Source organism: Streptomyces djakartensis (genome assembly GCF_014651075.1).
GTDB classification, from domain to species: Bacteria; Actinomycetota; Actinomycetes; order Streptomycetales; family Streptomycetaceae; genus Streptomyces; species Streptomyces djakartensis.
In genome coordinates this window covers 286611-344281 of record NZ_BMWE01000006.1, presented here as the reverse complement: position 1 = coordinate 344281, position 57671 = coordinate 286611, and the positions used below count along the sequence as shown (strand labels likewise).

47 protein-coding genes and 2 pseudogenes (2 of these 49 cut by a window edge) are annotated in these 57671 nt (G+C 72.0%); 32 read left to right on the top strand and 17 right to left on the bottom strand.

The genetic code is table 11. The annotated features are described in order from the left end of the window. Positions 1–79 carry the 3' end of an amino acid permease gene (locus IE212_RS13150; protein ID WP_190197977.1) on the top strand. The gene continues 1397 nt to the left of window position 1, outside the view, so the window shows 79 of its 1476 coding nt (coding positions 1398–1476); its start codon lies off the left edge, out of view; its stop codon occupies positions 77–79. Positions 80–170: 91 nt separating this feature from the next. Here the strand turns inward: IE212_RS13150 and IE212_RS13145 are convergent, their stop codons facing one another. After that, on the bottom strand, positions 171–2156 hold the full coding sequence (locus IE212_RS13145) for a serine/threonine-protein kinase (protein WP_229864257.1): 1986 nt from the start codon (positions 2154–2156) through the stop codon (positions 171–173). A 242-nt stretch (positions 2157–2398) separates the two neighbouring features. On the opposite strand from IE212_RS13145, the gene IE212_RS13140 reads away from it, so the two are divergent. Then, the gene (locus IE212_RS13140) at positions 2399–3124 is read left to right on the top strand and encodes an LPXTG cell wall anchor domain-containing protein (protein WP_190197975.1); all 726 of its coding nucleotides are present in this window, start codon (positions 2399–2401) and stop codon (positions 3122–3124) included. An 86-nt stretch (positions 3125–3210) separates the two neighbouring features. Here the strand turns inward: IE212_RS13140 and IE212_RS13135 are convergent, their stop codons facing one another. After that, entirely contained in the window at positions 3211–3792 is a 582-nt protein-coding gene (locus tag IE212_RS13135; protein ID WP_190197974.1) for a biotin transporter BioY, read from the bottom strand. Between the two features lie 460 nt (positions 3793–4252). Between IE212_RS13135 and IE212_RS13130 the strand changes: the two genes are divergently transcribed. The 8 genes from IE212_RS13130 to IE212_RS13095 all read left to right on the top strand — a co-directional run bounded on the left by IE212_RS13130 (position 4253) and on the right by IE212_RS13095 (position 12868). Further along, positions 4253–5452, top strand: coding sequence for an ROK family transcriptional regulator (locus IE212_RS13130; RefSeq protein ID WP_190197973.1), 1200 nt, complete (start codon positions 4253–4255; stop codon positions 5450–5452). A gap of 231 nt (positions 5453–5683) precedes the next feature. After that, positions 5684–6739, top strand: a complete 1056-nt coding sequence (locus tag IE212_RS13125) for an ABC transporter substrate-binding protein (RefSeq protein WP_190197972.1) — start codon at positions 5684–5686, stop codon at positions 6737–6739. 5 nt (positions 6740–6744) lie between these two features. Next, on the top strand, positions 6745–7611 hold the full coding sequence (locus tag IE212_RS13120) for an ABC transporter permease (RefSeq protein WP_373301382.1): 867 nt from the start codon (positions 6745–6747) through the stop codon (positions 7609–7611). Beyond that, positions 7587–8321 (top strand): ABC transporter ATP-binding protein, encoded by a 735-nt coding sequence (locus tag IE212_RS13115; protein WP_190197970.1) that lies wholly within the window; start codon positions 7587–7589, stop codon positions 8319–8321. Before IE212_RS13120 ends, IE212_RS13115 begins: the two co-directional genes overlap by 25 nt. After that, positions 8318–9661 carry an LLM class flavin-dependent oxidoreductase gene (locus tag IE212_RS13110; protein WP_190197969.1) on the top strand — a complete coding sequence of 448 codons (1344 nt, stop codon included), beginning with the start codon at positions 8318–8320 and terminating at the stop codon, positions 9659–9661. The genes IE212_RS13115 and IE212_RS13110 overlap by 4 nt, the downstream gene beginning before the upstream one ends. A 26-nt stretch (positions 9662–9687) precedes the next feature. Next, on the top strand, positions 9688–10581 hold the full coding sequence (locus tag IE212_RS13105; protein WP_190197968.1) for a TauD/TfdA dioxygenase family protein: 894 nt from the start codon (positions 9688–9690) through the stop codon (positions 10579–10581). Between the two features lie 122 nt (positions 10582–10703). Further along, positions 10704–12086, top strand: a complete 1383-nt coding sequence (locus IE212_RS13100; RefSeq protein ID WP_190197967.1) for an amino acid permease — start codon at positions 10704–10706, stop codon at positions 12084–12086. Between the two features lie 134 nt (positions 12087–12220). Further along, the gene (locus IE212_RS13095) at positions 12221–12868 is read left to right on the top strand and encodes a superoxide dismutase (protein ID WP_190197966.1); all 648 of its coding nucleotides are present in this window, start codon (positions 12221–12223) and stop codon (positions 12866–12868) included. A gap of 109 nt (positions 12869–12977) precedes the next feature. Here the strand turns inward: IE212_RS13095 and IE212_RS13090 are convergent, their stop codons facing one another. Together IE212_RS13090 and IE212_RS13085 are read right to left on the bottom strand one after the other, a co-directional pair. Beyond that, on the bottom strand, positions 12978–13601 hold the full coding sequence (locus IE212_RS13090; protein WP_190197965.1) for a histidine phosphatase family protein: 624 nt from the start codon (positions 13599–13601) through the stop codon (positions 12978–12980). A 58-nt stretch (positions 13602–13659) separates the two neighbouring features. Further along, positions 13660–15141: an FGGY-family carbohydrate kinase gene (locus IE212_RS13085; RefSeq protein ID WP_190197964.1), complete on the bottom strand. Its 1482-nt coding sequence runs from the start codon at positions 15139–15141 to the stop codon at positions 13660–13662. Positions 15142–15297: 156 nt separating this feature from the next. Between IE212_RS13085 and IE212_RS13080 the strand changes: the two genes are divergently transcribed. The 8 genes from IE212_RS13080 to IE212_RS13045 are packed head-to-tail and all read left to right on the top strand — an operon-like array spanning position 15298 to position 23853. Next, positions 15298–16719, top strand: a complete 1422-nt coding sequence (locus IE212_RS13080) for an ABC transporter substrate-binding protein (RefSeq protein ID WP_190197963.1) — start codon at positions 15298–15300, stop codon at positions 16717–16719. Between the two features lie 2 nt (positions 16720–16721). Further along, positions 16722–17600, top strand: coding sequence for a carbohydrate ABC transporter permease (locus IE212_RS13075; protein ID WP_190197962.1), 879 nt, complete (start codon positions 16722–16724; stop codon positions 17598–17600). Next, on the top strand, positions 17597–18421 hold the full coding sequence (locus IE212_RS13070; protein ID WP_190197961.1) for a carbohydrate ABC transporter permease: 825 nt from the start codon (positions 17597–17599) through the stop codon (positions 18419–18421). Before IE212_RS13075 ends, IE212_RS13070 begins: the two co-directional genes overlap by 4 nt. Further along, positions 18418–19506 carry an ABC transporter ATP-binding protein gene (locus tag IE212_RS13065; RefSeq protein WP_190197960.1) on the top strand — a complete coding sequence of 363 codons (1089 nt, stop codon included), beginning with the start codon at positions 18418–18420 and terminating at the stop codon, positions 19504–19506. Before IE212_RS13070 ends, IE212_RS13065 begins: the two co-directional genes overlap by 4 nt. Then, on the top strand, positions 19503–20330 hold the full coding sequence (locus IE212_RS13060; RefSeq protein WP_190197959.1) for a DeoR/GlpR family DNA-binding transcription regulator: 828 nt from the start codon (positions 19503–19505) through the stop codon (positions 20328–20330). The genes IE212_RS13065 and IE212_RS13060 overlap by 4 nt, the downstream gene beginning before the upstream one ends. Beyond that, positions 20308–21387: an ABC transporter ATP-binding protein gene (locus IE212_RS13055; protein WP_190197958.1), complete on the top strand. Its 1080-nt coding sequence runs from the start codon at positions 20308–20310 to the stop codon at positions 21385–21387. The genes IE212_RS13060 and IE212_RS13055 overlap by 23 nt, the downstream gene beginning before the upstream one ends. Then, complete coding sequence (locus tag IE212_RS13050) at positions 21384–22415, top strand: 2-hydroxyacid dehydrogenase (protein ID WP_190197957.1); 1032 nt, start codon at positions 21384–21386, stop codon at positions 22413–22415. Before IE212_RS13055 ends, IE212_RS13050 begins: the two co-directional genes overlap by 4 nt. Before the next feature lie 19 nt (positions 22416–22434). Beyond that, positions 22435–23853, top strand: coding sequence for an FGGY-family carbohydrate kinase (locus tag IE212_RS13045; RefSeq protein WP_190197956.1), 1419 nt, complete (start codon positions 22435–22437; stop codon positions 23851–23853). A gap of 178 nt (positions 23854–24031) precedes the next feature. On the opposite strand, the gene IE212_RS13040 is transcribed toward IE212_RS13045, so the two are convergent. Beyond that, entirely contained in the window at positions 24032–24670 is a 639-nt protein-coding gene (locus IE212_RS13040) for a mycothiol-dependent nitroreductase Rv2466c family protein (protein ID WP_190197955.1), read from the bottom strand. 137 nt (positions 24671–24807) lie between these two features. Here IE212_RS13040 and pepN (IE212_RS13035) point away from each other — a divergent pair, with 137 nt between their 5' ends. Then, positions 24808–27405: an aminopeptidase N gene (gene pepN, locus IE212_RS13035; protein WP_190197954.1), complete on the top strand. Its 2598-nt coding sequence runs from the start codon at positions 24808–24810 to the stop codon at positions 27403–27405. A gap of 184 nt (positions 27406–27589) precedes the next feature. Further along, positions 27590–28630, top strand: a complete 1041-nt coding sequence (locus IE212_RS13030) for a hypothetical protein (RefSeq protein ID WP_190197953.1) — start codon at positions 27590–27592, stop codon at positions 28628–28630. A gap of 80 nt (positions 28631–28710) precedes the next feature. Here IE212_RS13030 and IE212_RS13025 read toward each other — a convergent pair whose 3' ends face one another. From IE212_RS13025 to IE212_RS13005, 5 genes are all read right to left on the bottom strand, one after another. Continuing rightward, positions 28711–29865, bottom strand: coding sequence for a serine hydrolase domain-containing protein (locus IE212_RS13025; RefSeq protein ID WP_190197952.1), 1155 nt, complete (start codon positions 29863–29865; stop codon positions 28711–28713). A gap of 101 nt (positions 29866–29966) precedes the next feature. Next, positions 29967–31733 (bottom strand): TIGR03767 family metallophosphoesterase, encoded by a 1767-nt coding sequence (locus tag IE212_RS13020; RefSeq protein ID WP_190197951.1) that lies wholly within the window; start codon positions 31731–31733, stop codon positions 29967–29969. A 255-nt stretch (positions 31734–31988) separates the two neighbouring features. Then, positions 31989–32435, bottom strand: coding sequence for an NUDIX hydrolase (locus tag IE212_RS13015; RefSeq protein ID WP_190198011.1), 447 nt, complete (start codon positions 32433–32435; stop codon positions 31989–31991). Between the two features lie 27 nt (positions 32436–32462). Then, the gene (locus IE212_RS13010; protein ID WP_190197950.1) at positions 32463–33362 is read right to left on the bottom strand and encodes a pyridoxamine 5'-phosphate oxidase family protein; all 900 of its coding nucleotides are present in this window, start codon (positions 33360–33362) and stop codon (positions 32463–32465) included. A 2-nt stretch (positions 33363–33364) separates the two neighbouring features. Continuing rightward, positions 33365–33808, bottom strand: coding sequence for a VOC family protein (locus IE212_RS13005; RefSeq protein WP_190197949.1), 444 nt, complete (start codon positions 33806–33808; stop codon positions 33365–33367). 125 nt (positions 33809–33933) lie between these two features. Between IE212_RS13005 and IE212_RS13000 the strand changes: the two genes are divergently transcribed. Both IE212_RS13000 and IE212_RS12995 read left to right on the top strand, forming a co-directional pair. Next, entirely contained in the window at positions 33934–34482 is a 549-nt protein-coding gene (locus tag IE212_RS13000) for a CGNR zinc finger domain-containing protein (RefSeq protein ID WP_190197948.1), read from the top strand. 240 nt (positions 34483–34722) lie between these two features. Beyond that, a pseudogene (locus IE212_RS12995) lies at positions 34723–38018 on the top strand (S8 family serine peptidase). 54 nt (positions 38019–38072) lie between these two features. Here IE212_RS12995 and IE212_RS12990 read toward each other — a convergent pair. Together IE212_RS12990 and IE212_RS12985 are read right to left on the bottom strand one after the other, a co-directional pair. Beyond that, the gene (locus IE212_RS12990) at positions 38073–38861 is read right to left on the bottom strand and encodes a hypothetical protein (protein ID WP_190197947.1); all 789 of its coding nucleotides are present in this window, start codon (positions 38859–38861) and stop codon (positions 38073–38075) included. A gap of 1 nt (position 38862) precedes the next feature. Beyond that, complete coding sequence (locus tag IE212_RS12985; protein WP_190198010.1) at positions 38863–39339, bottom strand: RNA polymerase sigma factor; 477 nt, start codon at positions 39337–39339, stop codon at positions 38863–38865. Positions 39340–39960: 621 nt separating this feature from the next. Between IE212_RS12985 and IE212_RS12980 the strand changes: the two genes are divergently transcribed. After that, positions 39961–40977 carry an aspartate-semialdehyde dehydrogenase gene (locus IE212_RS12980; RefSeq protein WP_190197946.1) on the top strand — a complete coding sequence of 339 codons (1017 nt, stop codon included), beginning with the start codon at positions 39961–39963 and terminating at the stop codon, positions 40975–40977. A 10-nt stretch (positions 40978–40987) separates the two neighbouring features. On the opposite strand, the pseudogene IE212_RS12975 reads toward IE212_RS12980, so the two are convergent. Beyond that, positions 40988–41092, bottom strand: a pseudogene (locus tag IE212_RS12975) (DUF1203 domain-containing protein); the annotation flags it as partial. A 212-nt stretch (positions 41093–41304) separates the two neighbouring features. Here IE212_RS12975 and pepN (IE212_RS12970) point away from each other — a divergent pair. Beyond that, entirely contained in the window at positions 41305–43890 is a 2586-nt protein-coding gene (pepN, locus tag IE212_RS12970; protein WP_190197945.1) for an aminopeptidase N, read from the top strand. A gap of 151 nt (positions 43891–44041) precedes the next feature. On the opposite strand, the gene IE212_RS12965 is transcribed toward pepN (IE212_RS12970), so the two are convergent. The 3 genes from IE212_RS12965 to IE212_RS12955 all read right to left on the bottom strand — a co-directional run bounded on the left by IE212_RS12965 (position 44042) and on the right by IE212_RS12955 (position 46889). Then, positions 44042–44317, bottom strand: a complete 276-nt coding sequence (locus IE212_RS12965) for a hypothetical protein (protein WP_190197944.1) — start codon at positions 44315–44317, stop codon at positions 44042–44044. A 70-nt stretch (positions 44318–44387) separates the two neighbouring features. Further along, complete coding sequence (gene malQ, locus IE212_RS12960) at positions 44388–46505, bottom strand: 4-alpha-glucanotransferase (RefSeq protein WP_190197943.1); 2118 nt, start codon at positions 46503–46505, stop codon at positions 44388–44390. A 114-nt stretch (positions 46506–46619) separates the two neighbouring features. Continuing rightward, positions 46620–46889: a hypothetical protein gene (locus IE212_RS12955; RefSeq protein WP_190197942.1), complete on the bottom strand. Its 270-nt coding sequence runs from the start codon at positions 46887–46889 to the stop codon at positions 46620–46622. Between the two features lie 222 nt (positions 46890–47111). Here IE212_RS12955 and IE212_RS12950 point away from each other — a divergent pair, with 222 nt between their 5' ends. The 4 genes from IE212_RS12950 (at position 47112) to IE212_RS12935 (ending at position 52666) form a co-directional block, all read left to right on the top strand. Beyond that, positions 47112–49997, top strand: a complete 2886-nt coding sequence (locus tag IE212_RS12950) for a beta-N-acetylglucosaminidase domain-containing protein (RefSeq protein WP_190197941.1) — start codon at positions 47112–47114, stop codon at positions 49995–49997. 100 nt (positions 49998–50097) lie between these two features. Continuing rightward, complete coding sequence (locus IE212_RS12945; protein WP_190197940.1) at positions 50098–50631, top strand: PadR family transcriptional regulator; 534 nt, start codon at positions 50098–50100, stop codon at positions 50629–50631. Continuing rightward, the gene (locus IE212_RS12940; RefSeq protein ID WP_190197939.1) at positions 50628–51314 is read left to right on the top strand and encodes an ABC transporter ATP-binding protein; all 687 of its coding nucleotides are present in this window, start codon (positions 50628–50630) and stop codon (positions 51312–51314) included. Before IE212_RS12945 ends, IE212_RS12940 begins: the two co-directional genes overlap by 4 nt. After that, a complete protein-coding gene (locus tag IE212_RS12935; protein WP_190197938.1) occupies positions 51311–52666 on the top strand; it encodes an FtsX-like permease family protein in 1356 nt (451 codons plus the stop codon). The genes IE212_RS12940 and IE212_RS12935 overlap by 4 nt, the downstream gene beginning before the upstream one ends. Positions 52667–52759: 93 nt before the next feature. On the opposite strand, the gene IE212_RS12930 is transcribed toward IE212_RS12935, so the two are convergent. Beyond that, positions 52760–53296: an HNH endonuclease gene (locus IE212_RS12930; RefSeq protein ID WP_190197937.1), complete on the bottom strand. Its 537-nt coding sequence runs from the start codon at positions 53294–53296 to the stop codon at positions 52760–52762. 314 nt (positions 53297–53610) lie between these two features. On the opposite strand from IE212_RS12930, the gene IE212_RS12925 reads away from it, so the two are divergent. The 4 genes from IE212_RS12925 to IE212_RS12910 form a co-directional block, all read left to right on the top strand. Continuing rightward, the gene (locus tag IE212_RS12925; RefSeq protein WP_190197936.1) at positions 53611–54711 is read left to right on the top strand and encodes a mechanosensitive ion channel family protein; all 1101 of its coding nucleotides are present in this window, start codon (positions 53611–53613) and stop codon (positions 54709–54711) included. 229 nt (positions 54712–54940) lie between these two features. Beyond that, a complete protein-coding gene (locus tag IE212_RS12920) occupies positions 54941–56152 on the top strand; it encodes an ROK family transcriptional regulator (protein ID WP_190197935.1) in 1212 nt (403 codons plus the stop codon). Between the two features lie 54 nt (positions 56153–56206). Then, positions 56207–57544 carry an ABC transporter substrate-binding protein gene (locus IE212_RS12915; RefSeq protein WP_190197934.1) on the top strand — a complete coding sequence of 446 codons (1338 nt, stop codon included), beginning with the start codon at positions 56207–56209 and terminating at the stop codon, positions 57542–57544. 3 nt (positions 57545–57547) lie between these two features. Further along, positions 57548–57671 carry the 5' portion of a carbohydrate ABC transporter permease gene (locus tag IE212_RS12910; RefSeq protein WP_190197933.1) on the top strand. Its footprint extends 821 nt past the window's final position, so only the first 124 of its 945 coding nucleotides appear in the window; it begins with the start codon at positions 57548–57550; its stop codon lies off the right edge, out of view.

The window sequence follows — 57671 nt, the reverse complement described above, 5'->3', positions numbered from 1 at the left end:
CTTCGTCAAGGAGAAGACACAGGCCGGGCGGCGGGCCGCCGACTCCGACCAGGCCCGGGACAAGGTCTCGGCGGGCTGACCTCCGGGCACTCAGCCCCTGGCGCGGGGCCTGCGGCGCGTGTCGTGACACACGCACCGCAGGCCCCTTTTTCCTGTCCGCCGGACAGGCCTCAGAGCACGGTGAAGCTGTCCTTGACCTCCTCGTACACGCGCAGCGCCGCCGTTTCGGTCCCCGCCTCGTACCAGGTGCTGACCTGGTACGACGTGCCGCCCACGTCGAAGCCGAGCAGGCGGGCGTGCCAGTGGACGCCCTTCAGCGTGAAGGTGTACTCCCAGACCACCGCGGGGTGGCCGCGGAACGTCGTCTCCTCCAGGCGGAGCTTGCGGTAGTCCTGGCCCTGGCCGGCGTCGCGTTCCGAGGTCTGCCAGGTCCGCAGCAGGTTGCCGCGGGCCAGGGACGACTTGCCGACCAGTTCCTGTGTGCCGTCCGGGGAGGTGTAGTGCACCTCCGCGCCCGTCTTGACGTCCCGGCGCCAGCCGCTCGGTGTCGCCCAGGCGAACCCGCCGGCTTCCCGGTGCGCGCCCGGCGGCAGGGTCCGCGGCCTTGAGGTGCCGTGGACCGTGGGTGTGGGAGTGGGGCCGGTGGCCGGCGGTGGGGAGGCCGAGGATCCCGCGCGGGGCCGCGTGTCCCCCGGTGAGCCGGGCTGCGTCGCCAGCAGGACTCCCACGACGGCACCGGCTGTCGCGACCGTGGCCGCCACGGCGGCGAGGACCGTACGGCGACGGCCCGCGCCGGGGCCGGCGGTGGCCGGGGCGGCGGGGCCCGGGAGTTCGCCCGGGGGCATGGCGGTGGGTGCCGAGGCGGGGCGGGGGCGGTGCTCGGTTGCGGCCTGAGCGCGGGCGAGGGCGACGGGGCCGGGGTGATGGCCGGCCTTGGCCGCGGGTCCGGCGGGGCCTGTCGAAGGGGGCGCGCCCGGCTGTGTTCTCGCGGCGGCTTCCGGGGGTGCGGCGGCCGGCGGACGGCCCGGGTTCCGGTGCGGTGCCGTCTCCCGGCCGGTGACCGGCCGGCGGGGGTCCCGCGGAAGTGGTGGCCGCGGGGCCCGCGGCACCACGACGGGCTCCGACGGCGGTCCGGAGCCCGGCTCACCCTCCCCGACCGGCTCCGGCGCGGGCTCTGCTCCGGGCCCCGCAGCCCGTTCCCCGACCGGCTCCGGCGCGGGCTCTGCTCCGGGCCCCGCAGCCCGTTCCCCGTCCGGCTCCCTCTCCCCACCGCGCACTGGGCGGGACTCCGCCTCAGGGCGCGCCGCCTCGCCCCACCCCACCGGGACCGTGGCCGTCGGCGTCGGAAACGCGACCGGCCCCAGGGCCGCTTCCAGGTGCTCCAGGCCCGGGCGGGCCGCCGGGTCCTTCGCCAGGAGGGACGTCAGGATGCCGCGCAGCGGTCCTGACGCGGCGGGGAGTTCGGGCTCCTCGTACAGCACCGCGTGCAGGGTCGCCAGCGTGGTGGCGCGGGCGAAGGGGGAACGGCCGCCCAGGGCCGCGCAGAGCGTGGCGCCGAGGGACCAGACGTCGGAGGGCGGGCCCTGCGGGTGGCCGGAGATGCGCTCCGGGGCCATGTAGTCGGGGGAGCCGACCAGCATGCCGACCATGGTGAGCGCCTTGGCGTCCTGGATCGCGGCGATGCCGAAGTCCGTGAGGACGACTCGCCGTTCGGTCCGGTGCGGCCCCTGGCCGGGAACCAGGCCTCCCCCACATCCGGATCGGTCCGCCCCGCCCGCGTTCTCCACCAGCACGTTCCCGGGCTTGATGTCCCGGTGCAGCACGCCCCCCGCGTGCACCTGCCGGAGCGCAGCGACCAGGCCCAGTCCGATCCGGGCCGTCTCGTGGGCGCTCAGCGGGCCCTCCTGCGCGAGGATCCGCTCCAGGGAGCGGCCGGTGACCAACTCCATGACGATCCAGATGCGTTCGCCTTCGTCGACCACGTCGTAGACCCGGACGACGTTGGGATGGTCGATCCGCGCCGTGGCCCTGGCCTCGCGCAGGGTGCGCTCGCGACGTGTTCCGCTGTCCTCCGCGTCCCGGCCGTCGATTCGCATTTCCTTCACGGCGACCTGCCGGTCGAGTATTTCGTCGGCGGCTCGCCACACCCGTCCCATTCCCCCCTGGCCGATACTTTCGACCAGCCGATAGCGCCCCGTCACCAATTTCCCTGGAACACCGCCGCTGTTCGCATTCCCCGGCAATCCGCTGCACCCCCTCCACGACGCCGCGACCGACCCTCAGTGAAACACAACGGTCACACTTCGCGCCGTACCAGGATAGTGCGGGGAAATTTTGTGGTACCTCTTTCAGTGCTGCGAATTCAGGCGCAGTCCCGGGGGACACAAGGGGGACGAACATGAGTTCTCGTCGTACGGCCATGGTCGCGGGACCACTGGTCGCGGCATCATTCTCAGCGGTGCTGATCCTTTCCGGCACCGCCGGCGCGGAGGACGAAGGGCCCGCAAGCAGCAAGGGGGGAAAGGCCGTCGACGAGCCACCGGCCGGGGTGAGGCTCACCACCCGGCTGCCCGAGCGGATCTCGGTCGACAACGGTTCGAAGAAGACGGCGATTACCGCCACGGTGAAGAACGAGGGAAGTAAGGACAGCGGAAAGATCAGGCTGCTGGTCGTCGGATTCGACGGACTTGTCGTCAAGAACGTCGAGGGATGTTCCGCGATACCCGAGAAGGGTCTCCCGGAGGGCTCGAACAGCGGTTTCGCCTGCCCGATCGACAATCTCGCCGCCGGCAAGTCGAAGTCGTACGCCGTGGACGCGACATACGACCTGGGAAAGACCGGAAAGATCTGTCTGCCCGTCCAGACCGGCGACGGGAAGAAGACGTTCTGGCAGCAGGGCCCGGTGCCGTTCGGCACGACCAACCCGTCGCCGGACGCCCCGGCCACACCCCTGCTGCTCGGTACGGACAACAAGCCGGCGGGACCGGGCCGCAAGGAGCTGCCGAAGACCGGTCCGGCACGTGATCTGCTGCCGCTGGGCGCGGCCGGAGCGTCGCTGCTCGCGGCGGGCGCGGCCGGGATGTGGTGGTCGCAGCGGCGGCGGACGGGGCGGCAGGCGGGCTGAAAAGGGTCGCCGGCATCCTGCGTACACGCGAGCGGCCCGCCAGGGGGAACCACACCCCGGCGGGCCGCTCAACAACGTCCGTGAGCTCAGCTCTTGTCGGCGAACTTCCAGGCCGTCGGCAGCGCCCCCATCGCCAGCGCCGCCTTCAGCGCGTCGCCGACGAGGAACGGCGTGAGGCCGGCCGCGATCGCGGCGGTGGCGGACATGCCGGTGGCGAAGGCCAGGTAGGGCACGCCGACGGCGTAGATGATCGCCTCGCCCACCAGCATGGTGCCCGCCATGCGCAGCATCGAGCGGTCGGCGCCGCGGCGGGCCAGGGCACCCACGGCGGCCGAGGCGAGGACCATGCCGACGATGTAGCCGAAGGAGGGGGCGACACCGGAGGTGCCACTCGCGAACCACGGCATACCGGCGACGCCCGCCACGGCGTACAGCGCGAGTGCGAGCAGCCCGCGGCCGGCGCCGAGGGAGGTACCGACGAGCAGCGCGGCGAAGGTCTGGCCGGTCACCGGCACCGGGGAGCCCGGGACGGGTACCGAGATCTGGGCGGCGAGGCCGGTGAGCGTGGCGCCGCCGAGCACGAGGGCCGCGTCCCTGACACGGGAGGCGGGGAGCAGGTCGGCGAGGACCTGTCCGGCGCGTACGGGTGTGGCGGCAGCGGTGCTCATGGGGACTCCGCGAGGGTGAGGGTGGTCGGGACATCGTGACGCTATCCCAGCGTGCTCGCCCCGATCACCGTCAGTGGTCGACAAAGGCACGAACCGACGCTTGGTCGGCTCCGAACAAAGGGAGCGGGTTACACCGAGTACGGGGTGACGCCTGTCACGTCGATGGAGTGCTGCGCGACACCTGAACCGGGGCGAAGGGCGTCTGTAGGTTTCCCCCAAAGGCACGGGGGCCATCACGGGGCACCGTCTCGCCCGTCGGTCGCCGTCTGTCCGGGCGCGGACCGTTTTGCTAGCGTCGACGGCATGGTTGCCCAGGCCCGGTACTTCTCGCGGCGTCGCTATGTCGACCTGCGACGCCAGGGCACGGCCACCTGTCGCCGCCCGGCGTGAGGCGGGGCGGAGCGGATCCGGCTCGCCGATCGAGACGGCGCAGTGTCGGACCGGCCCCAGAAAGATTCCCATGCCCCGTACCGCGGCTCCCCTTCTGACGTCCCCCATCCCCCGTGTCGCCGACAGCGACCGGCGCCGTACCAGCGCGAGTGTCGTCCTGCGGTCGGTGCTGGAGCACGGGCCGGTCGCGCGCAGCACCATCGCCCGGCTGACGGGTCTGTCCCCCGCGTCGGTGACCGGCTACTGCGCCCGGTTCGCCGAGTTGGGGCTCATCCGTGAGTCCGCCGAACTCCGGCGTTCCAGGGGCGTGGGCCGACCGCATCTGCCGGTCGACCTGGACGACTCCCGGTTCGTGGTCGGCGGCGTGCACGTGGCGGTGCCGTACACCACGGTCGCGTTGCTGGATCTGCGCGGGCGGGTGGTGGCCCGGCGCGAGGTGAAGCACGAACGCACCGAGCCCGCACAGGTGCTGGCCCGGGCCGCCGACGCGCTGGCGGCGCTGCTCGCCGGAACTCCCGGCAGCAGGCCGCTGAGCGTCGGTTTCGCGGCGGGCGGCTGGGTGGACCGGGACTCGGGCACCGTCGTCGAGCATCCGCTGCTGGGCTGGCGCGAGGTGCCGGTGCGGGAGGTGCTCGGCGCGCACACCGGGCTGCCGGTCCATGTGGACGGACACGCGCGGGCGCTGGTCAACGCGGAGCGTCTGTTCGGCGGGGCCCGGGGCAGCCGCAGCGTGCTGCACCTGTTCGCGGGCAATGTGGTCGACGCGGCGTTCGCCACCAACGACGAGGTGCACCACGGGCCGCGCTCCCAGGCCGGGGCCATCGCCCATCTGCCGGTGCCGGGTGGCACGGAGCCCTGCGACTGCGGCCGGGTCGGCTGCCTCCAGGAAGAGTTGAGCGAGCGGACACTGTGCCGGCGGGCCCGCGAGGCGGGGATCGTCGACGGGGTGAACCCGATGCACGTGGTCGGCGCCGCCGCGGCCGGTGACCCGGTGGCCGCACGGCTGCTGCTGGAGCGGTCGCGCAGGGTCGGGCGGGCGGTGGGGCTGCTGCTCGATGTGCTCAACCCCGAGCGGGTGGTCGTGACGGAGATCGGGATCATGCACCGGGAGGACTGTCTGGCCGCGTTGCGCGAAGAGGTCGAAGCCGGCCGCGCCGCTACCGTGTCACCGACCAGTTTCCCGGATTCCATCCTGGCCGTGGCGGGTGGTTCGGTGGCGCTCGACGTGCTCTATCGCGATCCGCTGGGCGCGTCACCTGAGGTCATTTAATTCAGAAACTCGGAATGTTGACAGGGGTGGTGCATGGCCGGGAACATCCTGTTCATGACCCCGCTCACGAGCTGTCGCACTCTCTGTTGCTGACCCGTTGACGCGCCTAGGCGCCCGTTCACGGAGCGCCTTCTCCTTCCCGTGTGAAATTCACGTGAATTCCCCTGCCCGGCTTTTTCCTGCCCGGAATTCCGCGTGCTGTGCCCTCTTCCATCCTCTTGGAGTCCTCCCATGCCCTCGCCCTCCGTGCCCGGTGTCGACCGGCGCCTGTTCCTGACCTCACTGCTCGGCGTGACGGCCGCTGCGGCCGGACTGAGCGGCTGCGCGGACAACAGCGCCGCGGCCGAAGCGGCGTCCGACGCTCCTCTGGCCTCCAAGGTTCCCGCCGGTACGAGCCTGAAGATCGCCTCGTTCCAGAACGCGCAGCAACTCCAGTTCAAGCTGGCCGGGTTCCGCGACCTGCCGTTCAAGGTGTCCAACTGGCTGAACATCGGCGCGGGCCCCGATGTCATCAACGCCTTCCGCGCGAAGTCGCTGGAGGTCGCCAACAACGCGGGTGTCCCTCCGATCCAGGCGCACTACCAGGGCTTCGACGCGAAGATCGTCGCGATCAACATCACCCGCAAGCCCAACTACCTTTTCGCCACCAAGCCCGGCAGCGACATCCGTGAGGTCGCCGACTTCAAGGGCAGGCGGCTGGCCTTCTCGCAGGGCCAGGCCCAGGGCGTCGTGCTGCTGCGGGCGCTGAAGAAGGCCGGTCTCGCGTACGACGACGTGGAGCTGGTGCCGCTGACCAGCAACCAGTTCCTCACGGCCCTGCAGTCCGGGCAGGTGGACATCGCCCCGCTCGGCAACACGCAGGCGCCCGCGTACCTGGCGCAGAACAAGTCCGCCCGGACCGTCAAGACGGACGTGGTGGATTTGCTCAACCTGCTGTGGGCGCCGGTCTCGGTGCTCAACGACCGGGCGAAGGCCGCCGCGGTCGCCGCGTACATCCCGTACTGGGCGAAGGGCGCGGTGTGGACGTACGAGCACCCCGACGAGTGGAACGAGCAGTTCTACGTCGGGACGCAGAACCTGACCCCGGCCCAGGCGAAGGGGATCAGCGAGCTGGCCAACAAGCCGCTGTTCCCGCCGCGCTGGGACGAGGCGATCGAGTGGGAGCAGGAGACCGCCGATCTGCTCGCAGAGGGCGGCTTCGTGAAGAAGTTCGACGTCTCCGAGCTCTTCGACCACCGATTCGAGTCCCTCGCGGCGAAGGCCGTACCCGCGGAGTACCGGAGGTGACCATCGTGACCACGCACACGACCACGACCACGACCACGCACACGACCGCCGCCGCACCGCTCGCCCCCGTCGAGGAGCCCCGCCAGGTGCGCAGGCGCCGGCGACTGGCCCCGGGCAGGCGGCTGCCCGCCACCCGGCTCATCGGGCCCGCCGTCGTCCTCGCCCTGTGGGTCGTCGCCTCCGCGGCCGGACTGCTCGACCCGGGCGCGATCCCGGCGCCGTGGACGGTGCTGGAGACGGGCAGCCGTCTGTGGGACGCGGGCACGCTGCCGGACGACATCCTGACCTCCCTGCAGCGCGCGGCCACCGGCTTCGCCATCGGTCTGACCGGGGGGATCCTGCTCGCGCTGGCGTCCGGGCTCACCCGGACCGGCGAGGCGCTGATCGACGGCACGGTCAACCTCAACCGGGCGATCCCCACCCTGGGTCTGATCCCGCTGTTCATCCTCTGGCTGGGCATCGGCGAGACCTTCAAGATCGCCATCATCGCGATCGTCGTCTACATCCCGATCTACCTCAACACGCATGCCGCGCTGTCCGGCATCGACAGCCGGTTCGTCGAACTGGCCGAGGTCCAGGGCCTGTCGAAGTACCGGTTCATCCGGCAGGTCGTCGTCCCCGGCGCGCTGCCCGGCTTCTTCGTCGGGCTGCGGCTCGGCGTGACCGGCTCCTGGCTGGGCCTGGTGGTGCTGGAGCAGATCAACGCCACCAGCGGCCTCGGCTACATGATGTTCCAGGCGCAGAACTACGGCCAGACGGACGTCATCCTCGTCGGCCTGGTCGTCTACGGCGTCTTCGGCCTCATCTCCGACAGCGCGGTCCGCATCGTCGAACGGAGGGTGCTGTCATGGCGCCGCACACTGAGCAGCTGACCCGGCCCGCCGTCCAACTGCGCGGCCTGACCCGGTCGTTCGACGGCCGGACGGTCCTCGACGGCATCGATCTCGACCTGCCCGCCGGGCAGCTCACGGCCCTGCTCGGGCACAGCGGCTCCGGCAAGAGCACGCTGCTGCGGGCGATCGCCGGACTCGACCACGGCGTCACCGGCAGCGGGCAGCTCAGCGCCCCGGAACGGGTGTCGGTGGTCTTCCAGGACTCCCGGCTGCTGCCCTGGCGGCGGGTGCTCGCCAACGTCCTGCTCGGACTCGACGGAAAGGACGCCGAGCGGCGCGGCCGTGAGGCCCTGGAAGAGGTGGGGCTGAAGGGTCGCGAACGGGCCTGGCCGGGTGAGCTGTCCGGCGGGGAGGCCCAGCGCGCCGCCCTGGCCCGGTCCCTCGTCCGGGAGCCGGAACTGCTGCTGGCCGACGAGCCGTTCGGGGCGCTGGACGCGCTCACCCGGATCCGGATGCACGGCCTGCTGCGGGAGCTGTGGGAGCGCCACCGGCCCTCGGTGCTGCTGGTCACCCATGACGTGGACGAGGCGATCGTGCTCGCCGACCGGGTGCTCGTCCTCGACCAGGGCCGGATCGGCCTCGACCTCCCCATCGACCGCGCGCACCCCCGGTCGTACCGCGATCCCCTGCTCGGCGAGTACCGGGAGCGGCTGCTGGCCGCGCTCGGTGTCACGGAGGACCATCGATGACCGGCAGACAGCTGCACCTCAACGCCTTCCTGATGAACACCGGCCACCACGAGGCGTCGTGGCGGCTGCCGGAGAGCGACCCGTACGCGCATGTGGACCTGGCGCACTACGTGCGGCTCGCCCGGATCGCCGAGCGCGGCACCTTCGACTCGCTGTTCCTCGCCGACGGCCCGCAGCTGTGGAGCAGTGTGGCCCAGCGGCCCGCCGGAGCATTGGAGCCGATCACGCTGCTGACCGCCCTGGCCACGGCCACCGAGCACATCGGCCTGATCGCCACGGCCTCCACCTCCTACAACTCGCCGTACAACCTGGCCCGCAAGTTCGCCACCCTGGACCATCTCAGCGGCGGCCGGGCGGGCTGGAACATCGTCACCACCGCCGGTGCCGAGGCCGCCCGCAACTTCGGTCTGGACGCCGAGCCGGCGCACGCCGAACGGTACGCGCGGGCCGCCGAGTTCCTCGACGTGGCGCTGAAGCTGTGGGACAGCTGGGAGGACGACGCGATCGTCGCCGACAAGGCGGCGGGCGTGTGGGGCGACGACGCGAAGATCCACCCGCCGCGGCACAAGGGCCGCTACTTCAGCGTCGAGGGGGCGCTCAACGTGCCTCGCACACCCCAGGGTTATCCCCTGCTGGTGCAGGCCGGCTCCTCCGAGGACGGCAAGCGGTTCGCCGCACGGTACGCGGAGGCGGTGTTCACCGCCCAGCAGACCATCGAGGACGCGCGGGCCTTCTACGCCGACCTCAAGGCCCGGACCGTCGCCGCCGGGCGGGGCGCCGACCACATCAAGGTGCTGCCCGGGATCGTGCCGGTGATCGGCTCGACGGAGGCCGAGGCGCGGGCCGGCGAGCGGGTCCTGGAGGACCACATCGTGCACACGCACGGAGTGGCCCACCTTGAGCGGCTGCTGCAACTGGCCCCCGGGACCCTGGATCTGGACGGCCCGCTCCCCTCCGACCTGCCGCCGGAGAGCGCCGTCGAGGGCGCCAAGAGCCGCTACACACTCATCGTCGAGCTGGCCCGGCGTGAGCGGCTCACCGTGCGAAAGCTGATCGGGCGGCTCGGCGGCGGGCGCGGGCACCTCACCTTCGCCGGGACGCCCGAGCAGGTCGCCGACACGATCCAGCTCTGGTTCGAGTCGGGCGCCGCCGACGGCTTCAACATCATGCCCGCGGTGCTGCCGTCCGGGCTGGAGGCCTTCGTCGACCACGTCGTCCCGATCCTGCGCGCCCGCGGCCTGCTCCGCACCGAGTACGGCAGCCCCCGCCGGACCCTGCGGGAGCGGTACGGCCTCCCGCGCCCCGCCAACCAGCACGTCCCCGCCCCCGCTCTCCTCTGATCCCTGCCGTCCGAAAGGAACCCGTCATGGCCATCGAGATCCACAAGGTCACCGCGAACATCGGCGCCCGATTCGAGGGCGTCGACATCACCCGGCCTCTCGGCGAGGAGACGTACACCGCCCTGCGTGAGGCGCTCAACGCCCACAAGGCCCTCGTCTTCGACGCGGAGGGCCTGGACGACGCGGGCCAGCAGGCCTTCGTCCGTCACTTCGGTGACATCACCACCGCCCACCCGACGGTGCCCGCCGTCGACGGCGCCCCGAACGTGCTGCCCGTCGACAGCGAGGGCGGCCGGGCCGCCAACCACTGGCACACCGACGTCACCTTCGTCCTCAACCCGCCGCAGGCCACCAGCCTGCGCAGCATCACGGTCCCGCCGTACGGCGGCGAGACGCTGATCGCCAGCTCGGCCGCCGCCTACCGGAACCTGCCCGAGTCGCTGCGCGCCCTCGCCGACACGCTGTGGGCCGAGCACACCAACGACTACGACTACGCCGTCCCGGAGGAGGCCGTCGACGAGGAGCAGGCCGCCCGGCGGGCCCAGTTCACCTCGATCAAGTACCGAACGGTCCACCCGGTGGTCCGGGTCCATCCGCTGACGGGCGAACGCGGCCTGTTCATCGGCGGCTTCGCCCAGCGGATCGTGGGCCTCTCGCCGGGCGAGTCCCGCAAGATCCTCGACCTGCTCCAGGCGTACGTCACCCGGCCGGAGAACGTCCTGCGCCACCGTTGGTCGCCGGACCAGCTCGTCCTGTTCGACAACCGCATCACCCAGCACTACGCCGTCGACAACTACGACGGCCGGCCGCGCCGTCTGCACCGGGTCACGGTCGCGGGGGACGTCCCCGTCGGGGTCGAGGGCAAGGAGAGCTACGTCATCGAGGGCGACGCCTCGCACTACACGCCGGTGGCCGCCTAGCCACGGAGAGCGACGCGACTGTCCGGATGCTGGGATGCCTCACCGCTTCGGCGGGGAGGCATCCGAGACTGGCGGCGTTTTTGCCCCCCGCACGCCCCTCACGCATTGGACGAGCCACGCCCATGCCCAGCAGCACCACCACGGAGACGCCGGCCGGTACGGACGACGCCTCCCTCTCGCACGGCCTGAAGCAGCGCCACCTGTCGATGATCGCCCTCGGCGGCGTGATCGGTGCCGGTCTGTTCGTCGGCTCCGGTGCCGGCATCGCCGCCGCCGGTCCGTCGATCGTGGTCGCCTACGCCCTCTCCGGCGCCCTCGTGATGCTGGTGATGAGGATGCTCGGCGAGATGTCGGCCGCGTATCCGTCGTCGGGGTCGTTCTCGGCGCACGCCGAGCGGGCGATCGGCCCCTGGGCGGGATTCACGGCCGGCTGGTCGTTCTGGGTGCTGCTCTGCACGGCCGTCGGCCTGGAGGGCATCGGCGCCGCGAAGATCGTCAGCGGCTGGCTGCCGGGCACGCCGGAGTGGGCGTGGGTGGCGCTGTTCATGGTCGTCTTCTGCGGCACGAACCTGGCCGCCGTGAAGAACTTCGGCGAGTTCGAGTTCTGGTTCGCGGCCCTGAAGGTCGGCGCGATCACCCTGTTCCTGGTGCTCGGCGTCCTGGCGATCGCGGGCGTCCTGCCCGGCACGGACTCGCCGGGCGCGAGCCACCTCACCGACTTCCTGCCGAACGGCGGCGAGGGCCTCGTCATCGGCCTGCTCGCCTCGGTCTTCGCCTACGGCGGCCTGGAGACGGTCACCATCGCGGCGGCCGAGTCGGAGAACCCGGTCCAGGGCGTGGCGAGTGCCGTCCGCACCGCGATGTGGCGGATCGCGCTGTTCTACATCGGCTCGATGGCGGTCATCGTCACCCTGGTCCCCTGGGACTCCGAGGAGGTCGTCGAGAAGGGCCCGTACGTCGCCGCCCTCGACCAGCTCGGCATCCCGGGTGCCGGGCAGTTGATGAACGTGGTGGTGCTGGTGGCGCTGCTGTCCGCGATGAACGCCAACATCTACGGCGCCTCCCGCATCGCCTACTCGCTGGTGGCGCGCGGCCAGGGCCCGAAGGGGCTGGGCCGGGTCTCGGGCGGGGTGCCGCGGATCGCCGTCCTGGCGTCCTCGGTGTTCGGGTTCGGGTGCGTGCTGCTGAGCTACTGGCGCCCGAACGACGTCTTCGCCTGGCTGCTGAACATGATCGGCGCGGTGATCCTGGTGGTCTGGATCTTCATCGCCGTCTCGCAGCTGCGCCTGCGCCGCCGTCTGGAGCGCGAGGCACCCGAGAGGCTGGCCGTGCGGATGTGGGCGTTCCCGGTGCTGACCTGGGTCGCGCTGGCCGGCATGGTGACCGTCTTCGTGCTGATGGCCCGGCAGCCGGACACCCGGGTGCAGTTGTACTCGACGGGCGGGATGACGCTGGCCCTGGCGGCCGTCGGCTACGCGTGGCAGAAGGCGCGCGCCCGGCAGTAGGAACCGGACGGTGAGAAGGCCCTCGCGACACACGCGGGGGCCTTTTCGCGTGCCCGGGCCACACGAGCACGCCCTTCTGCTGCTAGCGTGCAGTTGCAAGTTGATTGCAATAAGAGCCCCGGAGGGGAATCCCCATGCCCGTCTACACGCTGCCCGAGCTCCCTTACGACTACTCCGCGCTCGCCCCCGTGATCAGCCCGGAGATCATCGAGCTGCACCACGACAAGCACCACGCTGCCTATGTGAAAGGCGCCAACGACACGCTGGAGCAGCTCGCCGAGGCTCGGGACAAGGAGACCTGGGGGTCCATCAACGGGCTGGAGAAGAACCTGGCCTTCCATCTCTCCGGGCACATCCTGCACAGCATCTACTGGCAGAACATGACCGGCCCGAAGGACGGTGGCGGTGAGCCGCTGGCGCAGGACGGGGTGGGTGAACTCGCGGATGCGATCACCGAGTCGTTCGGGTCCTTCGCGAGGTTCAAGGCGCAGTTGTCCAAGGCCTCGGCGACCACCCAGGGTTCGGGCTGGGGTGTGCTCGCCTACGAGCCGCTGAGCGGGCGGCTGATCGTGGAGCAGGTCTACGACCACCAGGGCAACGTCGGTCAGGGCTCGACGCCGGTCCTGGTCTTCGACGCCTGGGAGCACGCCTTCTACCTGCAGTACCGCAACCAGAAGGCCGACTTCATCGAGGCCATGTGGCAGGTCGTGAACTGGCAGGACGTGGCCCGCCGTCACCAGGCCGCCAAGTCCCGGGCGGATGTGCTGCCGCTGGCTCCCTGAGGGCCGTCGAGCGTCCTGCCTCGTGATCGTCTTCTCACCCTTCACGACGGCGGGCGGAAGGAAGAAGGCCCCCGCGAGGACGTGACTCGCGGGGGTCTTCCGTACCCTGCTACTCCCCCTCCGCCCCGCAGGGCACATTGAGTGAGAGGAGTGCGGCGGAACCGTCGGGGTGCACGCGCAGTTCGCTGATCGCCGCGTTGCGCAGCCGCGGGAGCACTCTGCGGTACTCCCGGGCCGGGATCGACAGCAGGGTGCACAGCACCAGGCGCAGCAGCGTGTTGTGGGCGACGACCAGGACACGTCCGCCGGGGTGGGCGGCGGCGATGTCGCGCAGGGCGCGGACTCCGCGAACCGCTGCCGCCGAAGGATCCTCGGCCCCGGGGAAGGAGTTGGCCACCGGGTCGGCACGGTAGGCGGCGGCCCACTCCGGGTCCTCGGCCTCGAACTCGGCGAGCGTGCGGCCTTCGACCACACCGAAGTCGCACTCCCGCAGGCGGGGGTCGTACTGCGGCGTGAGGCCGAGGGCACGGCAGGCGGGGTCGGCGGTGGCGACGGCCCGGGAGAGCGGCGACGTCCAGATCGCGTCGACGGGATGCGCGGCGGCCCAGCGGCCGAGGGCCTCGGCCTGGGCGCGGCCGGTGTCGGTCAGGCCGATGTCGCTGATCCCCGCGTAGCGGTTCTCGGCGTGCCAGACGCTCTGCCCGTGCCGGGCCAGCAGGAGGGTGGTGGTCAAGGGCCGGTCCGTTCGGGTGCGGTCGGGCTGTGGGTGCGGGGCCGCACCAGGGTCCCGGTCATGAGTCCCCCGTGTCCAGGTGCAGACGGGCCCGGGCGTGTTCCGCGACGCGGGCGGGCAGCCAACCGCGTTCCCGCAGGGCGTCGACGAGGCGGGCGTACGGTTCGGCGAAGGCCGCCGTGCGGTCGGGGCGGGGTTCGAGGACGGCCCGGACCCGGACCATGCGCCCGGCGACGTCCGCCAGAGCCCCGGTCTCCGAGACTCCGAAGGCCGCCAGCGCGGCCATCCCCAGGGCCGGTTCGGTCTGTTCCGGGACGCGGGCCGGGCGGCCCAGGATGTCGGCGCGCAACTGGTTCCAGTACGGGCTGCGCGCGCCGCCGCCGGTGAAGGTGAGGGGCCCGTCCAGGGGCGCGCCGAGGTGGTGCAGGTAGTCCAGGCAGAGGCGTTCCGCGAAGCCGACGCCCTGGAGCAGCGCGGCCCACAGGTCGGCGTCGTCCGACGGTTCCCCGAGGAGGAGCGGCGTCGCCTCCGGTGCCCGGAAGGGGAACCGCTCCCCCGGCGACACCAGCGGGTAGGCGACCGCCCGGGACGGCTCGAAAGCGGCGGCCCGTTCGTCCATCGCCGCGGGGTCGGCGTCCGGGAAGTGCGCGGTGAGGGCTCCGGCGCCCACGCTCGACGCCCCGCCGGGCAGCCAGGTGCCGTCCGGGGCACGGTGGTTGTAGACCACGCCGGTGGGGTCCCGGACGGGGTCGCGGGCGGCTCCCTTCAGCACCAGCGTGGTGCCGAGCACCGAGTTCCAGGATCCGGGGCGCAACGCGCCCGAGGCGATCTGGGCCGCGCAGCCGTCCGTCATTCCGGCGAGCACCGGGGTGCCGGCGGGGATGCCGGTGGCGTCGGCGGCCGCTGCGCACACCTCGCCGAGGCGCGTGCCCGGGCGTACGACGTCGGGCAGGAGGCGGTCGGGGACGCCGAGTTGGGCCAGTGCCGCTTCCGGCCATGCCTCGCCCCACAGGTCGTAGCCGGTCTTGAGGGCGTGGCTGGAGTCGGCCGGGGGCGGTTCGCCGATGAGGCGCGAGATGATCAGGTCGGGCTGGTGGGCGAGGCGCAGGCCGGGGCCGTACTCCCCCGCCAGCCACAGCGCCTTCGGCAGCGCCCAGGTGTCCTGGACCGCGAGCCCCGCCTCGCGGGCCCGGGACGCCTCCGTCGCCGCTCGGGCGTCGTCATACATCAGCGCGGGGCTCACCGGCCGTCCCGAACCGTCCGTCAGCAGCACCGTGCCGGACGTGCCGCACACCGCGAGACCGCCGACCGGAAGGCCGGGGGGCGCGGAGCCGAGGGCCGCCCGGGACGCCGTGCACAGCGCCGCCCACCAGCGCAGTGGGTCCTGCTCGTGCCGTACCCCGGCCCGCCGCCCGGCCAGGGGGGCCGAGCCGCTGCCGAGGACCGTGCCGTCGGCGGTGACGAGCAGCACACGGACGCTCTGCGTGCCCAGGTCGACACCCAGCCAGCCCGCACCCTCGTCCGCACCGTCGTTCACCATCCGGAACCTCCCACACCGTCGCAGCCGGATCTGTGAACTTCTCACTGTGCCCCGATATTTTCCCGTGCGCGAGGGATTGACGCCCAACTTCAGCCGTTCCACCCTCTGTTAGCGAGTCGACTCGACGTGTTACCCAGGCTCCACGCGGAGGTACGGATGGACACGCACGTGCACGACCGCCGGCGCTTCCTCGCGCTCGCCGCCGGGGCTGCCGCGGCGCCGCTGCTCACGGCCTGCGGGGCCGGTTTCGGCGGGGACGACAGCAAGAGCGACGGCTCCGCGGCGGACGACGTCACCGGATCCTTCGACTGGAAACGGGAGAAGGGCACCACCGTCAAGGCGCTGCTCAACAAGCACCCGTACACGGACGCCCTCATCGCCGACCTGAAGTCCTTCACCGAGAAGACCGGCATCGAGGTCGAGTACGACGTCTTCCCCGAGGACAACTACTTCGACAAGCTCACCGTGGACCTGTCCAGCGGGCGTGCCTCCTACGACGTCTTCATGCTCGGCGCGTACATGGTGTGGCAGTACGGGCCCCCGGGCTGGCTGGAGGACCTCGGGCCCTGGATGCGCAACTCCTCGGCGACGGGCGCCGAATGGGACCAGGCGGACTTCTTCCCGAACCTGCTCCAGGCCGACCAGTGGTCGCTGAAGGCCGGCGCGCCGCTGGGCCAGGGCGGGCAGTACGCGCTGCCGTGGGGCTGGGAGACGAACGTCGTCGCCTACAACACCGAAGTGTTCCGCAAGCTCGGCCTGAAACCGGCCGAGAGCTTCGACGAGTTGGCCGAACTGGCAGGGACCATCAAGCGGAAGGCGCCGGGCGCCGGCTTCGACGGGATGTACGGGATCGCCGTACGCGGATCGCGGAGCTGGGCCACCATCCACCCCGGCTTCATGACGATGTACGCCCGCAACGGCCTGAAGGACTTCACGGTCGACGGCGGGAAGCTCACACCCGCCATGAACAGTCCGGAGGCCGTCGCCTTCACCGAGGACTGGGCGCGGATGGTCAAGCGGGGCGGGCCGCCCTCCTGGACGTCGTACACCTGGTACCAGTGCTCCAGCGACCTCGGCGCGAAGAAGGCCGGGATGCTGTTCGACGCCGACACGGCCGCCTACTTCCAGGCGGTGAAGGGCGCCAGCCCCGCCTCCGGGAAGATCGCCTTCCACCCGGGGCCGAAGGGACCGGGCGGCTCCCTGGCCACCAACATGTGGATCTGGTCGCTCGGCATGAACGCCAAGAGCAGGAAGAAGAGCGCCAGTTGGCTGTTCCTGCAGTGGGCGACCGGCAAGGAGCACCTGCGCAAGAGTGCCATCACCCACAACCACATCGACCCGGTGCGCAAGTCGGTGGCGGACGACGCCGCCTACAAGGACAAGATGAGGCACCTGCCGGGCTTCCTGGAGACCTTCGAGACGGTCGTCGGCCAGACGGAGATCCAGTTCACCCCGCAGGCGCAGTTCTTCGACGCGACGACCAGCTGGGCGGCGGCACTTCAGGAGATCTACGGCGGCAAGGGCGCGCGGTCGGTCCTGGACGGGCTGGCCGACGACCTCGCCGGCAAGGTGGGCTAGCCGTGCGGCTCGCGCTGCGCCCGTACCTTCTGATCGTTCCGGCGCTGCTGCTGACCTGCGGGATCCTCTACCCGTTCGGGCTCGGGCTGTACTACACGCTGTTCGACTTCTCGGCGAGCAAACCGCAGCCGGACATGGTGCGGCTGGAGAACTACCGGGCGGTCTTCACGCAGGAGGCGTTCTGGAACTCGGCGTGGGTGACGGTGCTGTACGCGGTCGGGGCGGCGCTCGTGGAGACCGTCCTCGGGGTGGCCGTCGCCCTGCTGCTGCACCGGTCGACGATCATCGGCAGGGTCCTGGAGAAGATCCTCATCCTGCCGCTGATGATCGCCCCGGTGATCGCGGCGATCATCTGGAAGCTGATGCTGCAGCCGTCCGTGGGGGTGGTCAACCACCTGCTCAGACCCTTCGGGCTGGGCGGGGTGCAGTGGACGGACACACCGGCCGGCGCCCTGCTGTCGTCGATCGCCGTGGACGTGTGGGTGTACACGCCGTTCGTGGCGATCCTCGCCCTGGCCGGTCTGCGGTCGCTGCCGGCCTCCCCGTTCGAGGCGGCGGCCGTGGACGGGGCGGGCTGGTGGTACACGTTCCGGCGGCTGACCCTGCCGATGCTGTGGCCGTACGTGCTGGTCGCGGTGATCTTCCGGTTCATGGACTCGCTGAAGGTGTTCGACATCATCTACGCCCTGACGGAGGGCGGGCCGGGCGACTCGACCGTCGTGCTGCAGATCCGGGCGTATCTGGAGGCGATCCGCTTCCAGCGCTACTCCTTCGGGATCAGCTACACCATCGTGCTGTGGGCCGTGGTGTACCTGGCCGCGATGGTGCTGGTGAAACACCTGGGGAGGATTCAGCGCCGGGCGGCGGAGGTGACCACATGAGGAAACGCCTGCTGGGGTGGCTGGCGGACGCCGCCCTGATCCTCTACTTCGTGTTCGCGCTGTTCCCGATCGCCTGGATGGTGATCCTCTCCCTGAAGCCCACCGACCAGCTGTTCAGCACGTACTTCTCCTTCTCCCCCACCCTCGACGGCTACCGCACGGTCCTCGGCGACAGCGAGGGCATCCCGTTCGTGCGGTTCTTCGTCAACAGCCTGGTGGTGTCGGTGGGGGCGGTCGCGCTGTCGCTCGTGGTCGGGCTGCCGGCGGCGTACGCCTCGGCGCGGTGGCGGTTCAGGGGCTCGGAGAACCTGATGTTCACGCTGCTGTCGTTCCGGTTCGCGCCCGAACTCACCGTGATCATCCCGCTGTTCGTGCTGTACCAGAAGCTCGGGCTGTTCGACACCTACGTCGGCATGGTGTGGGTGCTGCAACTCGTCACCCTGCCGCTGATCGTGTGGATCATGCGGTCCTACTTCGCCGACCTCACACCCGAGCTGGAGCAGGCGGCCCTGCTCGACGGCTACACCCGCAAGCAGGCGTTCTTCCGCGTCGCCCTGCCGCTGGTGAAACCGGGGATCGCGGCCGTGTCGCTGCTGGCGTTCATCTTCGCCTGGAACAACTTCGTCTTCCCGCTGATCCTCACCTCCAACGAGGCCCAGACGGTGACGGTGGGCGCGCTGTCCTTCCTCGGCGGCGACCGGCCCAAGTACAACCTGACGGCCGCCGCCGCGCTCGTGTCCGTCGTGCCGCCGCTGCTGCTGGCGCTGACGATCCAGCGGTATCTGGTGCGGGGACTGTCGTTCGGGGCGGTGAAGTCATGATCACCCTGAGCGGCGTCCGGAAGACGTACGGGAGGACCGTCGCGCTCGACGGGCTCGAACTGGAGGTGCGGGAAGGCGAGTTCTTCTGTCTGCTGGGCCCGTCGGGAGCGGGCAAGACGACGACGCTCAAGACCGTCGCCGGGCTCGAACAGCCCGACTCCGGCACGGTCCTGCTCGACGGCGAGGACATGCGGGGCGTGGAGCCGTACGACCGGGGTGTGGCGATGTGCTTCGAGAGCTACGCCCTCTACCCGCACCGCTCCGCCTACGACAACCTCGCCTCACCGCTGCGCTCCCCGAGACACCGTCTCCCGGCCGCCGAGGCCCGGCAGCGGGTCGGCGCGGTCGCCGAACTGCTCGGCATCTCCGGGCTGCTGGACCGGCCCGTGGGCCGGCTGTCCAACGGGCAGCGGCAGCGGGTGGCGCTCGGGCGGGTACTGGTGCGGCCGGCCCGGGCGTTCCTGCTCGACGAGCCGCTCTCCCACCTGGACGCCAAGCTGCGCCAGCAGATGCGGGCGGAGCTGAAGGCGCTCGGCGAGGTGCAGCACACCACCACGCTGTACGTCACGCACGACTCTGTCGAGGCACTGGCCCTCGGCGACCGGATCGGGGTCGTCCGCCAGGGCCGGATCGTGCAGACCGGCACCCGGGAGGAGATCTGGTACCGGCCCTGCGACACGGAGGTCGCGCGGGCCTTCGGGCGGCCCCGGATCAACCTGCTGCCCGGGGTGGTGACGGAGCGCGGGGTGCGGGCCGACGGCGAGGTCGAGCTGCCGGTGCGTGCGGAGGCCGCCCCGGGCACGGACGTCCTCGTCGGCCTCCGCCCCCGGGACATCACCCTGCACGGCGAGGGCCACGAGCTGACCGGGACGGTGTACGTCACCGAGGCACTCGGCCGGTCCGTCGAGGTCACCGTCCGGCTCGGTGCCGGGGAGCAGCGGGTGTCGCTGGTCGCTCCCTGGGCGGACGCGGCACGCCTTCGTGCGGACGATCCGGTACGGCTCACGGTCTGGCCTGAGAACCTGCTGCTGTTCGAGGCCGACCGGCCGGAGCGACCGGGACGACGAATAGAGACACAGGCATGAGCAGCAGCAGTGGTGGACAGCAGGGGCCCGCGGCGCGGCAGGCCGCCATGGCCGAGCAGGTGCTGGCCGACGGTTCGGCGACGGCGGCGGAGCTCGCCGAGCGGTTCGGGGTGAGCCTGATGACCATTCACCGGGACCTCGACGAGCTCGAACGGCAGGGCATCGTACGCAAGTTCCGGGGCGGGGTGACCGCACAGCCGTCCGGGGTCTTCGAGTCGAACGTGCAGTACCGGCTGAAGACGATGCGGGCCGAGAAGGCCGCCGTGGCCGAGCGGGCGCTGCGGATGGTGGAGCCCGGCATGGCCATCCTGCTGGACGACTCCACCTCCACCCTGGAGATAGCCCGGCGGCTGCGCACGGGCGAGGTCACGCCGCTGACGGTCGTCACCAACTTCCTGGAGGCGATCAACCTGCTGGCCGACCAGCGGGGCATCCACCTGATGGCGCTCGGCGGCGACTACGACCCGCTGCACTCCTCGTTCCTCGGGGTGTCGTGCGTGGAGGCGGTCGAGCAGCTGCGCGTGGACGTGTGCTTCGCGTCGACGTCGGCGGTGCACCAGGGCTACGCCTACCACCAGGAGCAGCACATCGTGTCCGTGAAGCGGGCGATGCTCGACTCGGCCGCGCGGAACGTCCTGCTGATCGACCACACCAAGCTCGGCCGGGTCGCCCTGCACCGGGTCGCCCCGCTGTCCCGCTTCGACCTGCTCCTGGTGGACGACGGGGCGTCGCCGGAGGAACTGCGGGACCTGGACGAGCACAAGGTCCGTTACGAGGTTTGCGCGACGAAGGGCGGCGGCCATGACGGGACTGGAGCTACGTGAGCTGCGCAAGACCTACCGGTCGCGGGGGCGGCCCCCGGTCGACGCCGTACGCGGGATCGATCTGAGCCTGCGGTCCGGGGAGCTGCTCGGCCTGCTCGGGCCGTCCGGCTGCGGCAAGTCGACGACACTGCGCATGATCGCCGGTCTTGAGCCGGTGACCGGCGGGGACATCCTGGTCGGCGGGGCGTCGGTGGTGGAACGGCCCGCACAGCAGCGGAACATCGGGGTCGCGTTCGAGAACTACGCGCTGTATCCGCCGCTGTCGGTCGCGGAGAACCTGGCGTTCGGACTGAAGGCCCGGAGGAAGGCGGCACGGGGGGACGTCGACCGGAAGGTGAGGGAGATCGCCGACCGGGTCGGCCTGACCGGGCTCCTCGACGCCCGCCCGGCCGGCCTCTCCAGCGGCCAGAAGCAGCGCGTCTCGCTCGCCCGGGCCCTGATCCGCGAACCGGACGTGCTGCTCCTCGACGAACCCCTCTCCCACCTGGACGCGGCCCAGCGCGACACCACCCGCCGTGAACTCAAGCGCATCCAGAAGGACCTGGGCCACACCACGATCCTGGTCACCCACGACCAGGAGGAGGCCCTCTCCCTCGCCGACCGGATCGCCGTGATGAAGGACGGCGTCATCCAGCAGCTCGGCACCCCCTACGAGATCTACGACAGCCCGGCCAACGTGTTCGTCGCGGACTTCGTCGGCGAGCCCGCGATCACCCTGCTGCCCGGCATCGCCACCGGCGACGCTCACGCCCGCCTCTCCGACTCGGTGCGGATCGCCCTGCCGATGCCGGTGGACCAGGGCAGGGAGGTGGTGGTCGGAATCCGCCCGGAGGACGTCCGGCTCACCGCCGAGGGCGGTCTGCCCGCCCGGGTCGTCGCCCACGAACCCCTGCTCGAGTCGGGCCTGGCGACCCTCGCCCTCGACGGGGTCGAACGGCATCTGGTCGTCCTCACCGACCCCGAGGTACGGCTGGCCCACGACGAGCGTGTCAGGGTCGCCGCCGACCCCCGGCACACCCATGTCTTCGACGCCGAGACGGGAGACGCACTGCGATGACCTCCGAAGAGAACGTACGTGTGGTGGCCGCCGGTGACCACTTCGTGCTGCCGTCGCTGATCAGCCGGGCGGTGACGCACGAGGTGGAGCGGGCCGACGTCAGGGAGGTGAGGCTCGGCTGGCCGCTGGAGCCGTTCGGGCCGGTAGCCGAGGTGCAGGAGGCCAGTGGCGCCGAGGACGAGATGATCGAGGCGCTGGCCGGGGCGCAGGTCCTGGTCACACAGATGGGCCCGGTCACCGAACGGGTCCTCGCCGCCTGCCCGGACCTGAGGCTGGTCGTGGTCTGCCGGGGCGGTCCCGTCAACGTCAACCTGGACGCGGCCAAGCGGCGTGACGTGCGGGTGTGCTTCGCACCGGGCCGCAACGCCGCCGCCACCGCCGAGTTCACCGTCGGCCTGATGCTGTCGGCCCTGCGCCGCATCCCCCAGGCCCACGACCCGCTGGCCCGGCACGGCAGCTGGGAGGGAGCCGCGTACTACACGTACGAGCGGAGCGGGCTGGAGCTGGAGGACCTGCCCGTCGGGCTCGTCGGGTACGGGGCCGTGGGCAGCCGGGTCGCCCGGGTGCTGTGCGCGTTCGGTGCCCGGGTGATGGTGTACGACCCGTATGTGCACGGCGAGATCCACGGCCTGCGCGTGGCCTCGCTGGACGAACTGCTGCGCCGCTCCCAGGTGATCAGCCTGCACGCCCGGCTCACTCCCGAGACCCGGGGGCTGATCGGCGCCCGGGAGCTGGGGCTGCTGCCGGCCGGCGCGGTGGTGGTGAACGTGGCGCGGGGCCCGCTGCTCGACGAGGACGCGCTGTGCGACGCGCTGGCGGACGGCCGGGTGTCGGCGGCGGCGCTCGACACGTACGAGCGGGAGCCGCTGCCGGCCGGCTCCCGGCTGCTGGGGCTCTCCGAACGCGTGGTGCTCACCCCCCATCTGGGCGGTGCCTCCCGCGCGGTCGCGGAGAAGGCGGCCCGGATCGCCGCCGGAGAGGTGGGCCGCTGGGTGCGCGGCGAGCCGCTCGCGCACTGTCTGACCTGAGGACCCGGAGGGGAGCCGCATGTACGTCGGTATCGATGTGGGCACGTCCATGGTCAAGGCGGCGGCCTTTGACTCCACGGGCCGTCAACTGGCCGTGGAGTCCCGGCCGGTGGACCTGTCGCTGCGCGGCGGGGTCGTCGAGCAGGACATGGAGGAGGTGTACGGAGCGGTCGTCGCCGTGCTCGGCGAGATCACGGAACGCGTCCCGGAACCCGTTGAGCTCGCCGGCCTCACGGGGCAGGGCGACGGGGTGTGGCTGGTCGACGGCGAAGGGCGGCCCGTACGTCCGGCGGCCTCCTGGATGGACGGGCGAGCGCACGAACTGGTCGACCGGTGGCTGTCGGACGGCACGTTCGAGACGGTGTTCCGGCGGACCGGGAGCGCGATGTTCCCGGGCTGCCCGGGGCCGCTGCTGGCCTGGCTGGACCGCCATGAACCGCGGACCCTGGACGCCGCGAAAGCCGCCCTGTACTGCAAGGACATGGTGTTCCAGCGGCTGACGGGCGCCGGTTTCGCGACCGACGTGTCGGACGCCTCGATGCCCTTCCTCGATCCGCGGACCAGGACGTACGACGACCAGGTCGTGGAACTGCTGGGCCTCGCACACCGGCGCCATCTGCTCGCCCCGGTCAGCGACCCGCTCGCCACCGCCGAGGCCCGGGGGGAGGGGCTGCCGCCCGGCACCCGGATCGCGAACGGCCCGTACGACCTGCCGGCCTGCGCGCTGGGCGCCGGGGTGACGGCCCCGGGGGACGGACTGCTGATCGTCGGCACCTGCCTGGCCAGCCTGGTCGCCACCTCCGAACTGGACCTGACGGGCGAACCGGCCGGCCTGTACATCTGCACGGACCGGCCCGGTCACTGGCTGCGCGCCATGCCCGCGATGGTGGGCACTGCGGCGCTGGACTGGGTGCTGTCGACGACGGGTGTGCGGCACGACGAGGTCGACGGCCTGCTCTCCGAGACCCCGCCGGGCGCGAACGGCGTCCGCGTGCTGCCGTACTTCGCGCCCTCCGGGGAACGCGCCCCCTTCGTCGAGCCCCGGCTGCGCGCCGAACTCACCGGTGTCTCCCTGGAGTCGACCCGGGGGGACCTGGTCCGCGCCACCTGCGAGGGAATCGGGTACGCGGCCCGGCACTGCCTGGAGGCGGCCGGGCTGACCGGTGCGCTGGCGGTGTGCGGCGGCGGCACCCGCAGCCCCGCATGGATGCGGCTGCTGGCCGATGTGCTCGGCCGGCCGCTGCGGGTCGTCGAGGGCGAGGTGGGCGCCCGGGGCGCGGTCCTGGCGGCGGCCGAGCGGTACGGGATGCCACTGGACGCGGCGGAGTGGACGCGGCCGACGCGGATCGTCGACCCGGCCCCGGACCGGGCGGCCCTCTACACCAACGGCTACGACGAGCACCTGGCCCGGCTGACGCGGGCGCGGGCCCGTACATGAACCAGCGCGACGCATCGCGGTGTCACTCGCGCGTGCTGGGACGTCACCCGACCGGACGGATGTGTGGCGCTGCACCGCTCCTGGCTGCCGGTGGTATCAGCCCTGGAGCCATCAGGCCGGCGGGGGCCGGCTCCCGGAGGACCTGCGGAACCCGGAAGCCGCCCCCGCCGGGTGAGCCCTACAGGTTGGAGAAGTCCGGGCCCTTGGTGCGGGTGCGCTTGATCTCGTAGAAGCCGGGAACCGAGGCCACGGCGAGGGTGCCGTCCCAGAGGCGGGCGGCCTCCTCGCCCTGCGGGGCCGGGGTGACGACCGGGCCGAAGAAGGCGATCTGCTCGCCGTCGGCGCCGGGAACGGCGATGACCGGGGTGCCGACCTCCTGGCCGACCTTGTCGATGCCCTCCTTGTGGGAGGCGCGCAGCTCGGGCTCGTACGGGGTGGAGTCCCAGTGCTCCATGAGCGACTCGGGCAGGCCGACGTCCTTCAGGGCGGCGGCGACCGTCTCCTTGCCGGGGCCCTCGCCCTGGTTGTGGATGCGGGTGCCGAGCGCGGTGTAGAGGTCGCCGAGCACCTCGGCGCCGTGCTCCTGCTGTGCCGCGATGACGACCCGGACCGGGCCCCACGCCTTGGTCTGAAGCAGCTCGCGGTACTCCTCGGGCAGCTCGTCCAGCTTGTCCTCGTTGAGGACGGCGAGGCTCATGAGGTGCCAGCGGACCTCGATGTCCCTGACCTTCTCCACCTCCAGCACCCAACGGGAGGTCATCCACGCCCAGGGGCACAGCGGGTCGAACCAGAAGTCGACGGGGGTCTTGTCCGACATGTCTCTCCTCGTGAGTAAGCCGTTTCTCCGGGAACGCCGCTGCTCACCCCGGTCATTCCCGGCTGCCTCGGGTCAGGGGCGCGTGGCAGGATCGTTGCTGTTCCGCCGTATCCGACGAGGTCCGAGGAGTACTGCCCGTGCCCGGTGAGAATCTGTCCCGTGACGAGGCCCGTGAGCGGGCCGCCCTGATCGGCGTCGACGGGTACGAGGTGTCCCTCGACCTGCGGTCCGCGGTCGGCGCGGACGACACCGGCGGTCCCCGCACGTTCCGGTCCGTCACGACCGTCCGGTTCCGCTGCAACGAGCCCGGCGCGAGCAGCTTCGCCGACCTGATCGCGCCGAGTGTGACGTCCGTCTCACTCAACGGCCGTGATCTGGACCCCGGCGAGGTCTTCGACGGCTCCCGGATCACGCTGGAGGACCTGGCCGCCGAAAACGAGCTGATCGTCGACGCCCAGTGCGCCTACTCGCGCACCGGCGAGGGCCTGCACCGCTTCGTCGACCCCGAGGACGGCGAGGTGTACCTGTACACCCAGTACGAACCGGCCGACTCCCGCCGGGTCTTCGCGAACTTCGAGCAGCCCGACCTCAAGGCGCCCTACCGCTTCGAGGTGCGGGCACCCGAGGGCTGGACGGTGTGGAGCAACGGGGTCGGCGAGAAGGCCGACGGGGTCTGGCGGTTCGCCGAGACCAAGCCGATCTCGACGTACATCACCTGTGTGGTGGCGGGCCCGTACCACTACGTGACGGACTCGTACTCCCGTACGCATCCGGACGGCACGACCCTGGAGATCCCGCTCGGCGCCCTGTGCCGCAAGGCCCTCGCACCCCACTTCGACGCCGAGGACGTCTTCCTCGTCACCAAGCAGGGCCTGGACTTCTTCCACGACCGCTTCGACTTCCCGTATCCGTTCGGGAAGTACGACCAGGCGTTCGTACCCGAGTACAACCTGGGCGCGATGGAGAACCCGGGTCTTGTGACGTTCCGGGAGGAGTTCGTCTTCCGCGGGAAGGTGACGCAGGCGTCCTACGAGGGCCGGGCCAACGTCGTGCTGCACGAGATGGCGCACATGTGGTTCGGCGACCTGGTCACCATGGAGTGGTGGGACGACCTGTGGCTGAAGGAGTCGTTCGCCGACTTCATGGGCGAGTTCGCGCTGGTCGGGGCGACCCGTTTCAAGAACGGCTGGGTCACCTTCGCCAACCGCCGCAAGGCCTGGGCCTACCGGGCCGACCAGCTGCCCTCCACGCACCCGGTCACGGCCGACATCCGCGACCTGCAGGACGCCAAGCTGAACTTCGACGGCATCACGTACGCCAAGGGCGCGTCGGTGCTGAAGCAGCTCGTGGCCTACGTCGGCGAGGAGGCCTTCCTGGAGGGCGCCCGGCGGTACTTCAAGCGGCACGCGTACGGCAACACGCGCCTCGGTGACCTGCTGTCGGTGCTGGCGGAGACCAGCGGCCGGGACATGAGCGGCTGGGCCCGTTCCTGGCTCCAGACGGCCGGGGTGAACTCGCTGACGCCGCAGGTGCTGCTGGGCGCGGACGGCCGGGTCGAGGAGCTGGCGGTGGTGCAGGATGCGGCCGAGTCGCACCCCGAGCTGCGCCCGCACCGTGTCGCGGTCGGCCTGTACCGGGTGACGGACACGGGGACGCTCGCAAGGTACGCGCGCGCCGAGACCGATGTCGACGGGGCGCGCACGGTCGTCGCGGACCTGGCCGGCTCCGACGCCCCCGACCTGGTCCTGGTCAACGACGACGACCTGACGTACTGCAAGATCCGCTTCGACGAGACCTCGCTCGCGACCCTGCGCGAGCACCTCGGGTCGCTCACGGACCCCCTCGCCCGTGCCCTGTGCTGGTCGGCGCTGTGGAACATGACCCGGGACGCGCTGCTCCCGGCCAGGCACTTCGTGGATCTGGTGCTGCGGTTCGCGGGGCGCGAGGCCGAGATCGGCGTGCTCCAGATGCTGCACGCGTGGGCCGAGTCGGCCGTCACGCACTACGCGGCGGCCGGCTGGCGGGAGGCCGGTGGCCGGCTGCTGGCCGAGGGTGCGCGGCGTGAGCTGCGGGAGGCGGAGCCGGGCAGCGAGCAGCAGCTCGCCTGGGCGCGTTTCTTCGCCCGGACGGCCACCGCCGAGGCCGACTTCGAACTGCTGCGGGACCTGCTGGCGGGCACGGCGGCGATCGAGGGCCTCGACCTGGACCAGGAACTGCGCTGGGTGTTCCTGGAGCCGCTGGCCGCGCACGGGGTGGTGGACGAGCAGGACCTGGCCGAGGAGCTGACCAGGGACGACACGGCCTCGGGCAAGCGCCACCAGGTGCGGTGCCTGGCGGCACGCCCGTCGGAGGCGGTCAAGGCCCAGGCGTGGGCGCAGGTCGTGGAGTCGGACGCGCTGTCCAACGCCATGGTCGAGGCGACCATCGCGGGGTTCACCCAGGGCTCGCAGCGGCAGTTGCTCGCCCCGTACGCGGACAAGTACTTCGCGGTGATCGAGCGCGTCTGGTCCGAGCGGTCGATCCAGATCGGGATGCACGTGGTGCGGGGCCTGTTCCCGTCGCTCCAGCAGTCCCAGGGGACACTCGACGCCACCGACGCGTGGCTGGACTCGCACCGCGATGCGGCCCCGGCCCTGCGCCGGCTGGTGCTGGAGGCTCGGGACGATCTGGCCCGTGCGCTGCGGGGGCAGGCCTGCGACGCGGCCGCCGGACAGACCCCAACACCTTTGGCCTGAGATCAGCGGTTCCGTCACCGTTACGGAATTCAGGCAATCACAGCCGTAACCCCTGGCCCGCACCCGAACGGACCAGGGGTTTTCGGCACCCGAACATGCGTCCTTTAGGGCTTGCTTGTCCGCATTTGTCGACGGACCTGTAACAGCGGTTAAGCGGTGGATCGGACGCGGGAAATTCCCCGTCATGAACCACAACACCCCGCTCTCCCCCCGCCCCCTGCACGAGCTGTCCGGCCGCGCCCGGCTCCGGGTGATGACGGTCGCTCAGCTCCGCACGCACGGTGTCCCGACGGCCCGGACGAACGAGCAGTGCCGCCCTGGCGGGCCCTGGCAGCAGCTCCTCCCGGGCGTCGTCCTGCTCCACCCCGGCCCGCCGACCAGCGAGGAGCGGCTGCACGCGGTGCTGATGTACGCGGCGCGGGAACGCGGCAGCGGGGTTCCCACCCAGCCCGGCGCGGGCGGGTCGAACCCCCCGGCCCAGCCCGAGGCGATGATCACGGGCCTGGCCGCCCTGACGCTGCACGGCTTCTCCGCCACTCCCCCGCTGCCGTCCCTGGAGGTCATCGACGTGCTGGTCCCGCGGATGCGCCGACTGCGCTCCACGGGCTGCGCGCGCATCGTCCGGGGCTCCTCGCTGCCCATCCCCGAGCAGGTCACGGGCCTGCCGGTGGCCCCGGTGGCCCGAGCCCTGGCCGACGCGGTGGCCGGACTCGAAGACGCCGTCGTCGTACGCCGGCTGATGACGGAGGCGGTGCGCGGCGCCCACTGCGATGCGGCCACGGTGGTCCGTGAACTGAACCAGGCGCGGCTGCTGAGCCGTCCGCACGTGGTGGACGCGGTCGAGTCCCTGCTGGCCGAGGGCCGGGCGCGCGCGGAGGACCGCCTGTACCGGATGGTGCGCGAGTACGGCCTGCCCGACCCGGTGTGGAACGTGGACCTGCGGCTGCCCGGCGGCCCCTACCTCGGGGGCCTGGACGCGTACTGGCCCGAGCAGGCGGTGGCGCTGGAACTGGACACGCGGGCGCCCCGGCAGGACGACGACACCATGATCTCCGAGTACGCCCGCAAGCGCGAGCATCTGGAGCGGCTCGGCATCACGGTCGTGCACATCACGCCGCGCAAGCTCCGTGACGCACTGGAACAGCAGGCGACGGTGATCCGCACGGCCCTGATGGCGGCGGCCGACCGCGATCCGGCCGCGTACGTCGTGGTCCTGCCCCGGTAGTGAGGATTGGGGACGGAACCAGGAGGGGAGAGGAGGGGCCGCCGGGGTGCCGGCGGCCCCTCCTCGTGTGGAGGCGACCGCTACTCGCCGCAGAACTCCGCCTCGACGATCCCTTCGGTGCTCGTCGACCAGTCACCGTTGAGGTTGACGGCCAGGGAGTGCCGGCCGTCCTCGGTCGTCACCGCGTCCGAAAGGGAGCCGCTGATGCCGCCTTCGTGGCCCCAGACGTGGACACCGCAGCTGAGCTCGCGGTCCACGAGCCCCAGACCGTAGCGGCTGGTCGCACGGCTGGAGGGGACCGTGGTCTTCATCTCCTTCAGCTGCTCCGGCGGGAGCAGCTCGCCCCGGAGCAGGGCCGAGTAGAAGCGGTTCAGGTCGGCCGAGCTGGAGATCATCTGGCCGGAGCCGTAGGCCAGACGCGGGTTCAGTTCCGTGACGTCGTACGTCGGCCCCGTGGCCGTCCTGGCCAGCTTGGAGTGGGCGCGGCCGCTGGGCCGGGGCAGGGTGACCCGGGTGGTGGGCACCGACGTGGAGGTCAGGTGCAGGGGTTCGATGATCCGGCGGTCGATCTCGTCGCCGTAGTCGTCGTTGCCCGTGGCCTTCTCGATCACCCTGGCGGCCAGGAGGTAGTTGGTGTTGGAGTACCTGAACGACTCGCCCGGCGCGAAGTACGGCTTGTTCGCCATGGCGATGGCGAGCAGTTCCTCGGGGGCGGCCTCGTCGAAGCGGTGCTTCATGAAGCCGTCCGCGGTCATGTACTTCCGCTGGAAGCCGGGGTCGTCCAGGTAGTCGAAGATGCCACTGGTGTGGTTCAGGAGCCGGCGCAGCGTGATCTCCCGGCCGTCGTGGCCGTTGCCCCGGACCAGGCCCGGCAACCACTTTTCCACGGTGTCGTCGAGCGAGAGCTCCCCCTCCGCCTCCAGTTGCAGGACGACGGTCGCGACGAACGTCTTCGTGATGCTGGCGACGCGGTAGTGGTCGTGAGCCGAACGCGGCTTGCCCGTCTCGAGGTTGCCCACACCGGCCGTCGCCGCCCAGGTGCCGTGCCCTCGCCGCACCGTCACGGTCACGCCCGGCACGCCCTCGGCGACCGCGGCCCGCACCGCCCGCCGGGTCGCGTCATGATGGTTGCCCCCACCTGCGGGAGCCGCCGCCAGTGCCGGAGCGGCCAGGGCCGCCGACAGCGCCACGGCCGTCGTCACCGCCAGGGCCGCCGTACGTGAGCGTCTCGTCATGTCCCCGTTTCCCCCTGTCACGTCATATCGGGTTGTCTCAGGGGGAGGGACCTCCGCCTCCCGGGGCCGGGTTGATCGGGCCCGGGCCGGTTGAGTGGGTTTCAGCCCTTCTTCAGAACCAGCTCGGTGTTGCGGTCCTCCGGGTCGCCGCCGAGGTTCGGGTTGGCGCCGGGGGCGTTGAGGGAGAGCTCGCGGTAGAGGGCCGCGAGGCCGGTCTGGGAGAGGTCGGAGAAGTCCGTGCGGGACGGGGCCGAGGACTCGACCAGGGTGGTGAACAGGGAGATCGTGCCGTCCTTGTTGTCGGTCAGCTCGATGACCCGGGCCAGCTGGGGGTAGTCGACATGGGAGGCCGTGGAGATCTCCCAGAAGGAGCCGCCGCTCGACGTGGCGTGCGGGGTGATGACGTTCTTGTGGATGTGGCCGTTCACCCAGGCGAGCACGTTGCGGTGGCCGCCGAGCAGGGCGAGGACCTCCTGGCCGGTGTGCCGGCGCTCGTTCGGGCGGGCCGGGTCCCGGCGGGTGTTCGTCATCGTCTTGCTGGTGTGGTGGCTGAAGATCACCGCGTGGGAGTCCTTGTTCTCCCGCAGCGTCCGCTCGAGCCACTTCGACTGGGCGGTGCCGATGGAGCCTTCGTAGTGGCCGCCCGCGTCGGTGGTGTCCAGGCTGATGCCGATGACGTCGTCGGAGATGCGGAAGGCGTAGTACTGGGTGCCCGCGTCGAGGTTGGCGGAGGAGTAGCCGTGGCCGGCGGGGCCCACGCCGCGGTAGGCCGGGTTCAGGTGGGCCTTGATGTACTCGGCGGGAGTGAAGGGGGCACGGGCCTCGTCGGGGGTGACCGAACGCACCTCGCGGGCGTGGGACTTGAGGAAGTCGTGGTAGGTGGCGCCCGCGGGGTCGCCGCCCTTCTTGATGAGGGTCAGGAGCCGCTGCGCATCGGACGCGGAGACGTTCATCAGCTTCTTGCCGCCGACGGCGAGTTCGGTGAGGTAGGAGTCGCCGTGTGAGGCGTAGCAGCCCATCGGCATGGAGTCGTGGTTGCCGACCGTTGAGTACCAGGGCAGGTTGAGGCCGGGGCTGCGGACCTCGCGGATGGCGGCCTTCAGGAAACCGTCGAGGTGCGGGAAGCCGGCCTGCTTGTCGGTGTCGCGGACCGCGGCGTCGGGCTGCCAGTACTGCCTCAGGCCGCTGTTCTGGACGCCCTCGTACCGGCGCGGGTCGCCGGTGTTGGGCGTGATGCGCCCGCCGCTCATGATCTTCAGGAACCACTCCAGCTCGGACTTGGCGTTGTTGTCCGTGTTGTCGCCGGTGGTCATGGCGAAGTGCAGCGGGGAGCCGGTGACCGGGGCGCCGCGCAGGGCGTTGATCCGCTCCACCAGCGCGATGGCGCCCTGCACGGTCAGTGCCTCGTGCGGCCGCCAGGCGTGCACGTCGGCCGAGCGGAGGTACTCCAGGCGCAGCGGGTGCTGGGCGTCGATGATGTGGAGGTCGGTGAGCTGCACGAAGGCGGCCAGGGCGGTACGGCGCCCGGCGCGGCCGGACTTGGGTGCGGCGAGGTCGCTGCGGACGACCCGCTGCCAGCCGGGGCCGTCGCCCAGGCGCCGGTAGCCGGAGCCGGAGCCGGTGCGCGGGGCGGTGACCGACGCCAGGGTCGTGCCCTTGGTGTACGGGGCAAGCGGTGCGGCCGGAGCCTGGCGCGAGGAGGCGGCGACGGCCTCGGTGGCCTCCCCGGCCGTTGTGGCGGCCTGGCTGTCGCTGGGCCGCAGGGCGTAGCCGACGCCCGCGGAGAGGGCTACCGCTCCGGAGGCGGCGAGAACGGAACGACGGTGGATGCCCTGGCCGGAGCCGGCGACTGAGCGTGTGCGCGACATGCGCTTCTCTCCCCGAGTGCGAACGCGTCGGCAGTGGTCGCGGGGCGTTCGTCACGCCAACGCCCCGCTCGCATTCGATCGTTGGCACCGGGAGTGACCTGCGCGTGAACGACGCGGCAACGGGCAGCGCCGATCACCGTACGTGGATCTTGGATGACCCTGCGCGTCGTCGACCGCTCCGGGGACGGCCCGGAGCCGGTCACGCGGTGTTCATCTTCCGGGGTACTGCACGTATTTCCGCGCCTGTCCCCGCAGCTATTCCACGTCCACGGCGTCGGCGAGCCGACCGGTGGCCGGCCGCTCCCGCCACAGCCGCAGGGCGATGTCGACCATCCGTACCCGGACCAGGCCGGGGACCGCGTCCAGGTCCTGCCAGGCGGCGAGATCGGTGGAACCGCCCACCTCGTTGCGGAGTTCGCCGCCGGTGACGCGGCCCTCGTAGACCAACCGCACGCCGTGATGGTCGACCCCACGCCCGAAGCCGTCGCGGAGGGTGTGGCGGGAGGAGTCCACGCCGAGCAGGCCGGTGACCTCGATGCGGTAGCCGGTCTCCTCCTCGACTTCCCGGCGGACGGTGTCGTAGGGGTCCTCACCGTGTTCCATTCCGCCGCCGGGGACGACCCACTCGGGTGTGCCGTCGTCGGCGGGGGAACGGGCGAGCAGGATCTGTCCGTCACGGACGACTATGGCGTAGGCCGCCACCCTCAACTTCTTGCGCACTCGGGGACGTTACCCCGGTGGCGTGGGATTGGCGGGTGAGTAGGCGGGGGCGGACCAGCGCAGCGGCAGGGCGCGCTCGGTGTGCACGGCCTCGGTGACGGCGAAGCGGACCCGGCGCTCGCCGTCGGGCGCGAAGTCCGTGTGGGCCTCTCCGGTGAGCTGGAGGGTCGTCCCGGTCGTCCAGTCGAGGAAGAGGAGCCCTGCCCGGGGGTCCGCGGTGAGGTTGCCGAGGGTGAGGAACATGGCGTTGCCCGGGTAGTCCGGCCAGGTCAGTTCGGCCGGTGAGACGGTGCGGACGAAGCCGGGGTTGCCGCCGCGGTGGCTGACCTCGGCTCCGTCCTTGTGGACGGTGGCGACGAAGAAGGTGTCGGCCGACTCGATGAACGCCCGTTGCGCGTCGGTGAGGCGGCGGGTGTGCCGGGCGGGGCCGGGCACGCGGTCGGTGACCGTTTCCCAGGACTCCCGCTTCTGCAGGTACTTGGGGCAGTTGGAGAAAACCCGGTCCGCCTCGACGGCGAAGCCTCCGGGCGTGGGGCGCGACCGGCCGTTGAGGCGCATGCGGCGGCGGGTGCGCGGGTCCAGGGCGATGGTGCCGACGCGGGTGCCCTCGCTCGCGAGGGCGTGGGCCAGTGGGTCGCCGGGCCGTGGTGTGCCGGCGAGCGACATCTCGCGGGGGCCGGTGGCCCGCACGAAGCCGGGGTCGCCGGTGAGCGGTGTGACCCACACCCTGCCGGTCTCCGGGGCTGCGGCGCCGACCACCAGCAGGGGCTGGAGTTGCAGGAAGGCCGCCGCCACCGGCTTGATGCCCTGCCCGACGGACCGGCCGACGTGGTCGGCGGCGCCCCGGACGCCCACGCGGTCCTGCACGGCGCGCGAGCCGGCGTGGTAGACGCTCGTGGTCGTCGTCATGGTTAGAAGAAGCCGCAGGTCGGGGCGGACTGGCTGGGCGCGGGGGCACCCTCCGCGCCGGTCGGCACGGAGATCTCCAGCCGCGTTCCGTCAGGGTCGTGGAAGAAGATGCCGCCGGATGCCGCCCCCTCGCTGTGGGCGACCACGCCCTCGTGGGCGAAGTCGGTGCCGTGGGCGCGCAGGGCTGTCTCGTACTCCCTGACCCGCTCGATCGAGTCCGCCTCGAAGGCGAGGTGGTGCAGTCCGGCGCGCCCGCCGTCGTACGGCTGCTCGGCCTGCTGCCAGAGCGTGAGGACGAGCCGCTCGCCGTCGCCCAGGAACGCGTAGCGCCTGCCTTCCTCCTTGCCCTCTCCGATCAGCGAGAAGCCGAGGACGTCGCGGTAGAAGGCGAGCGAGCGGTCGAGGTCGGTGACGTTCAGGCCGGTGTGGCCGGGGCGCAGGGTCATGGGTGTCCCTTCGTCGGGCCCGCGCGATCAGCGGGCTAACCGTTGAAATAGACTTTAGAGGTTAGATGAAGTCGCCGTCAACCGGTCACGTACCCTTGAGTGGTTAGCGCCGAAGGGAGCCCTCCATGCCAGACGGGGACCGCGTCGACCCGCGCCCACTCACCGGCGAGCCGCTCGCACTGGACCTGCTCAACACGCGGTGGATGCGGGAGGGAACCGCCCAGGATCTGCTCACGGACACCGAGGGACTCGCGGTGTGGCTCCGCGCCAACGGGCTCGACGACCGGTTCGCCGCCGACACGGCGACCCTGCGGCACGCCCTCCGGGCACGGGACGCCCTGAAGAGGGCCGTGGACGGCGCACCCGGCGAGGGCGCCGAGGCGGTCGACGCCGTGCTCGCGCACGGGCGGATCCGGGCCACGCTCAACGCGGACGGACCGGGCGAGCGGCCCGAGTTCGACGACCCGTCCTGGGGGCCGGCCTGGCTCGCCGCCCGCGACTACCTCCGCCTGCTCGACACCGCACCCGACCGAATCCGCGGCTGCGCCCACGAGGCGTGCGTCCTGCACTTCTTCGACACCTCACGCAACGGCACCCGCCGCTGGTGCTCCATGGCCGCCTGCGGCAACCGGGCCAAGGCGTCCCGGCACTACGCACGCACCAAGGACGCCTGAGCGCCGGACCGGCCGATGACGCCGCCCCCATGGGCGACTTGTCGCCTTCGGGCGCCATCTCCCCAATAGTGCATCGGGGGTTTTCCCCATGCATCTATTGCGATTCGGTCAACCCTCCCCAAAATCCCGCCCCTTGGGTAAAGCTCAGCGATCGTCCGGGGTCTCACTCCGGATCGTCGCGGCCAGAGTCAATCGACTCCGGTCGCTCCACGATCGTTCCTTTACTTACAAGGGATGCCGATGACCCACTCCCCCCAGCGCGAACCGATACCGGGCGCCAGACGCGTGGCGCGCATCGCCGTGGCCGCCGGTCTCGTCGCCGCGCTCTCCGCGGCCGGACCGGTCCCCCTGGCCTTCTCCGCCGACGAACCGGGCGCGTCCGCTCCGGCCGACGCGGACGTCAAGTCCGCGCCCGACAAGCTCGGTTCCAACGACGCGGACCTGCTCGCGGAGGCCAAGGCCGACGGTGACAAGACCGTCACCATGATGATCGCCACCGCGCCCGGGAAGACCGAGCAGGTCGCCGGGCAGCTGGACGCGGTCAAGGGCGGCTCGGTGGGCCGGGCCGACGACAGGCTGGGCTACGTCCGCGCCACCGTCCCCACCTCCCGGGCGGACTCGGCCATCGCCGCCGCCGCCAAGCTCTCCTCCGTGCACGGCATCGACCTGCGCGAGGAGATCCCGCTGGACGACCCGACCCCGAGCGCGGACACCGCCAAGGGCGCGAAGGCCGCCGAGGGGACGTACCCGGCGCCGGGGAGGAAGACCCCCGCCGAGAACCCGTACAACCCGTCCTTCGAGACGGGCGCGGTCGACTCGTCGAGGACCACCCGAAGGCGGACGGCCGCGGCGTCACCATCGGCATCCTCGACTCCGGCGTGGACCTCGGACACCCGGCGCTGCAGAAGACCACGACCGGCGAGCGGAAGATCGTCGACTGGGTGACGGCGACCGACCCGATCGTCGACAACGACCGCACCTGGCGTCCGATGACCGCGTCCGTGTCCGGGCCCACCTTCACCTACGGCGGGAAGACCTGGACGGCCCCTGCGGGCTCCTACAAGGTCAGCGCCTTCCTCGAGTCGTACACCACCGGCGGCGACGCGGCGGGCGACGCGAACCGCGACGGCGACACCACCGACTCGTGGGGCGTCCTCTACGACGCGGCGGCCGGCACGGTCCGGGTCGACCTGAACAACAACAACGACTTCGGTGACGACACCCCGATGAAGCCGTACAAGGACGGCTTCCAGGTCGGGTACTTCGGCACCGACGACCCGAAGACCGACATCGCCGAGCGGCAGCCGTTCGTCGTCGAGATCCGCAAGGACGTCGTCGTCGACGCGGCGGGCACCAAGGCCGACTTCGTCAACATCGGCGTCGTCGAGTCCGAACACGGCACGCACGTCGCCGGCATCACCGCCGCCAACAGCCTGTTCGGCGGGAAGATGGACGGTGCCGCGCCCGGGGCCAAGCTGGTCTCCTCCCGCGCCTGCACCTGGTCCGGCGGCTGCACCAACGTCGCGCTCACCGAGGGCATGATCGACCTCGTCACCAAGCGCGGTGTCGACATCGTCAACATGTCCATCGGCGGCCTGCCGGCGCTGAACGACGGCAACAACGCGCGCGCCGAGCTGTACACCCGTCTCATCGACGAGTACGGCGTCCAGCTGGTGATCGCGGCGGGCAACTCCGGCCCCGGCGCCAACACCATCGGCGACCCCGCCCTGGCCGACAAGGTCATCTCGGTCGGCGCGTCCGTGTCCAAGGAGACCTGGGCCGCCAACTACGGCTCGGTCGTGGAGAAGAAGTACGCGATGATGCCGTTCTCCTCGCGCGGCCCGCGTGAGGACGGCGGCTTCACCCCGACCCTGGTCGCCCCGGGTGCCGCGGTCAACACCATCCAGACCTGGATGCCGGGCGCCCCGGTCGCCGAGGCGGGCTACTCCCTCCCGGCGGGCTACGGCATGCTCCAGGGCACCTCGATGGCCTCCCCGCAGGCCGCCGGTGCCTCCGCGCTGCTGATCTCGGCCGCCAAGCAGAAGAAGATCGAGCTCACCCCGGCGACCCTGCGCACGGCCCTCACCTCGACCGCCGACCACATCAAGGGTGTGCAGGCGTACGAGGAGGGCGCGGGCCTGATGAACATCGAGGACGCCTGGGACGCCATCCGCGACGGCGCCACCTCCCACGCGTACACGGTCAAGGCCCCGGTCGACACCGCGATCGACCAGTTCCTGAAGACCCCGGGCTTCGGCACGGGCCTGTACGACCGTGAGGGCGGCCTGAAGGCCGGCCAGAAGAAGACCTACGAGGTCACCATCACCCGTACGTCCGGCGCCGACAAGGCCATCCGGCACGAGCTGCACTTCGAGAACAACGCGGGCGGCACGTTCCGCGTCGTCGGCTCCGACGAGGTGAGGCTGCCGCTGAACAAGCCGGTCACCGTCAAGGTGCAGGCCGCGCCCAAGTCGGCGGGTCTCAAGAGCGCGATCCTGGAGGTCGACGACCCGAGGACCGAGGGCATCGACAAGCAGATCCTCAACACGGTCGTGGTCTCGGCGCCGCTGAAGTACACCTTCTCGGCGGCGGGTTCGGTGCAGCGCAACAGCACGCGGCACTACTTCGTCACCGTCCCCGAGGGCGCCGAGTCGCTCGAGGTCGCGATGAGCGGGCTGAAGGACAAGAGCCAGACCCGGTTCGTCTCCATCCACCCGTACGGCACCCCCGCCGACCCGACCTCGACGATCAACTGCTACCCGAACTACGCCAACCCGGCCAACACCTGCCGTCCGGACCTGCGCTCCTACGCGGACCCGCAGCCCGGCGTGTGGGAGATCGAGGTCGAGTCGCGCCGCACGTCGCCGCTGCTGGACAACCCGTACAAGCTGGACGTCGCCGTGCTCGGCGCGGCCTTCGACCCGGAGACCGTGACGGTGCCCGAGGCGAAGGTCGGCACCCCGGCCACCGCCTCCTGGAAGGTGACGAACCGCTTCGCCGCACTCGACGGCAAGCTGGTGGGCGGCCCGCTCGGTTCCGCCAAGGCGACCCGCCCCTCGATCAAGCAGGGCGAGACGCAGACCACGACGGTCGAGGTGCCCGCGGGCGCGAAGTCACTGGACGTCGCGATCGGCAAGGTCTCGGACACCGCGGCCGACCTGGACCTGGCGGTCTACGACGCGACCGGCAAGCAGGTCGGCAGCTCCGCCGACGGTGACTCGGAGGAGTCGGTCTCCCTCCCGTCCCCGGCGGCCGGCAAGTACACCGTCGAGGTCGTCGGCTACTCCGTGCCGGCCGGCACGACCGCGTACGACTACCGGGACGTCTTCTTCGCTCCCGCCCTCGGCGGCGTCACGGTCGACGGTGCGGCACCGGTGAAGCTCGGAACGGGCGACTCGGCGACGTTCTCGGGCAGCGTCACCGCCGCGGCGGCCGCTCCCGAGGGCCGTGAGTTCTTCGGCCGGGTGCAGCTGGTCAACGCGCGCGGAACGGTCGCGGGCGTGGGCAGCGTGAAGATCGAGAAGGTCGTGCCGTAACCGGCGACCACAGCAGGTGAGAAGGGCGGGCGTCCGTACGGGCGCCCGCCCTTCTCACCGGTCCCGCGGGCAGGGGATCGTGCGGGCCTGCGGAAGGGCGGCGGTGATCCACGCCCGGTCGCGGGCGATCTCCTTCTCCCCCGTCGTCCACAGGTCCGGCTCGGCCTGCCCGCGTGTGATGCCGACGAGGACGTGGTCGCCGGGACGCGGCCGGGGGCCGGTGTCCTCAGCCAGGGCGAAGACGACCTGGTCCTGCCCCTCGGCGGGCTTGTAGGAGCGGTCCACGTCGAGGGTGACGCGGTCCTGCCCGGTGCCGGCGACCGGCTCGACCCCGGCGACGGTGCCCTCGACGACCAGCCGGGCACAGGCGAGGTAACCGGCGTGGCCCAGCTTGCCGCTCTCGTCGCCGTACTGCGGCTCGGCCGCGCTGTCGGCGGCCGAGCCGCCCCCGTTGTCGTCCATCACGCCCGTACCGCTCTGCGCGACGAGCCAGCCCATCCCCAGGACCGCGGTCGCCGCCGCGGCGGCGGCGAGGCCGCGCAGGGCCATGGTGAGGGGCCGGGGGCGGCCGCGCCGCGCGGACAGCGACGTCACGGCCGAACCGGTACCGGCGCCCGGCCGCGGGGACGGCTCGGCGTCCAGCGCCAGCCGGTCCCCGATCAGCCCCAGTTGTTCCCGCAGCAACGCCACATCGGCCTCGGCCGCGCTGTGGGCCGCCATGAAGTCGGCGTCCCGCCGGGCGTCCTCCGGCAGGGGGTCGCCGGCGAGTACGGCCATCAGCGGGTCCGTGCCGTCGTACACGCCACCGGCGCCACCACGGCCGTCATCGTTCCGGGCGGTCACGTCACACCACCTCGTCCTCGTGCAGGCGGGCGCGCAGGGCCCGTACCGCCGTGTGCAGCCGGCTCTTGACCGTGCCCTCCGGGACGCCGAGCTGCTCGGCGATGGAGCGGACCGGCAGATCGGCGTAGAAGCGCAGGACGACGACCTGGCGCTGGGCGTCGGGCAGCTCGTCCAGACCCTGGGCGACCGCGACGGAGAGCACGCTGGTGTCCTCACCCGAGGGGTGCGCCGGCTGCCGCAGGGCGGCCAGCCGCTCCCCGAGCCGCTCCTGGCGGCGCTTGGCCCGGTGCCAGTCCATGGCGAGGTTGGAGGCGACGACCGCCGCCCACGCCGAGACGTCCCGCGGCGCCTCCCGGCCGCTCGCGGCCCGCTCCAGCAACCGCAGGCGGACCTGCTGTACCCCGTCCAGCAGGTCCGCCTGCGGCACACCGCCCAGCGCCAGCACCGCCCGTACCCGGCGCTCCTGCGCCGCGTCCAGCGGATCGGCCGCGTCCGGAGCACGAACAGCGCTCCGGCCGACCGCGACCGGAGCATCAGCCGCTCTGGGCCCATCGGTCGCCGCCCCCGCCTCAGCCACGCCCAGCGCATCCGCCGATCCCGGCACACCCGCGGATCGCGCACCGGCCGCACTCGGCGCATCAGCCGCGCCCGGCACGCCCGCCGCACTCCCCGGACCAGCCGCGGTCGGCGGGCCGTCGCCGGCACCGGGCCGCGGTGCCTCCCGGGCGCGCCGGGCCCTTCCGCGCAGCAGCACAAGCCACCCCCCTCACCGTGTTTCCCCTACGACGCCGGCACCGCCCGGAACGTTCGGCTCTTTTCCGGCCGGTCTCCCGCGGAGCGACAGAGGTATACGTCACACTCCCGTGTGGCCGAGAACAACCAGGGCAGGCGACCTTGCGGCCCATGCCCCCCGGGGAGCGAATTTCTCCAGCTCAGCGGGGGCGGACACGGACGTCCGCAACCATGGGGCGAGACACGACGTCCCACTCCCCGGGCAGACCGGGGAAAGAAGTGGACAGACGGGCCGTGGTCGGCCGCATGATGGAAAAGCCTCGGCCAAGCAACGAGCACGTGAAGAGACGCACGAGAGGAAGTCACCGTGAGGGTCGGAATCGTCGGAGCCACCGGACAGGTGGGCACGGTCATGCGCAGGATCCTCACGGAACGGAACTTCCCGGTCACCGAGCTGCGCCTGTTCGCCTCGGCCCGCTCCGCGGGCACCGAGCTGGACGGCGTGACGGTGGAGGACGCGGCGACCGCCGACTACACCGGCCTGGACATCGTGCTGTTCTCCGCGGGCGGCGCCACGTCCAAGGCGCTGGCCGAGAAGGTCGCCTCCCAGGGCGCCGTGGTGATCGACAACTCCTCCGCGTGGCGCAAGCACCCGGAGGTTCCGCTGGTCGTCTCCGAGGTGAACCCGCACGCGATCAGGAACCGCCCCAAGGGCATCATCGCCAACCCGAACTGCACGACGATGGCCGCGATGCCGGTGCTCCGTCCGCTGCACGAGGAGGCGGGCCTTCAGGCCCTGGTCGTCGCCACGTACCAGGCGGTGTCCGGCTCCGGCCTCGCGGGCGTGGCCGAGCTGCACGGCCAGACGCAGAAGGTCGTCGCCGACGCCGACAAGCTCACCCATGACGGCGAGGCCGTCGACTTCCCGGAGCCGGGCGTCTACAAGCGCCCCATCGCGTTCAACGTGCTGCCGCTCGCGGGCAGCATCGTCGACGACGGCCTGAACGAGACCGACGAGGAGCAGAAGCTCCGCAACGAGTCCCGCAAGATCCTGGAGATCCCCGAGCTGAAGGTCTCCGGCACCTGCGTGCGCGTCCCGGTCTTCTCCGGCCACTCGCTGCAGGTCAACGCCCGCTTCGCCCGCCCGATCTCCCCCGAGCGCGCGACGGAGCTGCTGGCTGACGCCCCGGGCGTCGTCGTCACCGACATCCCCACCCCCCTCCAGGCCGCCGGCAAGGACCCGTCCTACGTCGGCCGCATCCGCCGCGACGAGACGGTGGACAACGGCCTGGCCCTGTTCCTCTCCAACGACAACCTCCGCAAGGGCGCCGCGCTGAACGCGGTCCAGATCGCGGAGCTCGTGGCGGAGGAGCTGAAGGGCTGACCCCCTGCCCCCTGCGCACCTCGTAGAGGTAACAGCCGTACTCGACGGCCCGGACGTGGACGAGCGCCACGGCCGGGTCGTCGAACGCTTTTGTGAGGGCCGGCCCGAAGGCATCCGGCGTCCTGACAACAGCGCAGGGAGACGTAGGCGACCGGGGCGCGGAATCCGGACGTCACGCTCGCGGGGTCGCCGTGCGCTCGCGGAGGCGCGTTCGCCCGGACCCTCGCCGGGGGCGAGGGGTATCCCTAGGGCTCTCCCAGGTCGTCGCCTGATGCGAGGCTGCCGTGGAAAGATGGCGCAACCCACCCATACCGAGGAGATGACCGCGTGCCTGGCACAAACCTGACCCGCGAAGAGGCGCAGCAGCGGGCGAAGCTGCTCGCCGTTGACTCGTACGAGATCGAACTCGACCTCTCCGGCGCGCAGGAGGGCGGCACCTTCCGGTCCGTGACCACGGTGCGCTTCGACGTGACGGCGGAGAACGGTGCCGAGTCGTTCATCGACCTGGTGGCGCCGGCCGTGCACGAGGTGACGCTGAACGGCGACTCGCTCGACCCCGCCGAAGTCTTCGCGGACTCCCGCATCGCCCTGCCCGGACTGCTCGAGGGCCGCAACATCCTCCGGGTCGTCGCCGACTGCGCGTACACCAACACCGGTGAGGGGCTGCACCGTTTCGTCGACCCGGTCGACGAACAGGCCTACCTCTACACCCAGTTCGAGGTGCCGGACGCACGCAGGGTGTTCGCGAGCTTCGAGCAGCCGGACCTGAAGGCGACCTTCCAGTTCACCGTGAAGGCGCCGGAGGGCTGGACCGTCGTCTCCAACTCGCCCACCCCCGAGCCCCAGGGCAACGTCTGGGTGTTCGAGCCGACGCCGCGCATCTCGACGTACATCACGGCGCTGATCGTCGGCCCCTACCACTCGGTGCACAGCGTGTACGAGAAGGACGGCCAGTCCGTGCCGCTCGGCATCTACTGCCGCCCCTCGCTCGCCGAGTACCTCGACTCGGACGCCATCTTCGAGGTGACCCGGCAGGGCTTCGAGTGGTTCCAGGAGAAGTTCGACTACGCGTACCCGTTCGCGAAGTACGATCAGCTGTTCGTGCCGGAGTTCAACGCGGGCGCGATGGAGAACGCGGGCGCGGTGACCATCCGCGACCAGTACGTGTTCCGCTCGAAGGTGACGGACGCCGCGTACGAGATGCGCGCGGAGACCATCCTGCACGAGCTGGCCCACATGTGGTTCGGCGACCTCGTGACCATGGAGTGGTGGAACGACCTGTGGCTGAACGAGTCGTTCGCCACCTACACCTCCATCGCCTGCCAGGCGCACGCGCCCGGGAGCCGGTGGCCGCACGCGTGGACCACCTTCGCCAACTCCATGAAGACCTGGGCGTACCGGCAGGACCAGCTGCCGTCCACCCATCCGATCATGGCGGAGATCCGGGACCTGGACGACGTCCTGGTCAACTTCGACGGCATCACCTACGCCAAGGGCGCCAGCGTCCTGAAGCAGCTCGTCGCCTACGTCGGCATGGACGAGTTCTTCCGGGGCGTGCAGGCCTACTTCAAGCGTCACGCCTTCGGCAACACGCGCCTGTCCGACCTGCTGGGCGCGCTCGAGGAGACCTCCGGCCGCGATCTGAAGACGTGGTCGGAGAAGTGGCTGCAGACGGCCGGCATCAACGTGCTGCGCCCGGAGATCGAGACCGACGGTGACGGTGCTGACGGCGTCATCACCTCCTTCGCCGTCCGGCAGGAGGCCCCGGCCCTGCCGCCCGGCGCCAAGGGCGAGCCGACCCTGCGCCCGCACCGCATCGCCGTCGGCCTGTACGAGCTCGACGACGCGAGCGGCAAGCTGGTGCGGACCGAGCGCGCAGAGCTGGATGTGGACGGCGCCCTGACCGCCGTACCGCAGCTGGTCGGCAAGCGCCGCCCGGCCGTGGTGCTGCTCAACGACGACGACCTGTCGTACGCGAAGGTCCGCCTGGACGAGCGGTCCCTGGCCTTCGTGACCGAACACCTCGGCGACTTCGAGTGGTCCCTGCCCCGGGCCCTGTGCTGGGCGTCGGCGTGGGACATGACGCGCGACGCGGAGCTCGCGGCCCGCGACTACCTGTCCCTGGTGCTGTCCGGCATCGGCAAGGAGTCCGACATCGGTGTCGTGCAGTCGCTGCAGCGCCAGGTGAAGCTGGCCATCGACCTGTACGCCGACCCGGCCGCCCGCGAGGCGCTGCTGGCCCGCTGGACCGACGCGACGCTGGCCCACCTGCGGTCGGCGGCGCCGGGCAGCGACCACCAGCTGGCGTGGGCGCGGGCGTTCGCCGCGACGGCCCGCACGCCCGAGCAGCTGGACCTGCTGGACGCGCTGCTGGACGGGTCGCAGACCATCGACGGCCTGGTCGTCGACACGGAGCTGCGGTGGGCGTTCGTGCAGCGGCTCGCGGCGGTCGGCCGGTTCGACGAGGCGGAGATCGCGGGCGAGTACGACCGTGACCGCACGGCCGCCGGTGAGCGCCACGCCGCCACGGCCCGCGCGGCGCGCCCGACCCCGGAGGCCAAGGCGGAGGCATGGGCCTCGGTCGTGGACTCCGACAAGCTGCCGAACGCCGTGCAGGAGGCGGTCATCGCCGGCTTCGTTCAGACCGACCAGCGTGAGCTGCTCGCCCCGTACGCGGAGCGCTACTTCGAGGTGGTCAAGGACATCTGGGAGTCCCGCTCCCACGAGATGGCCCAGCAGATCGCCGTCGGCCTCTACCCGGCCGTCCAGGTCTCCCAGGAGACCCTGGACAGGACGGACGACTGGCTGACCGCCGCCGAGCCGAACGCGGCCCTGCGGCGTCTGGTCTCGGAGTCCCGGGCCGGCGTGGAGCGCGCGCTGCGGGCCCAGCGGGCGGACGCGGCGGCGGAGTGACCGGCCGCAGGTGATCGTGGGGCGCCCGGTACCGCCGGGCGCCCCTGTCGTTCAGGTGGTCGGTAACGGCGTTGATCTCAAACACCGAGGGCGCCGCCGCGGTCCCGTTCGTACGGTGACCGCGGCGGCGCCCTCGGCGAGGAGCCCTGGGTCAGGCCTTGGCGTCGGCCTTGGTGGTGATGTTGGAGCTGGTCGGGTCCTTCTTCTTGTGCGACTTGTCGCCGACCAGCACCAGACCGTGGATGACCAGGTACAGCACGATCGGGGCCACGACGAAGAGGCCCAGCGTCTCGATGACGCTCAGGCCCGGACCGGGGTCGTCACCGTCGTCGCGGGTGAGCGCGGAGGCGGGCGACGACATGAGCAGCATCATCAGCGTCGTACCGGCTGCCAGGGCGCCGGCGCGCAGGGCGTTCTTCTTGTCCACGGTGCCAAAAGTATCCAACGCCGGTGGGGGACGCGCGCCCGGGGTGCCGTAAGAGCCCCCGGCGGGGCCCTCAGGCGCCGGACGGGCCGGTCGCCGGACCGCCCGGGGCCTGATCCGGCTCGTTGAGCACGGCCATCAGCGCGTGCAGCCGGGGAGAGGCCGCCAGGTCCTCCAGTGTCACCGGGCGGCCCTGCGCGTCGGCGATCGGCAGGCGCCAGTTCGGGTACTGGTCCCAGGTGCCCGGGAGGTTCTGCGGGCGACGGTCGCCCACCCCGTCCGGGAGCCAGACGCCGACCAGGCGGGCCGGGGTGCGCAGCAGGAAGCGGTGGACGGCCTGGATCTCGGCCTCCTCCGAGAACGTGTCGCCGCCGCCGGTGCCCGGCAGCAGGCCGAGGCTGGTCAGCAGGGCCAGCCACTCCCCCGTGTCGGCGGCGGCCTCGGCGCGCTCCTCCTCCAGCGGGCGGGTGAGCAGACCGAGGCTGTCGCGGAGCTCGACGTGCTCGCCGGTGAGGCGGGCGGCCGTGGAGGGCAGGTCGTGGGTGGTGGCGGTGGCCAGGCAGTCGGAGCGCCAGCTGTCGGGGGGCAGGGGGCGGCCGTCGCCCTCCCAGTCGCGCTCGAACCACAGGACGGACGTGCCGAGCACACCGCGCTCGCGCAGCGTCTCGCGGACACCGGGCTCGACGGTGCCCAGGTCCTCGCCGATCACCAGCGCCCCGGCCCGGGAGGCCTCCAGGACGAGCACGGCGAGCATGGCCTCGGCGTCGTAGCGGACGTAGGTGCCCTCCGTCGGCGGGTGGCCCTGCGGCACCCACCACAGGCGGAACAGGCCCATGACGTGGTCGATGCGCAGGGCCCCGGCGTAGCGGAAGAGGGCCCGGAGCAGTTCGCGGAACGGGGCGTAGCCCGACGCGGCCAGCCGGTCGGGGCGCCAGGGCGGCAGGCCCCAGTCCTGGCCGCGGGCGTTGAAGGCGTCCGGTGGCGCGCCCACCGACATCCCGGCGGCGAAGTACTCCTGCTGCGCCCAGGCGTCGGCGCCGCCGGGGTGCACGCCGACCGCCAGGTCGTGCACGACGCCGACGGGCATGCCCGCCTCGCGTCCGGTGCGCTGCGCCGCGGTGAGCTGGGTGTCGGTGAGCCAGGCGAGCCGGGACCAGAAGCCGACCCGGTCCATGAGGCCGCCGCGGGCGCGGGCCGTGTCGGCCGAGCGGGGGTCGCGCAGGCCGGCCGGCCAGCGGTGCCAGTCCGAGCCGTGCACCTCGGCGAGCGCGCACCAGGTGGCGTGGTCCTCCAGTGCCTGGCCCTGCTCGGCGAGGAAGTCCCGGTAGGCGGCGCGCCTGCCGGGGCCGAGCGGCACGTCGCACAGCAGCTCGAGCGCCTCCCGCTTGAGCTCCCACACGGCGTCCCGGTCGATCAGCGCGCCCCCTTCCAGCACCGCCGCGCGCAGCCGGCCGGACCTCTCCAGCAGGGCGTCGAGGCGCTCGCGGTCCTCGATGTAGGCGTACTCGGGGACGTCCTCGATCCTCAGGTGCACGGGGTCGGGGAATCGGCGTGAGGAGGGACGGTACGGGGAGGGGTCGGTGGGGGCGCCGGGCACGGCCGCGTGCAGCGGGTTGACCTGGACGAAGCCGGCGCCGAGCGACCGTCCGGCCCAGCCGGCCAGTTCCGCGAGGTCGCCGAGGTCGCCCATGCCCCAGGAGCGGCCGGACAGCAGGGAGTAGAGCTGGACGAGGAGCCCGTGCGAGCGGGCGGCGGGGGCGGGCAGGCGGGGCGGGGCGACGACCAGGTGGGCGGTGGCCGTGCGGCCGTCGGGGGCGGTGGCGGTCAGCCGGTGGACGCCCGGCGGGAGCCGCTCCGCCGAGGCGCGGGTCTCGCCCTGCTCGGTGTGGACGCGCAGCCGGGTGCCCTCGGGGAGCGCGGCCAGGGCGGCCGGGGCGTCGCCGCCCCAGCCGACCACCGTGGGCGGCAGCAGCCTGGCACCCAGCTCGCGCTCCCGGGCGGCGAGCGCGGCGCGGACGGCGCCGGGCGTGCTCGCGTCCACCCCGAGGGCGGCGAGGGTGCGGGTGACCGCGGTGGCCGAGGCCGCCACCGTACGGTCCGGGGACGGACTGTAGGAGGTGGCGACGCCGTGCAGGCCGGCGAGGCGCGAAAGGTCCTCGGAAGGCGGGTCGGCCGGCCGCGGTGCGGTCATCTGGGCCCCTTCTGGTGATCCGCGCGGGAGAGGAGCGACTTTCGGTGGGTTCGATCGGCGTGCGCGCGAGCGTGCCGGGCGTCGCGACGCCGCGGAGATCGACCGGAAGGACCCCTAGGACGCCATGTAGTCCGGAACGAGGGTGGAGGGCTCGCTGGTGAGGGGGGCGGATTCGGCGAGGGGCGGTTCGCTGGTGAGGGGCTCAGCGTCGGGCAGCGGGGGCTCGCTGGTCAGCGGGGGCCCGGCGCAGGCGCTCTCGGCGCTGAAGACGCAGTAGTGCGGGTCGTCGTAGCGGGGGTCGTCATAGTGCGGGTCGAGGTCGGCGGACGTGTCCGCCACGGGTTTGGACGGGGCCGGGAGCGGAAGGAAAGTCATCGCAGCCACGGGGGCCTCCTTGTCTGGTTCGTCGTTCGACGGGTTGTGGCAGCCCTACCCAGTCGACGCCATGTCAGACGCCCCAGGCCGAACATCGTGCTCCGGGTCACATTTCGCGCACCTGCACACCTTCCAGCTTCCGGCAATTCGGTCACAATGGCCACTCTCGTTGACACCCGTACGGGGCGGGTGGTGGGCTCGTTCTCCCGGTCGAACACATCAGGGGGGCCTGTGGGACTGAGGCATGGGAAGCGGGCAGTGGCTCTCGCGGTCGCCGTCGTCGCCGGAAGCCTCGGCGTCCCGACCGCCGCGGTGGCGGCTCCGCCCGCCCCGGACACGACCGCGACCCGCGCGCCCGACACCACCGGACCCGGGCTCTCCGTCTGGCCGCGGCCGCAGTCGCTGCGCGGGAACGGCGGCCCGGTCACGGTGCCGGAGGAGGTCGCCCTGATCACCGGGGCGGGAGCGGACCGGTACGCCGTCGAGGCCCTGCGCGAGGTGCTGCGGCAGGCCGGGGCCCGCCGGATCACCGAGTCCGCCGAGCCGCGCCCGGGGGCACTGACCGTGCGTGCCCGGACGGAACCGGCCCGGCCCGGAGACCGCCACGCCCTGCCCACCGGGGGTTACGAGCTCTCGGTCGGCGGGGACGGCATCGTGCTGGCCGGCACCGGCGAGGACGGCCTCTTCCACGCCGTGCAGACGCTGCGGCAGCTCCTGCGCCCCGGCGGCACCATCGCCGCGGCCGTCGTGCGCGACTGGCCCGGCACCGCCGTTCGCGGTATCACCGAGGGCTTCTACGGCACCGCGTGGACGCACCGGCAGCGGCTGGGGCAGCTCGACTTCATGGGGCGCACCAAGCAGAACCGGTACCTGTACGCCCCCGGTGACGACCTCTACCGGCAGGCGCGCTGGCGTGAGCCGTACCCGGCGCCGCAGCGGGCCGCGTTCCGGGAGCTGGCCGAGCGGGCGCGCCGCAACCACGTCGCCCTCGGGTGGGCGGTGGCTCCGGGTCAGGCGATGTGCTTCGCCTCGGACTCCGACGTGCGTGCGCTGACGCGCAAGCTCGACGCGATGTGGGCGCTGGGCTTCCGTGCCTTCCAGCTCCAGTTCCAGGACGTCAGCTACAGCGAGTGGCACTGTGAAGCGGACGCCGACCGGTTCGGTTCCGGCCCGCGGGCCGCGGCGCGGGCCCAGGCCCGGGTGGCGAACGCGGTGACCCGGCACCTCGCGGAGCGGCACCCCGGCGCCCCCGCCCTGTCCGTGATGCCGACCGAGTACTACGAGGACGGCACCACCGACTACCGGCTGGCCCTCGCGGACGCGCTGGACGCGGATGTCGAGGTGGCCTGGACGGGCGTGGGGGTGGTGCCCCGCACCATCACGGGCGGTGAGCTGGCCGAGGCCCGGGAGGCCTTCGGGCACCCGCTGGTCACGATGGACAACTACCCGGTCAACGACTACGAGCCGGGCCGCGTCTTCCTCGGCCCCTACCAGGGCCGCGAACCGGCCGTCGCCACCGGCTCGGCAGCGCTGCTCGCCAACGCGATGCAGCAGCCCGAGGCGTCCCGGATCCCGCTGTTCACCGCCGCCGACTACGCCTGGAACCCCCGCGCCTACCTCCCCGGCGAGTCCTGGCGCGCCGCGATCACCGATCTCGCGGACGGGGACCGGCGCCGCGAGGAGGCCCTGGCGGCGCTGGCCCGGAACGACGCGTCGTCGGTTCTCGGGGGCGAGGAGTCGGCGTATCTGCGGCCGCTGGTGGAGGCGTACTGGCGGTCCCGTGCGACGAGCGGTGAGGGGCCGGGCGGTGACGCCGCGCGGCGGCTGCGGGACGCGTTCGGGGTGCTGCGCGAGCTGCCCCGGCGGCTTTCGGGCACCGGCCTCGCCTCCGAGGTCGCCCCCTGGGCCCAGCAGCTTGCGCGCTACGGCGAGGCGGGCACGGCCGCGCTCGACATGCTGGACGCGCAGCGCGCCGGGGACACGGCGGCGGCCTGGACGGCGTACCGCCGGCTCGGCGCGCTCCGCGCCCGGCTCGAACCGGCCCCCGTCAAGGTCGGCACGGACGTGCTGGACCCCTTCCTGCGGCGGGCACAGAAGGAGTACACGGCCTGGTCGGGCGTCGACCGCGAGCCGCCCCGGAACCCCGGCGATCCGGGCGACGGCCGTACGCTGCGCTTCCCGCACCCCCGGGCCCTGAACGCCGTGACGGTCCTCGCCGACCCCGGCGGGGAGGGCACCGTGGAGCTGCACGTGCCGGGGCAGGGCTGGCGGGCCGCCGGCAGGCTGTCCGCCTCGGGCGCGACCGAGGTGCGCGTACCGGGCGGGGGGCTCGCCGGGCAGCGGGCGGACGCCGTCCGGGTCACCGGACCCGTCTCCTCCCGGGTACACCACCTGGTCCCCTGGTTCACGGACTCCCCCGCCACCTCCCTGACCCTGACGCGCGACCGCCTGGACGCCGAGAACGGCAGGCCGGAGCGGCTGACGGCCGGGCTGGGCTCGCTGCGGCCCGCCGAAGCCCGCGGCAGGCTCACCGTCGACGCGCCCGAGGGCGTCCGGGTGCGGGTGCCCAGGGGCGAGCTGACCGTGGAACGCGGCACGACGCTGGAGGTCCCGGTCGAGGTAACCGTGGAGCCCGGTTCGCCGCGCCGGTCGTACGACATCCGGCTGGGGTTCGCGGGAGCGACCCGCACGCTCACCGTCCGGGCGTTCCCGCCCACCGGCGGCGCCGACCTGGCCCGCGGCGGCACGGCGCGTTCCTCGGGCGACGAGACGCCCGACTTCCCCGCGTCGGCGGCGAACGACGGCGACCCGGACACCCGCTGGTCGTCCCCGGTCGACGACGGCGCCTGGTGGCAGACGGAGCTGCCCCGTCCGGCCCGGCTCGGCCGGGTCGTGCTGCGCTGGCAGGACGCCCACCCCTCGGCGTACCGCGTCCAGGTGTCGCCGGACGGCCGCCGCTGGCGGACGGCGGCGTCGGTGCGGGACGGCCGGGGCGGTGTCGAGAGCGTCCGCATGGACGAGCCCGACGTGCGCTTCGTGCGGGTCCAGGGCGAGAAGCGCGCCACGCCGTACGGGTATTCGCTGTGGTCGGTGGAGGCGTACGCCGTCACCGAGTGAGCTGTCGAGTGAGCCGGTAGCGGCCTTTGAAGGGGATCGTCTCACTCTTCTCCCGCGCCACTATTCACTCAGTACATGTACTCAGTGCATAATGATCGCCATGAGCACCCGCCACATCCTGCTGGGCCTGCTCGCCTCGGGGCCGAGCCATGGCTACGACCTCAAGCGACGCCACGACGAACGCTTCCCCCAGGCCCGCCCGCTGGCCTACGGGCAGGTCTACACGACCCTCCAGCGCCTCGTCCGCGACGGCCTCGCCGAGGTGGACGGCACCGATTCGGACGGCGGCCCGGAGCGGACGATGTACCGCGCGACCGGCGAGGGGACTCACGAGCTGTCCCGATGGGCCGCCGAGATCGCGCCGCCCGCGCCCTTCGTGACGAACGAGATCTTCGCCAAGGTCGTGGTCTCGATCCTCTCGGGCGGCGACCCGGCCGCGTACCTGAGCGCCCAGCGTGCCGCCCACATGGAGCGGATGCGGGAACTCACGGCGGTCAAGGCCGCCAAGGGCGCGGACCTGGCGACCGTGCTCTCGGCGGACTACGCCCTCAACCACCTCGACGCCGATCTCCGCTGGATGAGCACCACGGCGGCCCGGCTGACCACTCTGACCGCGGAGGTCGACGCAGTATGAGCAGACCCGTGCCTCTTCTCTCGGCGAGCGGCCTCACCAAGGCGCACGGCCGGACGCCCGCGCTGCGCGGTGCCTCGGTCGAGCTGCACGAGGGCGAGATCCTCGCGGTGACCGGCGCGAGCGGCAGCGGCAAGTCGACGCTGCTGCACTGTCTGGCCGGGATCGTCCGTCCGGACGAGGGTTCGGTGACGTACGACGGTCAGCGCCTGACGGACCTGCCCGAGAAGCGGCTGAGCGAGCTGCGGCGTACCGAGTTCGGTGTGGTGTTCCAGTTCGGGCAGCTCATCCCCGAGCTGACGGCCCTGGACAACGTCGCCCTGCCGCTGCTGCTGGCCGGCACCGACCGCGCCGGGGCCCGGGCCCGGGCCGGTGAGTGGCTGGAGCGGTTCGGGGTGCGCGGGCAGCAGGATCTGCGGCCGGGTGAGCTGAGCGGCGGCCAGGCCCAGCGGACCGCGCTGGCCCGGGCCCTGGTCACCGGCCCGAAGGTGGTGTTCGCGGACGAGCCGACGGGGGCGCTGGACTCGCTGTCCGGCGAGCAGGTCATGACGGCCCTGGTCCACACGGCCCGCGAGTCGGGCACCTCGGTCCTGCTGATCACCCACGACGCCCAGGTGGCGGCGTACGCGGACCGCGAGGTACAGCTTCGGGACGGCGCCGTGACGCCGCTGGGGGTGACGGCATGAGCTCCCTCCGTTCCGATCTGCGTCTCGCCTGGGAGCTCACCCGAGGTTCCGATCGCGGGGAGTGGTGGCGGGTCGCGCTGACGGCGGCGGGCGCCGCCCTGGCGACGGGGTTCGCGCTGGCCGCCGTCGCTCTGGCCTCGCTCCGGGGCAGTTACCGGGTGCCCGTCGCCGCGGGGTTGCTGGACGAGCCCGGCACGCGGTCCGGCGTGATCGTCGGCCTGCTGCTCCTGCTGGTGCCGGTGCTGGGCTTCCTCGGCCAGTGCGCCCGGATCGGGGCGGTGCACCGGGACCGGCGGCTGGCCGGGCTGCGGCTGGCCGGAGCGACGCCCTGGCAGGTGCGGCGGATCGCGGCGCTGGAGACCGGGCCGGCCTGTCTGCTGGGCTCGGCGGTCGCCACCGGCTTCTCGGTGCTGCTCCTGCTGCGCCAGTGGGACCGGCCGACCGCACTGGCCTGGGTGGGGATCGCGCTGGTGGCCGCCGCCGTACCGGTGCTGGGCGCGGTCGCGGGCGCGCTCGCCCTGCGCCGGGTGGTGGCCTCCCCGCTCGGCTGGGTGCGCCGGGTGGGGCAGCGTAACGGCCGAGGGCCGGGCCTGCTGTTCCTGGCGGGAATCCTGCTCGTCGCCGTGGTGGCGTTGCTGGCCGTGGCCACCACATCCACGCCTGCCGCCAACCGGCCGAACGGCGGGCCGCCGCTGCAACTGATGGGCATGGTCCTCGCGGTCGGCGCGGGCGCCGTGTGGCTCTCCGGGGCCACCGCCAAGGCGACCGGGCGGCTGCTCGCGGTCCGGGCCCGGTCGGCGGCGACGCTGATCGCGGCGGAACGGCTCCGCGACGATCCGTGGTCGGCCGCCCGCACCCACGCCGCGGTGCTCCTGGTGACGGTCGCCGGGACCGGCTTCCTGGGCATCCGGCAGGTGCTGAGCGACGTGGTGCATTCCGGGCGGAACCTCTCCGCGAGCACGTCGTACTACACCACCGGCCTCGACCTCACCGGCGCCGCCATCGCCGTCGCCTTCGCGATCACCCTGTCCGGCCTCGCCGTCGGCACCGCCGAGTCCCTGGCCACCCGCCGCCGGGGCCTGGCCGCGCAGGCCGCCGCCGGGGTGCCGCGCACGGTGCTCGGCCGGGCCCTGCTGCTGGAGACGGCGCTGCCACTCGCCCCCGCCATGCTGCTCTCCGGCCTGGGCGGGACGGCCATCGGCGCCTGGTACGCCCTGCTCGCCGGCCGGCCGGTGCCCTGGGTGATCGCCCTGGCGCCCGTCGCCGTCTACGCCGCCTGCCTGCTGGCCGCGGCCACCTCGCTGCCCCTGCTGCGCCGCTCGGTGCGCCCGGGGGAGCTGCGGTACGCGTAGGCGCCCTCCGCAGGGCGGGCCGGCCCGGGGGAACGGGGGTTCCCCGGGCCGGTCGGCCGACCGCACACGGCAATACGAAGGCCCGGATCCTCGTCAGGCGGAAATGCCGTCGATCCGGGCCATGGCGTCGTCCGCGCCGTACGGCTGCAAGTACGGCAGCCAGCGCGGGTCCCTATGGCCGGTCCCGATGATGCGCCAGGCGAGGCCGGTGGGCGGGGCGGGTTTGTGACGCAGCCGCCAGCCGATCTCGACGAGGTGCCGGTCGGCCTTCACGTGGTTGCAGCGGCGGCAGGACGCCACCACGTTGTCCCAGACGTGCTTGCCCCCGCGGCTGCGCGGGACGACGTGGTCGACGCTGGTTGCGACGCCACCGCAGTACATGCACCGGCCCCCGTCGCGGGCGAACAGCGCCCGGCGGGTCAGAGGAACGGGCCCCCGATAGGGAACCCGGACGAATCGCTTGAGCCGGACCACGCTGGGTGCGGGGACTGTGACGGTCGCGCTGTGCAGATAGGCGCCGGACTCCTCGAGGCATACGGCCTTGTTCTCGAGGACGAGGACGAGCGCGCGGCGGAGCGGTACGACACCTAGCGGCTCGTACGACGCGTTGAGGACCAGGACATGCGGCACGGATGCCTCCTTGGACGCCGGCGGCGCGTGGCTCGCGCCGGGACGATTCGTAGCCAGTCTCCCCTCATGCCTGGTGGAAGCGCCACCATGTCCCCGTAACGGGCTGAGAGTGTTTTCGACCACATCTGATTCATCCCCCGGATGGTGGCCGGTTCAAGCCCAGGTGAGCACGGTCTCTCCTTCACACATCCGGCAAGGGCACACACAATGCCCCGTTAGTGTGGTGGTTCTGCCCCTTCGGTGACCCATCCGTGACCTTGACCCCCGCAGGGCCACCGCACCGGGGCAGACCGCTGCACCTGGAGGTACCCGCCGTGTCCTTGTCCGCCGCCCTGCTCGCCGCCGGCCCGTCGCCGTCGCCGAACCCCTCGGACACAGAGACCCCGAGAGTCCCCTCGCTCCAGGACGCCCACGAGAAGGCGACGAGCGCCGCCGGCTGGGTCGAGCAGAACTGGTCGACGTGGCTCGCGATCGGCCTGCGCGTCCTGCTCATCGTGGTGATAGCGGCCGTGCTGAGGGGCGTCGTCCGGCGGGCGATCACCAAGCTGATAGACCGCATGAACCGGAACGTCCAGTCCGCGGACGGCAGCGCGCTGGGCGGGCTGCTGGTCAACTACGAACGCCGGCGCCAGCGCTCGCAGGCGATCGGCTCGGTGCTGCGGTCGGTGGCGTCCTTCCTGATCATGGGAACGGCCGCGCTGATGGTCCTGGGCACCTTCCAGATCAACCTGGCCCCGCTGCTCGCCTCGGCCGGTGTCGCGGGTGTGGCGATCGGCTTCGGCGCCCGCAACCTCGTCACGGACTTCCTCTCCGGCGTCTTCATGATCCTGGAGGACCAGTACGGCGTCGGAGACACCATCGACGCGGGCGTCGCCTCCGGCGAGGTGATCGAGGTGGGTCTGCGCGTGACCAAGCTGCGCGGCGACAACGGCGAGATCTGGTATGTCCGCAACGGCGAGGTCAAGCGCATCGGCAACCTCTCCCAGGGCTGGGCCACCGCCAACGTCGACGTCACGGTCCACGTCGGCGAGGACCTGGACAAGGTCAAGTCCACGCTCGACGAGGTCGCCGAGAAGATGGGCGCCGAGGAGCCCTGGAACGAACTGCTGTGGGGCCCGATCCAGGTCCTCGGCCTGGACAGCGTGCTGCTGGACTCCATGGTCGTGCGCGTCTCGGCCAAGACGATGCCCGGCAAGTCCCTGACCGTCGAGCGCGAGCTGCGCTGGCGGATCAAGCGGTCCTTCGACGCGGCGGACATCCGGATAGTGGGCGGCGCCACGGCCCCGGTGGAGGAGCAGCCCGCCGACCCGACAGCGGGGATGGCGGCCCCGTCGGCGTACGCGAACGCGACGTCACCGCAGTCGGCGGCGGCGTCCCCGCTCGCTCCGCCCGCGCCGACGAGCACCACGAAGTAGCAGCCGGCTCCACGGAAGAGGGCGGCACCCGGCAGGCCCGGGTGCCGCCCTCTTTCACATCTCCGGATGACGACAGGCCGTCCCCCATTGACGCCCGGCCGGCGCCGGGCTTACTTTCCTCCCCACCGATAGGAAACTTTCCTAACAGTCGATCGGGAGCGGTCGTCCAATGGACTTCCCCGCCTGATCACTGAGAGGCTGAGCAGCCGAAGGGCAGGTGTGGACTCGCATGGCAGGAACGGCCGGCACGCCGGGCACCCCGCGCGTCCTGCGCGCCATGAACGACCGGGCGGCCCTGGACCTGCTGCTGGAACACGGTCAGCTCTCCCGCACCAGGATCGGCAAGCTCACCGGCCTGTCCAAGCCGACCGCCTCGCAGCTCCTGGCCCGTCTGGAGGCGGCGGGTCTCGTCCTGGCCACCGGCACCACCGAGGGCCGGCCGGGTCCGGGCGCCCAGCTGTACGAGGTCAACCCGGCGGCCGGTTACGCCGCCGGACTCGACGTCACCCCCCAGCGGATCCTCGCCGCGGTCGCCGACATCACCGGCCGCACGGTCGGCCGCTTCGAACTGCCCACCCCCGGAAGGCGCACCGGCATCCCGGTCGTCCGGCAGGTCACCGACGCCCTGGACGGCGCGGTGAAGGCGGCGGGCCTCACCCGGGGCGACGTCCACCGCCTCGTCATCGGCACCCCCGGCGCCTTCGACCCCACCACGGGCCGCCTGCGCTACGCCTCCCACCTGCCCGGCTGGCACTCCCCGACCCTGCTGGAGGAGCTCGCCGCCGCCCTGCCGATGCCGTTCGAGTACGAGAACGACGTCAACCTGGTCGCGCTCGCCGAACAACGGCTCGGCGCGGCCCGGGGCCACGCGGACTTCGTGCTGCTGTGGAACCAGGAGGGCCTGGGCGCCGCCCTGGTCCTCGGCGGCCGGCTGCACCGCGGCTGGACCGGCGGCGCCGGCGAGGTCGGCTTCCTGCCGGTCCCTGGCACACCCCTGGTCCGCCAGGTCACCAAGGCCAACAGCGGCGGCTACCAGGAGCTGGCCGGTTCACAGGCCGTGCCGCGCCTGGCCCGGGACCTCGGCATCGAGGACATCCCGACGGGTCCGTACACCGAGGCCGCCGCACAACTGGTGGCCCGGGCCGCCCGGACCGGCGACGAACCGCACCGCGACCTCCTCCGGGCCTACGCGACCCGCCTGGCCACCGGCCTGGCCTCCCTCGTGTCGGTCCTGGACCCCGAGCTGGTCGTCCTGAGCGGCGCGTCCCTCACCTCGGGCGGTGAGCCGCTGCGCGCCCTGGTCCAGGCCGAACTGGAGGAGCTGGCCGCGTCCCGCCCGCGTCTGGTCGTGAGCGACGTCCGCGAAGACCCCGTGCTGCGCGGCGCGCTCGAGAGCGCCCTCGCGACCACGCGTGACGAGGTCTTCGACACCTCCCGCTGACTCCACCCCCTCCCAGCTTTTTCCTTCTTCCTCCGTGCCTCAGGGAGCCCTGCCATGCCCCAAATGCCCAGAATCGCGGCGCTCGCACTCGCCGCGTCCGCCTCCATCGCCCTCCTCGCCACCGCCTGTACCGGCCAGCCGGACGCCGGTCCGGGCGACGACGTCTCCAAGGAGACGACCCTCAACTTCTGGCACGCCTGGAGCGCGCCCTCGGAAGTGAGGGCCGTCAAGGACCTGGTCGCCGGATTCGAGAAGGCGCACCCCACCATCCATGTGAACGTCGTCGGCAACATGACGGACGACAAGATCAACCAGGCTCTGCGCACCGGCGGCGGCAAGGCCCCGGACGTCATCTCGTCGTTCACCACGAACAGCGTCGGGAGGTTCTGTTCCTCGGGTGCGCTCGTCGATCTCGACCCGTTCTTCGAGAAGTCCGGAATCGACCCGCGAAAGACCTTCCCGAAGGCGATGAACGAGTACACCCGGTTCGACGGCGACCGCTGCGCGGTCCCCCTGCTCGGCGACGCGTACGGCCTCTACTACAACAAGACAGCGTTCGAGAAGGCCGGCATCACGAGCCCGCCGAAGACCTGGTCGCAGTTCGAGAGGGACGCCAAGAAGCTGACGATCCCCCAGGGCGGCACCTTCAGGCAGCTCGGCTTCATGCCGAACTACCACGGCTGGGAGACGACCACCGAGCACTACCTCGGCCAGTTCTCCCCCCGGTACTTCGACAAGGACGGCAAGTCGAACGTCGCCGAGGACCCCGCCTTCGAGCAGGCGTTCAAGCTGCAGAAGAGGCTGGTCGACGAACTGGGCGGCTACCGCAAGCTGGAGACCTACCGCTCGAAGCTCGGCGACGAGTGGGGCCCCAAGCACCCCTTCCACACCGGCCAGGTCGCCATGCAGCTCGACGGCGAGTGGCGCCTGGGCATGGCCCTGGACAGCAAGCCGGACTTCGAGATCGGCGTCGCCCCGCTGCCCGTCCCGGACGACCGGGCCGACGAGTACGGCAAGGGCTACATCACCGGCACCATCGCCGGTATCGCCGCGACCAGCAGGAAGCAGAACGCGGCCTGGGAGCTGGTGAAGTACATGACGACGGACACGGACGCGGTGGTGGACTTCTCCAACGCGATCCACAACGTCCCGTCCACGCTCGCGGCCCTGAAGTCCCCGAAGCTGAAGTACGACCCGCGCTTCCGGACGTTCCTGGAGATCGCCGCGAACCCCGACTCCACCACCGCGCCCGCCTCCGTCAACGGCGGCGTCTACCTCACCACGATCCAGGAGTTCGGCTACGACTACGAGAGCGGCCGGGCCACCGACCTGAGGAAGGGCCTGAGGGAAACCGCCCGGCAGATCGACACGGACATCGCGCAGGCGAAGTAGGCCATGAGCACCCACACGTCGCGCGCGAAACACCGCCGCTCGGCCCTGCGCACCCTCGCCTTCCTCTCCCCCTGGCTGATCGGCTTCTCGGTCTTCTTCGCCTACCCCCTGATCTCCACCGTCTACT

What these genes read in the sequence shown, in the direction of transcription:
- IE212_RS13145 (WP_229864257.1), bottom strand. Translation starts at nt 2,156, where the DNA reads ATGGGACGGGTGTGGCGAGCCGCCGACGAAATACTCGACCGGCAGGTC.
- IE212_RS13140 (WP_190197975.1), top strand. Translation starts at nt 2,399, where the DNA reads ATGAGTTCTCGTCGTACGGCCATGGTCGCGGGACCACTGGTCGCGGCA.
- IE212_RS13135 (WP_190197974.1), bottom strand. Translation starts at nt 3,792, where the DNA reads ATGAGCACCGCTGCCGCCACACCCGTACGCGCCGGACAGGTCCTCGCC.
- IE212_RS13130 (WP_190197973.1), top strand. Translation starts at nt 4,253, where the DNA reads ATGCCCCGTACCGCGGCTCCCCTTCTGACGTCCCCCATCCCCCGTGTC.
- IE212_RS13125 (WP_190197972.1), top strand. Translation starts at nt 5,684, where the DNA reads ATGCCCTCGCCCTCCGTGCCCGGTGTCGACCGGCGCCTGTTCCTGACC.
- IE212_RS13115 (WP_190197970.1), top strand. Translation starts at nt 7,587, where the DNA reads ATGGCGCCGCACACTGAGCAGCTGACCCGGCCCGCCGTCCAACTGCGC.
- IE212_RS13110 (WP_190197969.1), top strand. Translation starts at nt 8,318, where the DNA reads ATGACCGGCAGACAGCTGCACCTCAACGCCTTCCTGATGAACACCGGC.
- IE212_RS13105 (WP_190197968.1), top strand. Translation starts at nt 9,688, where the DNA reads ATGGCCATCGAGATCCACAAGGTCACCGCGAACATCGGCGCCCGATTC.
- IE212_RS13100 (WP_190197967.1), top strand. Translation starts at nt 10,704, where the DNA reads ATGCCCAGCAGCACCACCACGGAGACGCCGGCCGGTACGGACGACGCC.
- IE212_RS13095 (WP_190197966.1), top strand. Translation starts at nt 12,221, where the DNA reads ATGCCCGTCTACACGCTGCCCGAGCTCCCTTACGACTACTCCGCGCTC.
- IE212_RS13085 (WP_190197964.1), bottom strand. Translation starts at nt 15,141, where the DNA reads ATGGTGAACGACGGTGCGGACGAGGGTGCGGGCTGGCTGGGTGTCGAC.
- IE212_RS13080 (WP_190197963.1), top strand. Translation starts at nt 15,298, where the DNA reads ATGGACACGCACGTGCACGACCGCCGGCGCTTCCTCGCGCTCGCCGCC.
- IE212_RS13070 (WP_190197961.1), top strand. Translation starts at nt 17,597, where the DNA reads ATGAGGAAACGCCTGCTGGGGTGGCTGGCGGACGCCGCCCTGATCCTC.
- IE212_RS13065 (WP_190197960.1), top strand. Translation starts at nt 18,418, where the DNA reads ATGATCACCCTGAGCGGCGTCCGGAAGACGTACGGGAGGACCGTCGCG.
- IE212_RS13060 (WP_190197959.1), top strand. Translation starts at nt 19,503, where the DNA reads ATGAGCAGCAGCAGTGGTGGACAGCAGGGGCCCGCGGCGCGGCAGGCC.
- IE212_RS13055 (WP_190197958.1), top strand. Translation starts at nt 20,308, where the DNA reads ATGACGGGACTGGAGCTACGTGAGCTGCGCAAGACCTACCGGTCGCGG.
- IE212_RS13050 (WP_190197957.1), top strand. Translation starts at nt 21,384, where the DNA reads ATGACCTCCGAAGAGAACGTACGTGTGGTGGCCGCCGGTGACCACTTC.
- IE212_RS13045 (WP_190197956.1), top strand. Translation starts at nt 22,435, where the DNA reads ATGTACGTCGGTATCGATGTGGGCACGTCCATGGTCAAGGCGGCGGCC.
- IE212_RS13040 (WP_190197955.1), bottom strand. Translation starts at nt 24,670, where the DNA reads ATGTCGGACAAGACCCCCGTCGACTTCTGGTTCGACCCGCTGTGCCCC.
- IE212_RS13030 (WP_190197953.1), top strand. Translation starts at nt 27,590, where the DNA reads ATGAACCACAACACCCCGCTCTCCCCCCGCCCCCTGCACGAGCTGTCC.
- IE212_RS13025 (WP_190197952.1), bottom strand. Translation starts at nt 29,865, where the DNA reads ATGACGAGACGCTCACGTACGGCGGCCCTGGCGGTGACGACGGCCGTG.
- IE212_RS13020 (WP_190197951.1), bottom strand. Translation starts at nt 31,733, where the DNA reads ATGTCGCGCACACGCTCAGTCGCCGGCTCCGGCCAGGGCATCCACCGT.
- IE212_RS13010 (WP_190197950.1), bottom strand. Translation starts at nt 33,362, where the DNA reads ATGACGACGACCACGAGCGTCTACCACGCCGGCTCGCGCGCCGTGCAG.
- IE212_RS13005 (WP_190197949.1), bottom strand. Translation starts at nt 33,808, where the DNA reads ATGACCCTGCGCCCCGGCCACACCGGCCTGAACGTCACCGACCTCGAC.
- IE212_RS13000 (WP_190197948.1), top strand. Translation starts at nt 33,934, where the DNA reads ATGCCAGACGGGGACCGCGTCGACCCGCGCCCACTCACCGGCGAGCCG.
- malQ (WP_190197943.1), bottom strand. Translation starts at nt 46,505, where the DNA reads ATGACCGCACCGCGGCCGGCCGACCCGCCTTCCGAGGACCTTTCGCGC.
- IE212_RS12945 (WP_190197940.1), top strand. Translation starts at nt 50,098, where the DNA reads ATGAGCACCCGCCACATCCTGCTGGGCCTGCTCGCCTCGGGGCCGAGC.
- IE212_RS12940 (WP_190197939.1), top strand. Translation starts at nt 50,628, where the DNA reads ATGAGCAGACCCGTGCCTCTTCTCTCGGCGAGCGGCCTCACCAAGGCG.
- IE212_RS12935 (WP_190197938.1), top strand. Translation starts at nt 51,311, where the DNA reads ATGAGCTCCCTCCGTTCCGATCTGCGTCTCGCCTGGGAGCTCACCCGA.
- IE212_RS12920 (WP_190197935.1), top strand. Translation starts at nt 54,941, where the DNA reads ATGGCAGGAACGGCCGGCACGCCGGGCACCCCGCGCGTCCTGCGCGCC.
- IE212_RS12915 (WP_190197934.1), top strand. Translation starts at nt 56,207, where the DNA reads ATGCCCCAAATGCCCAGAATCGCGGCGCTCGCACTCGCCGCGTCCGCC.